This is a genomic window from Pseudomonas sp. QD4 (assembly GCF_049199125.1).
In the GTDB taxonomy this organism is placed as follows: Bacteria; Pseudomonadota; Gammaproteobacteria; order Pseudomonadales; family Pseudomonadaceae; genus Aquipseudomonas.
Window position 1 is genome coordinate 507,757 of record NZ_JBLZOM010000004.1, and the last position, 47,559, is coordinate 555,315.

A 47,559-nucleotide genomic window follows, 5' to 3' on the forward strand; every position below is an offset into this window, starting at 1 on the left:
AGGGACCCCTTCGGGGGTGCCGGTTCCTTTCGTGCCGGTCCGCCAACCTTGTGCAATCCGCCACCCTAACCTGCTTGGCGGCAGGCGGTGGAGGTTCCCAACACGAAAGGAGTCGTCACCATGAACCACACCCCAGCTCCGTCCCCTACCCTCACCACCCTCGGCGATATCGCCTTTGCCGACTGCGGCGAACACCCCCACCCGCTGTTTCGGGTCAATGCCGATGTGCCCGCAGCCGATGCCCTGCCGCATGCCTCGGCGCTGCTACATCTGGCAAAACAGTTCTCTCTGGAAGCCGCCTTGGAACCCCAGGTCGACCGCTATGCTTGGGCAGCACATTACTTGGGAGAGATGGCCAGGGCAGCGATGGATGATGTGCACGCTGCGCTAGCGGCGGCGTCTGAACGGCGCTGACCCAAGACGGGCAGAACCCTCTGCCCGTCCATCGCCTACTCTCCCCATTGACTTGTTTAGGTCCCGGGATGGGACTAGGATCCCGCCATGAGAATTATCGCCATCAGTCATTTGAAGGCCTTCTGGGAGAAGCACCCCGATTCGGAACAAGCCTTCCTGGCCTGGATTGACGAGGCAAAAACCGCCCACTGGTCCACCCCTGTGCAAATCAAGGAACAGTACCGCAGCGCCAGCATTCTCAAAAGCCGCAGGGTCGTGTTCAACATCAAAGGTAATGACTACCGGCTGGTGGTCGCCGTGGCCTACCGCTTCGGCGCCCTCTACATAAAGTTCGTCGGCACCCATGCGCAGTACGACGCCATCGACGCCGACCGCATTGATATGGAGCAAGCATGAATATTCGCCCTATTCACACCGACCAGGACTACCGCGCGGCGCTGAAAAATGTGTCGCCATTTTTTGATGACGAGCCCACCCCCGGTACCCCTGAAGGCGATTACTTCGACGTGATGGTGACCCTGATCGAGGCCTATGAGGCCAAGCACTTTCCAGTCGACCTGCCGAACCCGATCGAGGCCATCAAGTTCCGCATGGAACAGTCGGGATTGTCGGTGGCCGACCTGGTACCCGCCATCGGCCGTACCAACCGGGTGTACGAAGTGCTCAATGGCAAGCGCGCGCTGACCCTTCCGATGATCTGGAAACTGCACCAGCTGTTCGGTATCCCCGCGCAAAGCCTGATCAAGCCGGTCAAACCGGTGTAATCCCCCCGCGTTCACATAGCCTGTGCAGCCCCCATCCGCTCACGGTTATGCATCAACTCATCCAGCGCATCGGCATTCTCGTCAGCCCACGAGTACAGGGCCCTCAAGGGCTCGACAAAGCGCCAGCCCAGGGGTGTGAGGGCGTACTCCACCCGCGGTGGCATGTCCTGCAATACGGTACGGGCCACTGCGCCATCGCGCTCCAGCTCGCGCAAGGTCTGGGTCAGCATTTTCTGGGAGATGCCCGGCATGCTGCGTTGCAACTGGCTGCTGCGCGAGGCTCCGAAGCTCAGGCAGTACAGGACCATCGAGGTCCACTTGGTCGACAGCAGCGTATGAATGCGCCGTGGTGGGCAGGTTTCTTCGACGATCAGGGGACCGGCTACAGGAACGTAAGTGAGATCGCTCATGGTGACTTCCGCAGGTCTTGGGCACTAAAAAGTGCCTGATTTACAGTCAGGCACCGGCGACCAATAATTCTACCCATCCACGGCGGCGATCACCGCCCCGTCATTGATTCGAGGTTTGACCATGTCCCTGCCCACCACCATGCGCGCCTTGGTGCTGCACGATTACGCCAGCGGCCGCTTCAGCGAAAGCCAGGTGCCGCTGCCCCAGGCCGGTCCCGGCGAAGTCCTGGTGCGGGTAGTCGCCAGCGGGGTCAACCCGATCGACTACAAGATCCGCACCGGCAACGCGCCGTACGCCATGCCGGAACTGCCGGCGATCATCGGCACCGACCTGGCGGGCGTGGTCGAAGCCGTGGGGGCCGGCGTCAGCCAATTCGTTGTCGGCGATGAAGTCTATGGCCTCACCGGCGGTGTTCGTGGCCTGCAAGGCTCGTTGGCCGAATACGCCGCGGTGGACGCCCGCTTGCTGGCCCATAAGCCAAGCACCCTCAGCCTGCGAGAAGCGGCGGCCATGCCCCTGGTGTTCCTCACGGCCTGGGAAGGGCTGGTGGACCGGGCCAAGGTCGGCGCCGGACACAAGGTGCTGGTGCATGGCGGTGCCGGTGGCGTAGGCCATGCAGCGGTGCAGATTGCCCGCTCCCTGGGGGCCGAGGTGTTCGCCACCGTGTCGGCCGGTAAAAAGCACATTGTCGAAGGCTACGGCGCGACCGCCATCGACTACCGCACCCAGGGCGTCGCCGATTACGTGACGGCCCACACCGCAGGGGCCGGGTTCGATGTGATCTACGACACCGTCGGCGGTGCCAGCCTGGATGACTCGTTTGCCGCCATCGCCCACTACGGCCATATCGCCAGTTGCGCCGCCTTTGGCCAGCATGGGCTGGCCGTGGGTTCGCTGCGCTGCATGACCCTGTCCGGGGTATTTGTCCTGCTGCCCATGCTCAGCGGCAACGGCCGCGCCCATCACGGTGACATCCTCAAGGCGGCGGCGCAGATGGTCGAACAAGGCCATTTCAAACCGCTGCTGGATGCCCGGCGCTATACCCTGGCCGAGGCCCACGCCGCCCACGATGCCGTCGAGCAAGGCACGGCCGTGGGCAAGGTGGTGATCGATATCGCCTGACAGCTCCCGCCACGACAGGCTGGATCCCGCTATGCTCTGCCTCCTCCTTGTATGGAACAGAGCAACCGGCCATGAGTTTTCCCGCAGCCATCCTGAGCCAACTGCCGGGCATCGAACATGACTTCGCCGCAGTCGATGCCCCGCGACCCGCGTCGTTGTTCTTCTGCGCCCAGGCTCACACCGCCACGGTGATTGAAATCGACGAGAGACAGCCCGCCGGAGTGATCGAGGCCGACGCGGTCTTCACTCGCAGCCGGCGCCCCATTGCGGTGATTACCGCCGACTGCCTGCCGCTCCTGGTCGCCTCTGCCGACGGCGCACTGGTGGCGGCCATTCATGGCGGCTGGCAGGGTTTGCAGCGCGGCATCATCGGCCATACGTTACAGCGCCTTGAGGCAGAGGGCGTTTCACGCCAGCAGTTGAGGATTGCCATCGGCCCCGCGATCAAGCCGTGCTGCTATGAAGTGAGCCCCGGGTTTATCGCCACTCTGGAAGCGACCCAGGGGCATCTTTGGCAAGGCACACAACCGCCCTGGTTCGACGCTCAACCCCAGCCGCAACGGGCTCCAGCCATAGCACCGCCACCACCGACGCAGGCGGGCAGCCTGTGGTTTGACCTGAACCGCTACGCCCTCCTGCAACTGCACGCCGAAGGCATCACGGCGGAGCAAGTCGCCGTCAGCCCATCGTGCACTTATTGCTCCACCCAAGCCCTGGCCAGCTACCGCCGTCGAAACCATCGCGGGGAAGCCAAGGCCTTTCAGTATTCATGGATCCAGCGAGCCTGATACCCAAGGTTCAACTTCGCACCACCGAACAGAGGGTGATCCGTCGCAATAGCGCCTGGGCTTCGCGCGACGGCTGCGCTAACGTTGCACATTTTCCAGATCACCACAGGGAGTGAACGTGTCCGATAACCTTTATTCACCGCCACAGGCGCCGCTGCTGCACACCCCAGTGCAGGAGCAACAAGCTTTTTACGTGGTGTCACGGGGCAAGTTCCTGACCCTGTTCGTACTGACGTTTGGCCTGTACCAGTTGTTTTGGGCCTATCAGAACTGGCGCCAGTTCAAACAGGCCACCCAGCAGCCGATGTGGCCCATGGCGCGGGCGTTTTTTGCGATTTTCTGGACCCACGCCCTGTACCGCGAGGCCGATGCCTGGATCAAGCAAAACGGGCGCAGCCACCCTTGGCGGCATGCAGAACTGGCGACCTGGTTTGTATTGCTGGCGATTGCGAGCAAGGTGCTCGATGCCATGGTCAGAAAGAACATCGGCGCGCCGCTGCTCGACATCATCAACCTGGCGCTGATTCCGCTGCAGGCCGTGGTGACCTTCGAAGGCCAGCGCGGGCTGAATGTCGCCGGCGGCGACCCGCAAGGCCAGAGCAACGCACGCTTCACGCCCATCAACTACGTTTTTATCGTGATCGGCGTGGTGCTCTGGCTATTGGTGGCGGTGGGCCTGCTGGTCACCTAGCAGACCCACTGCCAGGCCTTACGCGCTGACGTAGACCCAGGCCTGAATCCCGGACTGCAACGCCACGCTGACGCGTTTGTAGTCCGCCACTTCGTAGCTGTCCGCGGCGGCCAGCTCCTGCGGGGTGATTTGAAACACGGTGCCCGGGATCGGCGCACTGGCCGCGCTGCCCGGACGCAGGATCGGGTGATGGGTCTTGCCGCTGGCAGCCAGCACTTGCGGGTCGGTGATTTCCACCCAGGCCTGGTCATAGCCCAGCATGGCGTCGGCGCTGCCGTTCAACTCGCGGCCGAAGTTGGCGATCTGTACGGCTTTGTCTTGCAGGGTGCCATAGGAAAACAAGTGAACCGTTGCTTCTGTTGCCACGCTCATCGGTACCTCCTGAATAGATAAACACTGTGCCTCAAGGGCGTTTTTCCAACCCGGGCGCGGGGCACTGCTGACCCGCGCCCGTTACCGGATTCAAGCCGAGGCGTAACGCAGGTGGATCAAGGCGACGCGCTCGTCCAGCTTGTTTTTGCGGGATTCAATGGCGAACGGCACAAAGCCCAGTTTCGGGTACAGCAGCAGTCCGGCGACGTTGCTGTTGAAGCACGACAGAGTGACCTCGGCGGCCTGGTGTCGACTGCGGGCGATCTCGATCATGTGCAGGATCAGCGCTGCACCGACACCGGTTCCGCGGGCCTCGGGGTCGACGATGACGTTGCCGATGGTGCAGGTGCCCTGGGCTTCCCAGAGGTAGAAGTTGGCGAAACCCACGACCTGGCCATCGCGCTCGATCACCGTTGAATCACTGCGCTTGGCGATGGACTCGCGCAACTGCTCGTGGGTCAGCGGCCAATGGGCGGCCGGGAAGAAAAAGAACAGGTCCTGCTCGGTTTGGGCAAAGCTGCAAACCCGTGGAATATCCCGTTCTTCTGCTGCGCGGAAGGTGAAGCTCATGCTCTGTCTCCTGACATCAAGATCCTGCCATTACGCCAACTCGCTGCCTCAGCGGCTGGCCACCAAATGGGCACCGAACAGCATGTAGCAACTGCCGGCAAAACGTTCCAGCCACTTGCGTGAGCGGCCATACGCCCCGGCCACGCGGCTGCTGGCAAAAAACAGCGCCACGCTGCAATACCAGCAGAACGACAGCGACGCCATGGTCAGCACCGCCAGGGCCAGCAGCAGCGGTGGCAGTGTCGCCGGCATCGAGGTGGCAAAAATTGTGGCGACAAACAGCGCCGACTTGGGGTTGGTCATGTTGCCCAAAAAGCCCAGGCGGTAGGCCGAGAACAGGCTGCGCGTCGGCTCGTGCGGCAGGCCATTGGCGTCGACCGCGACGGCCGGTTTACGGCGAAACTGCTTGAGCCCCAGGTAGATCAGGTAGCAGCCGCCAGCGATCTTGAACGCCAGGTACAGAGCCGGCGCCGCGGTGAACAGCGACTTGATCCCCAAACCGCCCGCCAGGCCCCAGAGCACGGTGCCGCTGGCCACGCCCAAGGCGGCGAACAGGCCGTGGCGCCTGGAGCAACTGGCCGCAAGCTGCGCCGTGGTGAAGAAGTTTGGCCCCGGGGTGATGACCGCAACGGTCCAGAGCAACGCCAGCGACAGCAAGGGAGCCGCGTAGATCAGGTGTGGGAGCTGCATGAGCCAACCGCCATGACAGGAGAAGGGAGAGCACGTTCTACTCCACTCCGGGGCTGTGGATCAACCGGTATGCCGGCTGACAGCGCTTGCGCCTTGGGTTAACGTGCGTTCCTTGCCCCTGCTACCAAGACCGCTCCAATGGCCAAGCCAACGCCCCCGACCGACTGGGTTCACCGCGCTCCCCCTGCCCAGGGGCTGGAGCGCATCGAGGCTTTTTTTTCGGGCCATGGCTACGACCCTCATCGGCATGACACCTACGCCATCGGCCGGACCCTGGCCGGTGTCCAGAGTTTTCAGTATCGCGGCGGTTGGCGGCACAGCCTGCCCGGCGCCACCATGGTCCTGCACCCCGACGAGCTGCATGACGGCGAAGCCGGGACCCAGGAAGGTTTTCAGTACCGGATGCTGTATGTCGAGCCGGCGCTGATCCAGCAGATCCTCGGCGGCCAGCCGCTGCCCTTCATCAAGGACGGCCTGTCCAGCGACCCGCGGCTGGCCGCCGCCACCGACACCTTGCTGCGCAGCATGCACAGCCCCCTCGACCCGCTGGAACAGCAAGACGCGCTGTACGACCTGGCCCAGGCGCTGAATGCGGTGTCCGGCGTGCCGCTGCAACGTCAGCGCTTCGATTACCTGGCGGCGGAACGTGCCCGCGAACTGATCCACGGTGCCCTCGAGCGCAGCGTCACCCTCGACGAGCTGGCCGAGCACAGCGGCCGCGATCGCTGGAGCCTGTCGCGGGACTTTCGCCTGTTGTTCGGCACCAGCCCCTACCGCTACCTGACCATGCGCCGCCTGGACCTGGTGCGCGCCCTGTTGATGCAGGGCCAGTCGCTGGTCAGCGCGGCGCTGATGGCCGGCTTTACCGACCAGAGCCACATGACCCGCCAGTTCAGCAAGACCTACGGCCTGCCCCCGGCCCGCTGGCTGAAAATGCACGGCCGCTGAGCCACGCACAATCGTACAAGAAGCGCAAAAGACCGCTGGCTACTCTGGGCACTCAAGAATCAATTGCCCGGAACCCCGCCATGACCACGACCACCAATCAAATCTCGACCCTGCCCTACCAAAGCCTGAACTTCGCGCAGAAGCACAGCCTGTTCAGCGAACACTGGCAAGCCAAGGTCATCGCCGAAATGAACGACTACCAGTTCAAGCTGGTAAAGCTGCTGGGGGATTTCATCTGGCACGACCACCTCGACACCGACGAGACCTTTATCGTCCTCGAAGGCCAGTTGCGGATCGACTTTCCCGATGGCCAGGTGTTCGTCAACCCGGGGGAGATGTTTGTCGTGCCCAAGGGCCTCAAGCACAAGCCGTTTGCCGAGCACGAAGTGAAACTGCTGCTGATCGAACCCAAGGGCGTGCGCAATACCGGCCATGAAGGCGGCGAACGCACCGCCGCCAATGACGTGTGGATCTAAGCCCCGCGCTCAGTTGCCTTGCGCTGCACCCACGGGCGCAGGCGCTGGCTGCGGACTCAATGCCAGCAGCGCGCCCAGCAATGCCAGCAGCGCACTGACCCCGACCGCCAGTTGCAGGCCGTAGGCCAGGCCGCCGTCGACGCTGACGGTGTTGGCCAGGGACACCAGCAACGCCAGGCCCAGGGCGCCGCCGATCTGCTGGCTGGTGGAGGCCATGCCCGCCGCCACGCCCTGTTCGCCGGCGGCTATCCCCTGCCCGGCCGAGACCCACATTGCGGTCCAGGTCATGCCCTGGCCGATGCTCAGCACGATCACCCCGGGCAACAGGCTCCAGTAACCAGCCCCCGTGGGCAGCGCCAGGTACACCAGGCCGATGCCCAGGGCGCCAGCCAGCAACCCGCTGACCAACGTACTGCGCAGGCCGAACCGCAGCAGCGAGCGCTCGGCCAGCCAGATGCCAAAGGTGCAGACCAGGGTCGAGGGCAAGAACGCCAGGCCGCTGTTCAATACGCTGTAGCCATAGACCTGTTGGAAATACAGGGTCAGGAAGTAGTACTGCACGCCAAAACTGCTCATGAACAACGCGGTCTGGACCATGGCCATGCACAGCGAGCGGTGCCTGAGCAGGCGCAACGGCATCAGCGGATCGCGGCCCCGGTGCTCGATCCAGGCGAACAGCCCGAGCAAGATCAGGGCCAGCCCGAGACAGCCCAGGGTGGCCGGCGCCGTCCAGCCCCACTCCGGCCCCTGGACGATGGCGAACACCAGCAGGGTGCCACCCAGGGTCACGCTCAGCGCGCCGGGCAAATCGAACTGCCGCCCACGGGCGCGTCGCCCATCGGCCGGGATCCAGCGCCGGGCCAGCAAGGCGCAGGCGCCCGCCAGGGGCACGTTGACCAGGAACACCGCTTCCCAGCCCCACCACTGTGTGAGTACACCGCCGAGCAGCGCCCCCAGGGCCAGCCCCGCAGCCGACGCCGCGCTCCACACGGCAAAGGCCCGGTTGCGCGCCGGGCCTTCGGCGTAGTGGCTGTTGATCAGCGCCAGGGTCGCCGGGAACAGCATCGCCCCGCCCACGCCCTGCACCGCCCGCGCCAGCACCAGCAACAGCGCGCTGCCGCCCAGGCCGCCCGCCAGGGACGCCAGGGCATACAGCGCCTGGCCGATGATGTAGAAACGGCGCTTGCCCAAGAGGTCCGATGCACGCCCACCCAGCAGCAGGAAGCCGCCAAACGCCACGCTGTAGGCACTGACCACCCACTGCAACTGCTGCGCAGAAAACCCCAGCTCCTGGCCAATCTCCGGCAAGGCGATAAATACGATGGTGGCGTCCAGGGCGATGATCAGTTGCGCCGTGGCCAGCAGCAACAGCATCCAGCCCGAAGGCTTGGCCGCAGGAGAAGCGGGCATGGGGGAAATCCTTGTGTGGAAAAAGCGGCGGCCAGTGTCATTGATGCGCGTTAAATGATAAATACGCTGCTCACGCTTTCAGTAATGACTTAAATCATGGATCTCAATGCCGTTCGCCTGCTGGTGCGGGTCGCCGAAACCCGCAGTTTCACCCGTGCCGCCGGCGACCTGGGGCTGACCCAGTCCGGGCTGTCCCGGGCTATTTCGCGCCTTGAGCAGCAACTGGGGGTGCGCCTGTTGCAGCGCAATACCCGCAGCGTCAGCCTGACCCCTGATGGCCAGGTGCTGGTGGAACGCGCCGCGCCGCTGCTGGCGGAACTGGCCCACACCGAACACCTGCTGCTGGACCGCCGCGACTCGCCCACCGGGCTGCTGAAAATCAGCACCCCGTCGCTGTTCGGGCGCAAGGTGGTGATGCCGCTGATCGGCCAGCTCACCGCGCGTCACCCCGAGCTGTGCATCGAGGCGGTGATGACCGACCGCCTGGTGGACATCATCGACGAGGGGTTCGATGCGGTATTGCGCACCGGCGAGATCCAGGACCAACGCCTGATCGCCCGCCCGTTGCCGGCCCTGCACTGGGTCACCGTGGCCGCGCCGGACTACCTCGCGCGCCACGGCACCCCGCAGACCCTGGAACAATTGCAGCAGCACAACTGCCTGAGCGTGCGTAACCTGCGCAGCGGGCGGCTGGTGGATTGGCAGTTCATGCAAGGCGGCAAGCTGCGAGAGGTCAGCGTGCCCAGCCGCTTGATCTTCGACATCGGCGATGCCCTGGTGGAAGGCGTGCTGGGCGGCTTCGGCATTGCCCAGGTCATGAGCTTTGCGGTCGACGACGCCTTGGCCGACGGTCGCCTGGTGCCGATCCTCGAAGGGTTTTCCGGGTGCAGCCGTAGCCTGTCGCTGGTCTATCCACCCTCGCGCCAGTGCGCGCCCAAGCTGCAGGCCTTTGCCCGGGCCCTGGGCCTCGCGGCCTGCTGAAACCTCGCTGCACCGTTATTCAACCAAGGAGAGTTCAATGGTCCGCGCCACCCTGATTGCCACCGATGGCCCCTACCTGGAAGCGTGCCTGGAGGTGCAAGGTCAGCGCTTTATCGTCATGGATGAGTTCAGCGTCAGCGCCGAGACCATGCCCCAGGTCGGCGACCGCTTCGACTTCGAGTTCTCGGCCGAGCTGGACGAAAACCAGTCATGGGCGCAGATATTTTCCCCCGAGCACCCACAGCGCCAGGGCCTGGAGCACCTCGATGGCTGGCGTTACCAGGCCTACGGCCGGATCGTCAGCGTCGCCCCGGTGGTGGTCGACTGCGCGGTGCTGCAGGTCGAAGATGTGGTGCGCTCCAGCGACCCGGCACTGATCGGCGAATACGTGGCGTTCACCATCACCCAGCTGGGCGGCTATCTCGCGTGAATCCCCCTCGACAAGGACCTTGCGTGAACAACTTTCCCACCCGCGAAACCCCGCGCCTGCTGCTGCGCGAACTGACGCCACAAGACGCGCCAAGGCTGCTGGAAATGTATGGCGACGCCCAGGCGATGCAATGGCTGGGCAGCGACCCGCTTACCGAGTTGGCCCAGGCCCAGGCGCTGATCGAGACCTTCGCCACCTGGCGCCAGCAAGCCACGCCCGGCACCCGCTGGGGCATCGAATGCCGGCAGAACGGTCAGTTGCTCGGCGACTGCGGTTTGTTCAAATGGAGTCGCGAGTACCGCAGCTGCTTTGTGGACTTCGCCCTGGCCCCCGACGCCAGGGGCCGGGGGGTCATGGGCGAAACCTTACGGACGGTCCTGGCCTGGGGCTTTGCACAGATGCAGTTGAACCGCGTGCAAGCGCTGGTGCACCCGCAGAACCAGGCGAGCCTGCAACTGCTGGAGCGCCTGGGGTTCGAGCAGGAAGGCCGGTTGCGCGAGGCCGGGTACTGGGCGGGCCGGCATCATGACCTGCTGCAACTGTCGCTGCTGCGCCGCGAGTTCAGGCCCTGATCACGGCCTGGAGCGGGCTCACGGCTTCAGCAACTGGCCGTCGAGCGGCGCGCCAATGGTCAGGAAATGGCCACCGGCCACGTGGTGCAAGGTGCGCAGCGCATCATGCCCTTCGAAGTGCCAGCGGCCGTCGCTGAACACCCGCGAGTCAGCCTGGGCGGCAATCACCTCGGCCAGGAACAGGTCGTATTGCTGATGGTTGTGCGGCTCGGGCAACAGCCGGCATTCGAGCCAGGCCACGCACCCTTCCAGCAGCGGCGCCTCGACCTGTTCACCGGCAAAGGTCTGTAGCCCGTAGGCCTGGAATTTATCGCCACCGCCCTGTTGCAGCTCCAGGCCCGAGGTGGAGCCGACGGTCTGCACGATATCGGCCTGGGCCGCGCAGGGCACGTTGAGCACGAAGGTGCCTGCGGCTTCCAGCAGTTGGCGGGTCCAGGTGGACTTGTCGAGCACCACCGCGATTTTCGGCGGCTCGAAATCCAGGGGCATGGCCCAGGCGGCGGCCATGATGTTGCGCTGCCCGTCGTGGGCGGCACTGACCAGTACGGTGGGGCCATGGTTGAGCAGGCGATAGGCCTTGGACAACGGCACCGGACGACGCTGGGATGGGCTCATGCTGGCTCCTTGGGCAAAAGCGCGATTGTAGCGGGATCTGTAATCGGCCTGGGCCAGCCCCCGGGCCCAGGCGATAAAAAACCCGCGTCGGTGCAGGGCCGTACGCGGGTTGGATGGGGCCTGGGCCCGGGCTTAGGTGGAGAGTTGGTTGGCGAACTGCCCGACCGCGCTCACGACTTTTTGCGCGCCGTCCTGAATCTCGACAATCACCGTACCGGCTTCGGCGGCCAGGGCCAGCCCTTGTTCGGCCTGGCTTTGACCTTCGGCCATCAAGGCTACTGCATCGCGGGCCATGTCCTGGTTCTGACGCACCACGGCAACGATTTCTTCGGTGGCCTTGCTGGTGCGCGACGCCAGTTGCCGGACTTCGTCCGCCACCACCGCAAAGCCACGCCCTTGCTCACCGGCCCGCGCCGCTTCGATGGCCGCGTTGAGCGCCAGCAGGTTGGTCTGCTCGGCAATCCCGCTGATGGTCTTGACGATGGTGCCGATCACCAGTGACTGCTCATTCAGTGCCTCGATCCCGTCGCCGGCCTGCTGCATGTGCTTGGCCAGGTCACGCATCACGTTGACTGCCTCGGTCACCACCGTGGTGCCACGCTGGGCACTATTGTCGGTTTGCAGCGAGGTGCTGTAGGCGATGTTGGCGGCTTCGGCGACGGCTATTTCCTGATTGACCTGATCGGTGATCACGGTGGCGAACTTCACCACCTTGTACAGCTTGTTGTTGGCGTCGAGCACCGGGTTGTAGGAGGCCTCGAGCCACACCACGCGACCATGGCTGTCGATCCGCTTGAAGCGCTCGGCAACGAACTCGCCATTGTTCAAGCGCTTCCAGAACGCCTGGTACGCGGCGCTGTTGTACTCCTCCGGCTCACAGAACATGCGGTGATGCTTGCCCTGGATCTGCGCCAGGGTGTAGCCCATGCCCTTGAGGAAGCGCTCGTTGGCCGTCAGCACGTGGCCATTGAGGTCGAACTCGATCACCGCGGTGGAGCGCACCAGGGCGCCGATCAGGTTTTCGTGCTCGCGCGAGGCCTCGATGGTGCGGGTCAGGTCGCTGCAGTAAATCGCGAAATACTTGATCCGCCCGGCCGAGTCACGAATCGGCTGCGAGATGGAGCGCAGCCAGGCTTCCTGGCCATTGCCACGCAACAGGCGCACCGCGCCGGCGAAGTGTTCGCCACGGGTCAACGACACCTTGAAGCGTTTGTGAAACTCATCGCTTCGAACATGCTCCGGCACCAGGTCTTCCAGGGCACGGCCGAGCAGATCGCCACTCTTGTAGAGCATCTCCTGAGCGAAGTTGTGGTTGACCGAGTGAATCCGTCCATCGGCATCCAGGGTGAGAACCATCATCTCGCTTTCGAGGCTTTCCTTGACTTGCTGCAGGCTCGAGAGTTCTTCGCGAAGAGCCGACAGCTCTTGCTTCAAGCGTTTGTTGAACATGGGGTGCACCGATGGACTGAAATAAGTGGCAGTTCTGAGCCTAACCATCGGCGCTGAAAGTTTTTTCTGAAGAGCTATAGAGATTTGTCTGACAAAAATACTTTCAAGCGGCGAACCGGCCACACTCTGGAGCCCGGACAGGCCTCTTGCCTGGCATCAGGCAGAGGTTATAGTCGTGCCCGGCACAATCCACGCTGATCGACGGAGTTGAGTAATGGATGATTCACGCAAGGCGCTTTTCGACCAGGCTGCAGCCCGGGTCGGCCACAGTTTCGCAGGGGAGATGCGGATTGGCGGCAACTATGTCTCCACCGTGCAACATGGCGACGAGGTGTACGTCAGTGGCCAGATTCCGCGCATCGACAACACGGTGATGGTGGTCGGCCGGGTTGGTGCCGAGGTCTCCCTGGAGCAGGGACGGCACGCGGCACGGATCTGCACCCTGCGCGCGCTGGCCATTCTCCAGCAAACCCTGGGTGACCTGCAGCGCATCAAGAAGGTATTGCGCATCAACGTCTATGTGCAGAGCGCCGCCGACTTCACCCAACAGAGCGAAGTCGCCGACGCGGCGTCCGACCTGCTGTATTCAGTGTTCGCCGAGGCTGGGGTCCACACCCGCACCTCCCTGGGGGTGTACCAGCTGCCGAAAAATGCATCGGTGGAAGTGGACATGATCGTCGCCCTCGAACCGGCCCTGGCGCCCCACGAAACCACCGAAGATTGAGGCCCGCGCGCGGGGTTAGCTGCCGTTGTTGCGGCACTGGCCCTGCACTTGATATTCGATGGTCCGCAGTTGCCCGGCGGAATCCTCGTAGGTCATGCGCGAGGGCACCAGGCCACAGGACTTGAGCGGCGGGGTCATGCTGACCACCCGGGAAATATCCAGGCTCATGCCATATCGATAGGGCTCGACCTTCGGCACCGACTTGCCCTGCTGTGTGGCGTAGCGCTCCATGGCTTGCTGGTTTGCGTCCATCGCTCGCTGGAAGGTGCGCTCACCGCCGCCCTCGGCCCACGCCACGGATGACAGGCCCAATACCCACGCGGCGATAACTGACTGGATTGCTTTCACGACTGTTTCCTCGTCTGGATGACGCTGGCGAGGATATCCAGCCGACCCTGTCAGGTTGATCTCGGCCTCCTTACATTTCTGTCATCCAGCTCCGCCCTCCAGCACCGGCCCCGAAAACAGCGCGGTTCTGCCAAGCGCACGGGCCGTGCTGCCTGCCGTTCTTGCAAAATTGTAATCCGCCCGTCACTCCGGGGTTATCTGCCGTTTGCAACTATCCGCGCTGGCTCCCCGTGCGGCTTTTGGCGCGGCCACGAGCAGACCAATAAGAACGTCTCTGACGATAAAAAAGTTGATAGCTGCCACCCTTCAGGAGCGAAATTCATGCGTACTCAAACCCGCTTGTCGTTGTCCGTTTTCTGCGCGGCACTGGGGCTTGGCCCGGTGTCGGTCAATGCGGCCGACGACAAGCCCGAAGGCTTTATCGAAGGCAGCAGCCTCAACGTGCTGGCCCGTAACTTCTACTTCAATCGCGATGACCGCAAAGGCCAGTCCAGCCCCACCGGCAACGGTTACTCCGAGGCCTGGGCCCAGGGGCTGATCGGCCGTTTCGAATCCGGCTTTACCCAGGGCACGGTAGGTCTTGGCCTGGATGCATTTGCCATGTACGGCTTCAAGCTCGATTCGGGAGCCGGACGCAGCGGCGGGGGCGGCTCGTTCGGTGTGCTGCCGGTCGACAGCGACAATCGCCCGGCTGACGATTACGCCAAGGTCGGTGGCGCGGCAAAAATGCGCCTGCTGGATACGGTGGTCAGGGTGGGCGACGTGTTCCCGAAAACCCCGGTGGTGCACTACGGAGATTCGCGGCTGCTGCCCGAGAGCTTTCGCGGCGCCACCTTTGAAAACACCAGCCTCGAGGGCCTGACCCTGCAAGGCGGACGACTGCACGCCATGAGCCAGCCCGACAGCAGCGGCATGCGCGATGGCTTCGCGACCTTCTACGCGGGCAAGGTCGATTCGCCGTGGGTCGGTTATTTCGGCGGCGATTACCAGCTCAACCCCAACCTCAGTTTCAGCCTCTACAGCAGCCGCCTGAAAGACGCCTGGGACCAGCACTACTTCGGTACCGCGGCGAACTATCCCCTCACCGAAAACCTGGCGCTGTTCGCCGGTTTCAACTACTACAAGGCGGTCGACGAGGGCAAAAAACGGCTCGGTGAATTCGACAACAACATCTGGAGCGCCAAGGTCGGCGCAACCTATGGCGCCCATACCCTGGCCCTGTCCCACCAGCGCAACAATGGCGATGACGACTTCGACTACCTGCGCCAGTCGGACTCGATTTTCCTCGACAACTCGATCCAGTACAGCGACTTCAACTCGCCCAAGGAACGTTCGTGGATGGTGCGCTACGACCTCGACATGCAGACCTTCGGCATTCCCGGCCTGTCGTTCATGACCCGCTACGGCAAAGGCACCGGCGCCGACTACAGCAACGCCAATTCGGTGTACATGCGTCGCGATGCGGCGGGCGACCCGCTGACCGACCAGCGCCGCTGGGAGCGCGATATCGAAGCCAAGTACGTGGTGCAGGAAGGCAGCCTCAAGGACCTGTCGCTGCGCATCCGCCAGGCGACGATTCGCTCCAGCCGCTTTGAGTCCGACCTCGAGGAATTTCGCCTGATCGTCGAGTACCCGCTGGCGATTCTCTAAGCCTTGCGCCGGGCAGGTTCGGTGCCTGCCCGACGTTAAAACTTCTTCACAGACTCACACCTTTCAGAACTGTAATATCGGCCTCACCTTCTCGTTAGGTTGTGCTCCATATACTCCAGAACAGGTTCAAGCCCGCAGCCTTCCCGCTGTCGGCAGGGCCCTTTACAGGAGTCATAGCATGCAGCCTGCCCAACTGTTTTTGATCGGCCTTCTGGCCACGATCACCACCGCCGCACTGGCCGCTGATGGCAGCGAACGCTCCCAGCTGGCACGGGACAGTTTCCTGCTCGGACAGGAACAGATCCACGGCGACAACAACCAGCAAGTCGCCGCCAGTGGCAGCGAAGACAGACCCGAACCCAGCGCCCCGAAGCCCTCCGCGGCTGACGAAAAAATCTGACGCAGGTTCCCCAGAGCACATTCATCTCTGAAGCGTTTTTGGATGCTCCTTTGGAAAGAGATGAATTTTTAACGCCCCATCAGGGGCGTTTTTTTTTGCCCTCATCTTCCCCGGTTCCTGTAGTCGCTACCGCCAGGCTCGGCGACAGGAAATATCTGCTTATCGGTTACTTCTGTTAACCGGAGGTCTCGGAACTAGGGTGAAGGTTCATGCACCCGTTCTGGAGGGCAAGGGAGTGTTTTTCCAAACCAAGGGGGTATCACCTGCTCAAGGGGCGCCACGCACAAATCGGCCAGGTCTATTCCGTAACGGCCATGACAGAGCAGCGAAACCCCATATTCCGCGACGTTCACCTGGGGCGCCTGGTGGTCGACCAACTGCGCAACCAGGACCAAGCCGGCATACACACTTCCTGGCCTGGGCGGTCATGCCCAACCCCATTCATGGGTTGTTCGAGTTGCAGGCGCGCTCGCTACATCCAGAAGCAGCTTGAGCCTTAATCCAACACCCCACAGCCACTGCCGCGTCTGGCAAAAGGGTTACCACGAACGCGCCGTACGCCAGGACGAAGACCTTAAAACCATCGTCCGCTACATCACCTTCAACCCCGTGCGTGCGGGGCTGGCACGACGGGTCGGCGAATCCCCCCTATGGGATGCCGCCTGGCTCTAACACCATCGCTGTTAACGCTGCCCCGGATAAGCGCCGTGGAGTGCCAGGTGTAACCACGGCGTTTTTGAGGGCCAGCGTCCGAACGCGGCCCGAGCCTTCGGCAGCGGCTACAGCGGCTGCGGTCATGTGGTTGGCTGTTCTTCCTTGCGGTGCGCCCAGTGGTAGAGGGCGGGCAGAACCAGGAGGGTGAGGATGGTCGAGGAGAGGATGCCGCCAATGACCACGGTGGCCAGGGGGCGCTGGACTTCGGCGCCGGTGCCGGTGGCCAGGGCCATGGGGATGAAACCCAGGGACGCCACCAGCGCGGTCATCAGGACCGGGCGCAGGCGGGTCAGTGCGCCTTCGTTGATCGCCAGCGCCAGGGGCCTTCCCTGCTCACGCAGGTTGCGGATAAACGCAATCATCACCAGGCCGTTGAGCATCGCCACGCCGGACAAGGCAATAAAGCCCACCCCGGCCGAGATCGACAGCGGAATGTCCCGCAGCCACAGCGCCATGATCCCGCCCGTAAGGGCAAAGGGAATGCCGGTGAACACCAGCAGGCCGTCCTTGAGGTTGTTGAACATCATGAACAGCAAGCCGAACACCAGCAGCAGCGCCACCGGCACCACCACTTGCAGGCGCTGGGTGGCTTCCTGCAGTTGTTCGAACTGCCCACCCCAACTGGTCCAGTAGCCGGCGGGGACTTTCACTTCTGCGGCAATCCGCAGCGTGGCCTCGTCGACAAAGGAGCCGATATCACGCCCACGCACGTTAGCGCTGACGATCACCAGACGCTTGCCATTTTCGCGGCTGACCTGGTTCGGGCCCAGCACCAGGTCCAGGCTGGCCACCTCCGACAGCGCGACGAAGCCGATCTGCCCGGAATCACTGCCCGCCCGGGCCGGGGTCGGGATCAGCAGCCGCGACAGCCCGTCGATGTCGGTGCGCAAGGCATCCGAGAGGCGCACGACCATGTCGAAGCGCCGATCGCCCTCGTACAGCGTGCCGGCCTGGCGCCCGCCCACGGCCACGGCAATGGTGTCCTGCACGTCGCCGACATTGAGGCCGAAACGCGCAGCCTTGTCGCGATCGATATTGATGGTCAGCACCGGCAGGCCGGTGGTCTGCTCGACCTTGACCTCCGAGGCGCCATCGAGCTTCTGCAAGGTCTCGGCGATCTCGGCGGCAGTGCTGTTGAGCACCGCCATGTCATCGCCAAAGACCTTGACCGCGACATCGCTGCGCACCCCGGAAATCAGCTCGTTGAAACGCAGCTGAATCGGTTGCGACAACTCATACGCACTGCCCGGCACAATTGCGCTGGCACGCTGGATATCCGCGATCAGGGTTTCCCGCGACTTGCCCGGGTCCGGCCATTGCGCCTTGGGCTTGAGCATCAGGTAACTGTCGGAGATGTTCGGTGGCATCGGGTCGGAGGCGATTTCCGCCGTGCCGGTACGGGCGAACACCCGCTCGATTTCCGGCACCTGGGCCATCAGGGTCTGCTCCAGGCGCTGCTGCATCTCCACCGATTGCGTGAGGCTGGTGCCCGGTACGCGCAAGGCTTGCTGAGCGAAGTCGCCTTCGCTGAGGCTGGGGATAAACTCACTGCCCATGCGGCTCGCCACCAGGCCGGACCCAACCAGAGTCAGCAAGGCCAGGGCAAACGCCAGGGAGCGGTGGCCCATGACCCAATCGAGCACCGGTGCGTAAGCCCGGCGCGCGCTGCGCATGACCAGGTTTTCTTCTTCCTTGACCTTGCCGGTGACAAACAGGGCAATGGCCGCCGGAACGAAGGTCACCGAGAGAATCATCGCCCCCAGCAGCGCAATCACCACGGTGAAAGCCATGGGGTGGAACATTTTTCCGGCGACCCCGGTCAGGGCGAAAATCGGCAGGTACACCACCATGATGATCAACTGGCCGAAAATCAGCGCCCGCCGCGCCTCCTTGGCCGCGGCGAACACTTCATGCAGGCGTTCGGAGCGGGTGAGCATACGGCCGTGGTGGCGCTGGGCATGGGCCAGGCGACGAATGGCGTTCTCGACGATGACCACCGCGCCGTCGACGATAATCCCGAAATCCAGGGCCCCCAGGCTCATCAGGTTGGCACTGACCCGGTTGCTGAACATCCCGGTAAAGGTGAACAGCATCGCCAGCGGGATCACCATCGCGGTAATCAATGCCGCGCGAATATTGCCCAGGAACAGGAACAGAATCACGATCACCAGCAACGCGCCTTCGAAGAGGTTTTTCTTCACCGTGGCGATGGCTTTTTCCACCAGGTTGGTGCGGTCGTACACGGTGACCGCCACCACCCCTGCGGGCAACGAACGGTTGATCTCTTCAAGTTTTTTCGCCACGGCCTGGGACACGGCGCGGCTGTTTTCGCCGATCAGCATAAACACCGTGCCCAGCACCACCTCGCGCCCATTCTCGGTGGCGGCACCGGTGCGCAACTCGCGACCGATCTGGACCTGGGCCACATTGCTCACGCGGATCGGCGTGCCGTCGCTGCTGCTGATCACGATGTTGGCAATGTCGTCGATCGAGGCCAGTTGGCCCGGGGCGCGAATCAGCAACTGTTCGCCGCTGCGCTCGATGTAACCGGCGCCGACGTTGGCGTTATTGCGCTCCAGGGCCGTCACCAGATCGTTCAGGGTCAGGCGGTAGGCGGCCAGGCGCTTGGGGTCGGGGGCGATCTGGTATTCCTTGGCAAAGCCGCCGATGGTGTTGATCTCGGCCACCCCCGGCACGTTGCGCAATTGCGGTTTGATGATCCAGTCCTGGATCACCCGCAGGTCGGTCGGCGTGTACGCTGTCCCGTCGTCCTTGAGCGCGCCCTCCTTGGCCTCCACGGTCCACAGGAAGATTTCCCCAAGCCCGGTGGAGATCGGCCCCATCAGCGCCTCGACGCCCGCCGGCAATTGCTCGCGCGCCACCTGCAGGCGCTCGTTGACCAGTTGCCGAGCGAAGAACAGGTCGGTGCCGTCCTTGAAGATCACCGTCACCTGGGACAACCCCGAGCGCGACAGCGAGCGGGTCTGTTGCAACCCGGGCAGGCCGGCCATGGCGGTCTCGATGGGAAAGGTGATGCGCTGCTCGGTTTCCAGCGGTGAGAACCCGGCCGCCGCCGAGTTGATCTGCACCTGCACGTTGGTGATGTCCGGCACTGCGTCGATCGGCAGTTTCTGATAACTGGCGATGCCCACCCCGGCCATCAGCAGCACCGCCAGCAACACGATGATGCGCTGCTCGATGGCGAATTGAATGATGCGTTCAAACATGTGAAATCACTCTATGAGGGGCCATTCAATGGCTGTGTTCGGCCGAGCCTTTGCCCAGTTCGGACTTGAGGGTGAAGCTGCCGTTGCTGGCCACCTGGGCGCCGGCCGCCAGGCCCTGCTTGATTTCAACCACGCCGTCCTGGCTGGCTCCGGTCACGACCGCCTGAGCCATGAAGCCGTGGTCGACCCGCACGAACACCGAGGGTTGCCCTTCCACGGTCTGAATCGCCGCCTGGGGCACCGTGACCGCCGCCTCATAGCTGTCGGTGGCCACCTGCACCGCGACAAACAGGCCCGGGCGCCAAGTGTCCTGAGGGTTGGCGACGCTGACCCGGACCGTGGCGGTACGGCTCTGCTCGCCGAGCAGGCTGCCGACATAGGCCACCTGGCCCTGCACCTGGGTCCCCAATTCACTGGAACTGACGGTCACCGCCTGGCCGACCCGAACCGTGTCCAGGTCCTTGGGAAACACGCCAAACGTGACCCAGACCCGGGACAGGTCGGACAGGGTGAAAGCGGCGCTGGACTCATTGACCACCTCCCCCAGGCTCAGGTGTTTTTCCACCACCACGGCGTCGAACGGCGCGCGCATTTCATAGCGGTTGCCGCCCACCAACTGGGCGCTGCCGCTCAGGGCGTTCATTTTCTGCCGCGCATTGGCCTGAGCAATCTCGGCCTCTTGCAGCGCCTGGCGGGCCAACAGGTAATCCTGCTCGGCGGCAATCTGCTCGACCCACAATTGGCGCTCGCGCTGGAAGGTGGTGCGGGCCAGTTGCACCCGACGCTCGGCGGCGGCCAGCTCACTGCGCTGATCGGAGATCTGCTGGCTGGCGATCACCGCCAACAGGTCGCCGCGCTTGACCGCCTGGCCCAGATTGACCTGCACCGACTCCACCACGCCGGCAGCACGCGGCACCATGTGCGAGGTGCGGTCCTCGTCGAAGCGCACCTCGCCCGGCAGCGCCAGCAAGGTACTGAGGCGGCGCGGCTGGGCCTCGGCCAGCTCGATGCCGGCGGCTTGAATCTGCTGCGCGCTGAGTTCGAGCAGCCCCTCTTCCTCGGCATGCTCTTCAGGCGCGGGTTCGACACTGGCCGCCGGGGCCTGGCCCTCGGCGCGTTGCTGCAACAGCAGCCCGACCAGGCCCAGCGCTGCGACCAGGCCGAAGGCGATGGCAATGCTTCGTTTGTTGTTCATGGGTGCTCCTGAAAAAACGCTGTGCCGCCGGCGAACAATGCTGCGGCGCCTAAGGTTTGCAGTGATGGAAAACGGCTGGCGGCGCTGCTCCAGGAATTGCGCCAGGGATTGCGCACGCTCAGCGGCAATGGGTTGTCAGCGGCTGCGGTCAAGCAGCGTCAGGTCGCCGTAGATGCGTTCTATGCGCACCCAGGCCTCGGTGGTTTGCGCCAGCGCCATCAGGTATTGGCTGCGGGCCTCGATCAGGGTGCGCTGGGCGTCGAGGACTTCGAGGAAGTTGAACTTGCCCATCTGGAAGCCGCGGGTGGCGCTGTCCACGGCGTTTTGCGCGGCGGGCAGAATCACCCGGTTGAACGACTGCACCTCGTTCTCGGCCGTGGCCCACTGGTCCAGGGCATCGCGGGTTTCACCGCGCAGGCGCAGCTCGGCGGCGTTGCGCAAATCCCGGGCCTGGTCGGCACGGCGCGCGGCCGACAGCACATTGCCCTGGTTGCGGTTGAACAACGGAATCGGCATCGACAGCCCCACCAGGTTGACCCGCTCGCGAGCGCTGGCGTCGTACTGGCTGCCCAGGCTGATATCCAGGTCGGGAATGCGCTGGGACTTTTCCAGGCCCAGGGCCGCTTCCCCCTGCACGATCGCCATCTCGGCCAGGCGCAATTCGACCGTCTGCTCCAGCCGAGCCAGCAACGCGGTGGCGGCCGGCACGCTCGGCAACAACTGGGATGGGGCCTGAACCGCGCTGAACCCCACAGTGGATGCACCACTGACCGTGGCCAGGCGCCGATAGGCGTTGCCCTGATCCATGTGCGCGCGGTTGGACTCCAGGCGCATCTGCGACAGCTGCACCTGCGCCCGTGCCGCTTCCACCGGCGAAGCCTTGCCCGCGGTCACCCGGCCCTGGGCCACGTTCAGGCCGCGCTCGGCCAGGGCCAGGGAACGCTCGGCCAATTGGCTGCGCTCCTGGGCACGCAAGGCTGCATAAAAAGCCTCGATCACCTCAGCGCGCAGCAGATTGCGCCGCCGCTCCAGCTCCAGGTCCACCGCGTCCTGGCCACGGCTGGCGACTTCGATCCGTGCCCCGCGCTTGCCTCCCAGTTCCAGGGTCTGGCTGAGCTTGACGGCCGTGGTGCGCGAATCGCGGCGAGTGTCTTCGGCATCCAGCGCCAGCACCGGGTTGGGGATAAGTCCGGCCTGTTGTCGAGCGCCCTGGGCAATCTCGACGTCCCAGCGCGCCGCGGCCAGCTCCGGGTTGTTGGCGACGGCGGTCTGCAGGGCCTGGTCCAGGCTCAATGCCTCGGCGGCCCGGGCCTGTTCAAGCGCCACGCTGGCCAATAACAAGGCGCCAGACAGGGCCACCAGGCGCCGCAGGGAAATTCTCATGGTGATGGGCATAACCGATTCAGGCCTGTGCACAAGCAGTGTTGCCGCAACGGTTGAAACAGCAGAGACCGGCCAATCATCCAAGGCATTCGCACCGGCCTGCTGAGTCAACACCGCGCCCCGCTCAATCATTAAAAGGGAGGGTATTGAATGCCGGCCAAATGTAGCGTCGGGTACTTATCAACAGGGTGGCGCAAAGATTACAAATCCGTTAGCCAAGGCTCTGGCTCAAGGTTCTGTATTAGTATCCGGTCCCTCAAACAGCGCCGGATCGACGCCTTCCCTGCGGTGTATTTCGCATCCGGAAATACCTCGGCGGCCGATGCTTGATCCCCCACCAAAACCACAACGACCAGGGGTAGGCCGGCATCACGTGTTCGAGTCGCAACTGCCTTTCAACTCCGAGATCTCACTCCGCATGCGCATCCTGGTTATCGAAGACGAACCCAAAACTGCCGATTACCTGCATCAAGGGCTGTCCGAAAGCGGCTATGTCGTGGACTGCGCCAGCAATGGCGCGGACGGTCTGCACCTGACCCTGCAGCACGCCTATGACCTGGTGATTCTCGACGTCAACCTGCCGCTGCTGGATGGCTGGGGCGTGCTGCAACGCATACGCGAAAGCAGCCCCACGCGGATCATGATGCTCACCGCCCTGGGGCGCCTGGCCGACAAGATCAAAGGCCTGGACCTGGGCGCCGATGATTACCTGGTCAAGCCGTTCGAGTTCCCCGAACTGCTGGCCCGGGTCCGCACCCTGATGCGCCGCAGTGAACAGCCACCGGTCCCGGATGTGTTGCGGGTGGCCGACCTGGAGCTGGACCAGGGCCGCCACCGGGCCTTTCGCGGCAAGCAGCGCATCGACCTGACCACCAAGGAGTTCGCCCTGCTGCACCTGCTGATGCGCCAGAGCGGCGTGGTGCTGTCGCGCACGCAGATCATCTCGTTTGTCTGGGACATGAATTTCGATTGCGACACCAACGTGGTCGAGGTGTCGATCCGCCGCCTGCGGGCGAAGATCGACGACCCGTTCGACAGCAAGCTGATCCACACCCTGCGCGGTGTCGGGTACGTGCTTGAGGAACGTGAGTGAGCGACTGTCGGGCGCCTACTCGGGCCCATGGTCGTGCTGATGAAAGCCGCTCTGCTCGACCTGGATGGTCACGTGGGAAATGGCAAAGCGCTCCTGCACCCACTCCGTGACTTCGGCCAGCACCTGTTGTTCGGTGCGCTGCGAGAGATCCACCACCAGGTGCGCACTGAGCACGTTCTTGCCGCTGGTGAGGGCCCAGATGTGCAGATCATGCACGTCACTGACCCCGTCCACGGCGCGAATGCCCTGCTCCACCTGATCGATATCGATGCCGTCGGGCACGCCCTGCAGCAGCACGTTCATGCTCTCCCTGAGCAGGGTCCAGGTGCGCGGCAAGACCCAGAAACCGATGCCAGCCGCTACCAGTGAGTCGACCCAGCCCCAGCCGGTGTAGAGGATCACCAAGGCCGCGACAATCACCCCGAGGGAGCCGAGCATGTCGCTCCAGACCTCCAGGTACGCCCCTTTGACGTTCAGGCTCTGCTCGCTGGAAGACGCCAGCAGGCGCATCGAAATCAGGTTCACCACCAGCCCCAGTACCGCGATCAGCAGCATGCCGATGGACTGGATCTCGGCCGGCGACCGCAACCGCTGCCAGGCCTCGAACAGGATGTAGAACGCCACCACGAACAGCAGGATGGCGTTGAAGGCCGCCGCCAGAATCTCGAAGCGTGCATAACCGAAGGTGCGCTTGCGGTCGGCGGCGCGCTTGGCAACCTGGATCGCCACCAGGGAAATCGCCAGCGCCAGGGTGTCGGTCAACATGTGCGCGGCATCCGACAGCAGCGCCAGGCTGCCAGTGACAAAAGCCCCAATGACCTCGGCCAGCATGAAGCTGGCGGTCAGCCCCAGGGCCATCCACAACGAACGCTCGTGCCCTGCGCGTACTGGTCCGTGACTGTGCCCGGCCCCCATGGCGTTACCTCGTATTCCGCGAAATCGACGGCCTGATGATAGTTCGATTCGCGGCGCCTACCTGCCTGTCTGACGCAATCCTCATCCTGGCGTCATCCTGCGGTTATCCGGCTTGCTGCCGAGAGATGGCCGGAATCGTTAGCTGGCTAACAAATGCACCAAAACTGGGCAAATCCCATCGGGCCGGGGCGTGTCCGGTATGCTTCAAATCTACGAAACAAAACGTAACAATTAAACCTGATCCGATAAGGAGCCCCCGCCTTGGATGTATCGACTGCTGCCTGGATGGTCCATGACACCCGCCTGATTCTCTGCTGCCTGCTGGCCATCGCCACCATCATCGTGTTGATCAGCGCGACCAAGCTGCCGCCTTTTCTGTCGATCCTGATCGGCACCTTCATCGCCGGGGTTGGCGCCGGCCTGCCGCCGGAAGAGGTGGCCAAGGCCTTCAGCAAAGGGGCCGGGGCCATTCTGGGCGAAGCCGGGATCATCATTGCCCTGGGCTCGATGCTCGGCGCCCTGATGGCCGAGTCCGGCGCCGCCGACCGGATCGCCTCCACCTTGCTCGGGCTGGGCAAGGGCCGCTCGCTGCCGTGGGTAATGGCCCTGGTGGCGATGGTCATCGGCCTGCCGCTGTTCTTTGAAGTGGGCCTGGTGATGATGGTGCCGATCATCTTCGTCATGGCGCGCCGCTCGGGGCAGCCGTTGTTGAAAATCGCCATCCCGGCCCTCGCCGGCATGACCACCCTGCACGCGCTGATGCCGCCCCACCCCGGCCCGCTGATTGCCGTCAGTGCCTTGCACGCCGACCTGGGCCTGACCATGTTGCTGGGGGTTTGCATCGCCATTCCTGCGGTGATCCTGGCCGGGCCGATCTATGGCAACTGGCTGTCCCGGCGCATGCACGTGGAGGAGCCGGCTGAGCTTGGCGCCCTGTTCAGCGCCCCGCCCAAGGCCCCGCGCCAGCCGAGCTTCGGCGTGTCGCTGCTGATTATCCTGCTGCCGGTGCTGCTGATGCTCGGCAGTACCCTGGCCAAGGTGGCAATGCCCCCTGAAAGCTCGGTTGCCCTGAGCCTGAAGTTTCTCGGTGAGCCCCTGGTGGCCCTGGGCATTGCGGTCATGGCAGCGGTGATCTGCCTGGGCTGGGCCAACGGCATGCCCCGGGAGGAAGTCGGCGGCACCCTGCGCAAAAGCCTGGCGCCGATTGCCGTGCTGCTGCTGACCATCGGCGCCGGCGGCGGCCTCAAGCAGACCCTGCTGGACGCCGGCGTCAGCCAGACCATCAGCAAGGTCGCCGAAGGCGCCCATATGCCGTACCTGCTCCTGGCCTGGCTGATTGCCGTGGCACTGCGCCAGGCCACCGGCTCGGCTACCGTGGCCACCACCACGACCGCCGGGATTCTTGCGCCGATGATGGCTGGCCTGGCCGCCACCCAAAGCTCGCTGGTGGCCCTGGCGATTGGCGCCGGCTCGGTGTTCTTCTGCCACGTTAACGATGCCGGGTTCTGGATGGTGCGCGAGTATTTCGGCCTGCAACTCAAGCAGACGCTGTGGGTCTGGTCGGTGTTGCAGAGCATTGTTTCGCTGGTCGGCCTGATCGGCACCCTGCTGTTCTGGTACGGCTTGCAGTAGCAGAGGCAAACCGCGGCATGCTGTGGCGCGCCAGGCGCCTGCCTGGTGGTGGCAGGCGCTGTAGAATGCCGGCTCTTTTATCCGCGCAAGGGCATGCCATGCTGCACCCGCTCCGGCTTTCACGGCTCTCCATCGCTCTGTTTTCCCTACTGCTCGGCGTGGCATCGGCGGCCCTGGCAGATGACCTCGATTGTTCGCGGATCACCCTCGGCGCTCAGGTCGAGCGCTGTGCGCAGCTCGACAAGGATCGCGCCGATGCAGCCCTCAACACCAGCTATCAGGCGCTGCTCGGGCGCCTGCAACACCAGTATCAGAGCCACCCGCTGCTGGAGCAGGATTACCTCGGCAAACTGAAAAATGCCCAACGGGCCTGGATCAAATACCGGGACACCAGTTGCGTGGTCGAGGCGTTTGAAGTGCAACCGGGAACGCCGGCCCACACCACCCTGATCAATACCTGCGTCAGCCGTCTGAGCCGTGAACGGGCGCGGGACCTGGACCGCTGGTTACCGGAGTGCTGCAGCTGAGGTCGCGACCCGTCCCGGTCATTCGCCCTCGACCCGCAAGGGCCTGCGGCCGCGCCGTCCCCAGGCATACGCACCCAGGCTGGCCAAGGTGACGGCCCATGCGCCGTACAGCATGCTCAACGACGATTCATATTCGCGGCGACTGTCCCGGCAACTGCTGGCCGAGGTACAGCGAGCGCGACACAGGGCCTCGCCCTCGCGACTGCAACTGAGCAGGTAGTGGCGCAGATGGCTGACGGTCAGCGTCTGGCCCTTGAACCGCGCCGGGTCCGCGTTCAATTGGCTGATACCGCGCGCAATCGTCAGTGCCAGCACCTCACCGCCTTCAGCTTCCTCAAGCAGGATCCGTCCGGGGCCCACTTCCAGCACCCTAGCGCTGAAGGTCTCGACGCTTGCGCCCTCCAGGTCGTAGTCCGGTGCGCTCTGGGTCCACAGTTCGATACCGGCAAACACCAGGCCCAGCACGAACGACACCAGAGCCATCTGCAACAGCGGCTCCAGCGTGGAAAAGTCTCTCAAGGAACACAGCGTCGATCGAATCAAGACAGCCCCCGAAAAGCCCGTGCAGGCCACGGGTTCCGGGGAGATTAGCGGGTAAATCGCCCAGGGCTGAAGGCAATTTTGCAGCGCTGTGGCAGGTAAAAACAGCAAGTCCTCGGCGAGGGCTCTAGCACGGGCCAGTCTCGAAATACGTCGATTCCGGGATGGCCCGCTTCGCCAGGATCAGCAGCCGGATGGCAGGGCCGAGCGTGTCTCACTGGGCAGGCGCGAACCGAAATACCCGGCGCTGACCACGCCCACCGCGCCCATCACCACGCAATAGATCACACACACCCATGGGCTCCAGGGCATCAGCGCGATCAACAGCAACGGCGTGGTGCTGGCCCAAAGGGCGTAGGCGATGTTGTAGGTAAAGGAGATGCCCGACACGCGGATCCGCGCCGGAAACAGGCTGACCATCACCGATGGCACCGCGCCGACCACGCCGCACCCGAGCCCGGCCACCGCGTAGGCCAGGCCAACCCACTGGCTGCCGCCGATCAGGCTCGCATACAGCAGGCCAATGCCCAGGGGCAGCAGCAGGCTGTAGAGCATCACCGTGCGCCAGGCACCGATGCGGTCGACGATCAGCCCGGCCAGCACGCAGCCGATATTCAGGAACACGATGCCCAGGCTGCTCAGGGCGAAGGTATGGCTGGCGGTCATGCCGAAGGTTTTCTGCATCATGGTCGGCGTGATGACCACAAACACCACCACCGCCGAAGTCAGGACACAGGTCAGGATCAAGGCCGGCAACATCGCCAGGCGATGCTCGCGCAACACGGTGCGCAGCGGCAGCTCGGCGTCGGTTTCGCGGCGTGCCTGCATGGCCATGAACACCGGGGTTTCACTCAGCCAGCGGCGCAACCAGACGCCGATCACCCCAAAGAGCCCGCCCAGGAGGAACGGATAGCGCCAGGCCTGATCGAGAATCTCGGCCGGGGTGAACAGTTGGGCGAGCAGGGTCGCGGTCAGCGCGCCGATCAGGTAACCGAAGGTCAACCCGGCCTGCAAGAAGCCCAGGGCATAACCGCGATGGCCAGGCGGCGCGTGCTCGGCGACAAACACCCAGGCACTGGGCACTTCGCCGCCCACCGCGGCGCCTTGCAGCACCCGCAGCACCAGCAACAGCAGCGGCGCGAAATAACCGATCTGTGCGTAGGTCGGCATGATGCCGATCAGCAGGCATGGCAGGGCCATCATCAGGATGCTCAGGCTGAAGACCTTCTTGCGCCCCAGCCGATCGGCGAAGTGCGCCATCAGGATCCCGCCCAGCGGCCGCGCCAGGTAGCCGGTGACAAAGATCCCGAAGCTTTGCAGCAGACGCAGCCACTCAGGCATTTCCGGCGGGAAGAACAGCTGGCTCAGGGTCAGGGCGAAGAACACGAAAATGATGAAATCGTAGATTTCCAGCGCGCCACCCAGGGCCGCGAGGCCCAGGGTTTTATAGTCGGACCGGGAAAACGGCGCCGGTCGCGTCTCTGGAGGCAAAGGCATAGCAGTCACTCTGTAGGGGGGACAGAAACCAAGGCGCCAATGGTCTACGCAAAAACAGCCCGGAACAACCCGAACCCGTAACTGGGTCTATTTTTAGCCAGTTTCTGTGCATTGAATCCCCTTGAGCAGCAGCAATAATCGGCAACTTTCCAAACCGCAGCAGAACAGGAAAGCCGCCATGAGCATCCATACCCGCACCCGCCGCCTGACCGTACCGCAACTGGTGGCGATGAAAGGCCGGCAGAAAATCGTCTCCCTGACCGCCTACACCAGCCACATGGCCCGGTTGATGGACCCGTTCGTCGACTTCGTGCTGATCGGCGACTCCACGGCCATGGTCGGCTACGGTCGCACTTCGACCCTGGACATGAGCCTTGAGGAAATCATCGCCCACAGCCGCGCCGTGGTCGCCAGCACCCGCCTGGCCTGTGTGATCGCCGACATGCCATTTGGCAGTTATCAAGAGTCGCCGCAACAGGCCTACCGCAACTGCGCCCAGGTGCTGGCGCGCACCGGCTGCGACGCGATCAAGCTCGAAGGCGGCAAGGCCCTCGCGCCGACCGTGGAGTTTCTGGTGCAACGGGGCATTCCGGTGATGGCCCACATCGGCCTGATGCCGCAGTACGTCAACGCCATGGGCGGGTTCAAGGCCCAGGGCATGAGTGAAGCCACGGCCCGGGCGATTGAAGAAGACGCCCGTGCCCACCTCGCCGCGGGCGCTTTCAGCCTGCTGCTGGAGGGGGTGGCGGAACCGGTAGCCCGGCGCATCAGCGAGTTCTCGGCCATGCCAACCATCGGCATCGGCGCCTCCCCCGCCTGCGACGGCCAGGTGCTGGTCACCGAGGACCTGCTGGGCCTGGGCGGCGAGCAGGTGCCGCGCTTCGTCAAGCAATACGCCGACGCCGCCGCGCTGATCAGCCAGGCCTGCGAGCGCTTTGCCGCCGAAGTGCGCGATGGGCAGTTTCCCGAAGCGCGGCACTGCTATGGGGTCGAACAGGGTTCCTGATCGATGGCCTGGGCCAGGGCCTGAATGGCGCCGGGGATATCCTGGCGCCAGTCGAGGGTGTAGCTCAGGCGCAGGTGATGCCGCCACAGGCCTTGTTGGCTGAACATTGGCCCGGGGGAAATGACCAGGCCCTGGGCCAACAGGCGCTGGTACACCTGCAACATCTCCACCGGGCGCAGGGCCTCGACCCATAACGTCGCGCCACCGGCCGCCGGCTGTACCCGCAATTGCTGGGCGGCGTGTTCCTGAAGCAGACCCTGCATCTGGCCCATGCGCTCGCGCAACAGCACCCGCAGTTTCAGCAAATGCTGGTCGACCCGCCCGGAGCTGAACAGCCGGGCCAGGGCCTGCTGACGCAGCGGCGACAGGCGAAAGGCACGCTCTAGAAACTGCCGATGCAGGCGCTGGCCATGGCCCCGGGTCAGGACGTAGCTGAACGGAGCCTCGGCGCCGATCTGCTTGTCGCACGTGGCAAACACCAACAGCCGCTCGGGGTTGGCGTAGTCACGAAAGCGCGCAGGGGCCGGGCTGAAACAAAACTCGCCATAGCTGTCGTTCTCGAACAGCCAGATGCCCCGTTCGTCCAGCCAGCGGCACAGCCGCTGTTTGTCGGCCGCCGGCATCAGGCTGCCGTGGGGCACGCTGAAGGTCGATGACAGCACCACCAGGCGCACCGGCTCACGTTGCAGGAGGTCTTGCAGCTGCTGTTGATCGAAACGCCCGGTACGGTCCAGAGGCAGTTCGATGACCCGGATATTGGCGGCGCGCAGTTGGCGCAACATCGCCCAGGAACAGGGCGACTCCACCAGCGCCACGCTGCCCGTCAGCTCCAGGGCATGCAGCGCCAGCTCCAGCAGGCTGCGCAGGTCCGGTCCCAGGTACACCTGTTCGGCCTGCCAATAGTCAGTGGTAGAGCGGGTATAGCGCTCGGCCAGGACGCTGCGCAGTTCGGGTTCGCCAAAGGGCTGGAACGGTGGCGCCTGGGAGCGCGGATACTGCCGGGTCAGCTCGCGCTCGGTCATCAGTAGCGGATTTTCCAGGGACAGCAATATGGCCGGCGCATCGCTGCACAGCGCCAACATGCCGGGCTGGCGAGCCTGGGCATAGACACTGTCGATCAGGCTCGGCCCATCCACCGGCAGTTGCGACGGCGCCAGCGGCACCCGGAAATAGCCCTGTTTGGGCCGGGACTGGATGCGCCCCTGGTCTTCAAGCAAGGCGTAGGCATGCTTGATGGTCGAGATCGAGACCTTCAGCCGCAGCGCCAGGGCCCGCAGCGAGGGCAGGCGCTGCTCGGCCTCGCTGGCATTGTCGATCCACTCAACCAGGTAGCGGTACACCGCCTGATAGGCGAAGGGGGTTTCGCGGCTCACCGGCTCAGGCGTCCCTGGCCATGGCGATGGCGGCCTGGATCGCCGCGCGGGCCTGGGGGCTGTTTTTCCAGCAACTGGAGCCCACCAGCGACGCGGCCTGGGTGACGATCTCCAGGGCATCGGCCGCCGCCAACTGCGCCAGGGAGGTGAAGCCCAATTGTTCCAGGCGCGAAACCACGGTGGCTCCGACACCCTTGACCTTGAGCAGGGCCTGACGTTCTTCAGCGGGAAATGACATGTCCTTCAATCCTTTGCAGTGGTTCCCAATTGCCGCATTCTTGCACAGTTATCGGACGCCTCCTGCCCTGGCGCCCGACCTCCTGATAAACATAAAAACACTTGAGGTATTTCCGTGTCCGCAGACATCGAAGACAGCCGCTCCGCCCGCTTTGCCCTGCGCTGTTCAAGCTGGGCCGAACGCTGGTTCCCCGACTCCTGGGTGTTCGCCGCGCTGGCGGTGATCATCGTCGCCCTCGCCACCCTGGCCATGGGCGCCAAGCCTACCGACGCCGCCATGGCGTTTGGCGACGGGTTCTGGAGCCTGATCCCATTCACCATGCAGATGGCCTTTGTGGTGATCGGCGGCTATGTGGTCGCCAGTTCGCCACCGGCGGTGAAACTGATCGACAAACTGGCGCGCATCCCGAAAAACGGCCGTTCGGCCGTGGCCTGGGTAGCGCTGATCTCAATGGTCGCCTCCTTGCTCAACTGGGGCCTGTCCCTGGTATTCGGCGGCTTGCTGGTGCGAGCCCTGGCCCGGCGCACCGACCTGCGCATGGATTACCGCGCCGCCGGTGCCGCCGCCTACCTGGGGCTGGGGGCCGTCTGGGCCCTGGGGCTGTCGTCGTCGGCCGCGCAGTTGCAGGCCAACCCGGGCAGCCTGCCGCCGTCGATCCTGTCGATCACCGGGGTGATTCCCTTCACCCAGACCATCTTTCTCTGGCAGTCCGGCGTGTTGCTGCTGGCATTGATCGTGGTTTCGCTGGTCATCGCCTACGCCACCGCTCCCGGCCCGAATTCGGCCCGTGATGCCCAGGCCTGCGGCGTCGACCCCAGCTTCAGCATGCCGGCACCGCAACCGCGCACCCGCCCCGGGGAATGGCTGGAATACAGCCCGCTGCTGACCATTGCCCTGGTGGTCCTGGCGGGTGGCTGGCTGTTCCATGAGTTCTCGACCAAACCGGCGATCACCGCGATTTCCGGGCTCAATACCTACAACTTTCTGTTCCTGATGCTCGGCGCCCTGCTGCACTGGCGCCCGCGCAGCTTCCTCGATGCCGTGGCGCGCGCGGTGCCGACCACCACCGGGGTGCTGATCCAGTTCCCGCTGTACGGTTCGATTGCGGCCTTGATGACGGTGGTCAAGGGTGTCGACGGCCAGACGCTGGCCCACCATATCTCGACCTTTTTCGTGCAGATCGCCTCCCACGATACGTACGCGCTGCTGATGGGCGTGTACTCGGCGGTGCTGGGATTCTTTATTCCCTCGGGCGGTGGCAAGTGGATCATCGAGGCGCCTTATGTGATGCAGGTGGCCAATGACCTGCAATACCACCTGGGCTGGGCGGTGCAGATCTACAACGCCGCCGAAGCGCTGCCGAACCTGATCAACCCCTTCTATATGCTGCCGCTATTGGGCGTGCTCGGGCTCAAGGCCCGGGACCTGATCGGCTTTTCCTTTGTGCAATTGCTGGTGCACGCGCCGTTGGTCCTGGTGCTGCTCTGGGCCTTGGGCACCACCCTGGCCTATACGCCACCGGTATTGCCCTGACCGCTTGGCGAGCGGGCGACGACGGCAGAGGCGCCGTCGCAGCCGGCTCGCCGAACATCCACCCCAGGACGGGCCCCGCTTACCGTCCTGTGCTTGGCTGGGCGACCGCAGCATTTGGCTTACAGTTATTTCGGACTTTTCCCCGCCAACTCCAGCTTCATCCTAGATCCGCTTTGTAGTCTTTCCGTCATATTGGGTTGCTACCGTTCGACCGAAATATTTTGTAACCAATTGACTAAAAGACCTGCAGGGAACTGGCATGAGTGACGAAAAAGACCATGACGACGCGCAACCCGCGGCGCCCGAACAGTTGACTGACACCAGCCGCCGCCGCTTTCTTGGCGGCGTTGCCGTTCTGGGGGTAGGCGCTACCTTGAGCGCCTGCGGCGGGCCCGGTGAACCGGGTAAACCCCAGGAGCACCCACTCTCGCCGGCCGAGCTGGACCAGGCCCTGCGCGAGCAGGTGAAGAACGTGGTGGTGATCTACGCCGAAAACCGCAGCTTCAATAACCTATTCGCCGACTTCCCCGGGCTGGAGCAGCCGTTGTCCTCCCTGAAGCCGGGCGATTACCAGCAGCGCGACCGCGACGGCAGCCTGCTGCAAACCCTGCCACCGATCTGGGGCGGCATACTGCAGGTCGGCCCGCAACACCTCGATGGGGTGACCTACCCGATCGAAACCCAGTTCCAGCAGAACCTGCCCAACGCTCCGTTCGCCCTCAAGGGCCCGAGTGGCGAGGACCTGCCCCTGGGCCTGGTGACCCGCGACCTGTGGCACGTGTTCTATCAGAACCAGATGCAGATCAACGATGGCAAAAATGACGGCTTTGTCGCCTGGGCCGACTCCGGCGCCCTGACCATGGGCCATTACCCGCAAAGCCGCTATTCCCTGCGGCTGTGGGATGTGGCGCGGGAATTCGTGCTGTGTGACAACTTCTTCCAGGGGGCTTTCGGTGGCTCGTTCCTCAACCACCAGTACCTGATCAGCGCCGCCGTGCCCGTCTACCCGGACGCGGCCAATTCGGTGGCCAAGTCGCAGATCGCCACCCTGCAAAGCGACAACCCGCAAGACACCCGGCTCAAGCCCCTGGAAAAATCCCCGGCCAGTGCCATGACCGGCCCGCCGCAGTTCGGCCCCAGCGCCCTGACCCCGGATGGCTACGCGGTCAACACCATGGCCCCGCCCTACTGGCCGACCTGGATCCGCGACCCCGACCGCCCGGACTACGCCAAGGCCGACCTGCCCAGCGTGCTGGTGCCCCAGACCCACGAACACATCGGCGACAAGCTGTCGAAAAAGAACGTCGACTGGGCCTGGTACGGCGGTGCCTGGCAAGCAACCCTGGACCAGTTCAAGGACTCGACCGGCCTGCCGAAGATTCCCAACTTCCAGTACCACCATCAACCCTTCAACTACTTCAAGCGCCAGGGGCCGGAAAACCCCGAAGAGCGCAGCAAGCGCCTGCGCGACGGCGGCCTGGGCGACGAATCGGGGAGCAACAGGTTCCTGGCCGACGCCGAATCCGGAAAGCTGCCGGCCGTGAGCTTCTACAAGCCCCAGGGCAACCTCAATATGCACGCCGGTTACGCCGACGTGGCCTCCGGCGACCGGCATATCGACCGGGTGCTCAAGGTGCTGCGCGAAAGCCCACAGTGGTCAAACATGGTGGTGGTGGTCACGGTCGACGAAAACGGCGGCTGGTGGGACCACGTGGCGCCGCCCAAGGGCGACCGTTGGGGCCCGGGAACGCGGATCCCGGCCCTGGTGGTGTCGCCCTTTGCCCGCAAAGGCACGGTGGACCACACCATTTACGACACCGCCTCGATCCTGCGCCTGATCACCCGGGTGTTCCAGTTGGAGCCCCTGGACGGCATCAAGCAACGTGACGCCGCCATGGTCGCGCGCGGGCAAAAGCCCCTGGGCGACTTGAGCAACGCCCTGCAATTCAAGCGCTGACCCTCACCGGCACCGCGCAATCGGCGCCGCTGATGAAGTTTTTCCTACCCGGCTCCCGCTCACCCGCTAGTGTTCCCCTGTGGATATTCACCCCGCACAAGCGGGGTTCTCGCCGACAAGGAGCCAAGCATGAATAAACTCACCGGACTGTCCCTGGGCCTCGCCGCCCTGATCCAGGGCGCACCGGCCCTGGCCGCTGACGTGGAGGTGCCCCTGGGCAGCCCCCAGCGCGTGACCCAACTCTTCGCCTATCCCAATAATTGCAACGTGATCTGCTTCCGCAACTGGACCCTGGAACAGACCGTCGAGCATTACCTGACCCAAAGCGTGCAACGCGACGGCTACAGCACCGCCCGGGTCAAGGTCAGCGGCGATCAACAGCAGTTGCACGCGACCATCAGCGGCGTGCCCCAATCCTACGGCAAACCGCTGACGGCCCTGCTGGATGCCGGCGACCTGGCCTACAAGGGCGCCAGCCAGCTCAATACCGACGGTAAATGGGCCTACAGCTGGTACCTGTTCCTGCCCCTGGGCATGGCCCTGGAACAGCGCAAAAGCGTCGAGTTGCTGCACTTCCCACCGGACTATTCCCTGACCCGTGCCCAGGATTACCTTGAATCAGCCACCACCGACCGCTGGGCGACCCTGCTGACCGCCAATGGCATCGCCGCCGAGCAGACACCGGGCTATCAGACCATTGTCGACATCGCGCCCATCGCTGCGCCCTCCAGCGCCGGCAAGGACCTGGAAGGCGTCTATGACTACTTCAAGGACTACCAGACCAGCATGGTCAAGCAGGTCAGCCAGAGCGCCGACGGCAAGGCCTTGCCCATGGTGGCCTTCGGCGCACCGGTGCGGAACTGGATCAAGCAGCAATACGGCGCCAGCGTCGGGGTACTGGGCCTGGGGCAGATCAGCCCCAACCCGGGGGTGAACGTGCCGGTGCTGGGCTCCAACCACCCCAGCTACATCTGGTACGCGGCGGACCCGGCCAACTACGACAACGATCAGGCCAAGGCCGATGCCGCAGGCTTGAAGGTGATGGGGCAGGATTTGAGCGCCGCGTGCTGGCAGGCGGGCATGGGCAGCACGCCGGGCAGCGATCCGAGCGCGCAATTGCAGCGCTGCACCCAGACCTGGCAGGTGACCGACAAGGCCAAGACCTGCGAGCTGTTCTACACCTCGGTCCGCGACCTGACCCCGCCACAGGCCCAGGCCAAATGCGCAACCGCGCCCATCAAGACCCAGCTGCAACAGCTCAAAGCCCCGGCGCCCGTGCCGAGCACCGAAGTGCCACACCTGTAACCCAAAACCTGTAGCCGCTGCCGCAGGCTGCGCTGGCCATCCCAGACACCGCATTTCTTCAGATGAGAATGCGGCGTGTGCAAGGGCCAGCGCAGCCTTCGGCAGCGGCTACGCGGTTTCGGCTCAGATGGCGCCGACCGGACGCAGGCGGTATTGCGGCGGCAGTTGCTCGAAGCCGCTGATGGTTGCGTTCAGGCTCTTCCAGCGACCGTCCTTGATGCCGTAGATGCAACCGTGAATCGACAGGCTCTGCCCACGATGCCAGGCGTTCTGCACGATGCTGGTATGGCCGACGTTGGCCACCTGCTGGATCACGTTCAGTTCGCACAGGCGGTCAACCTGCTCTTCCTCGGTCGGCAACTGCCCCAGGGCTTCGCGGTGCTCGTAATACAGGTCGCGGATCGAACGCAGCCAGCCGTCGATCAGGCCCAACTGACGATCCTGCATCGAGGCACGCACGCCGCCGCAGCCGTAATGGCCGGTGACCAGGATGTGTTTGACCTTGAGTACATCCACCGCGTACTGGATCACCGACAGGCAATTGAGGTCGGTGTGCAGCACCACGTTCGCCACGTTGCGGTGCACGAACAGGTCGCCAGGCAACATGCCGACGATCTCGTTGGCCGGCACCCGGGCGTCGGAACAACCGATCCACAGGTACTCTGGAGTCTGCTGGCGCGCCAGCTTGGAGAAGAAGTCCGGGTCTTCCTGCTTGATCGCCTCGGCCCAACGCTCGTTGTTATCAATCAGATCTTGTAGTTCGTTCATGCTGTGAAGCCTCAAGAATGATGCGCTGGTATGACAGACGACCGCCTGTCGAGGTCACGTGTGTTGCGTAGATACCGGCTATCCCTCGCAGTGGAATCTTGAGCGGCGCCGCAGGTCCACCCCTTAAGCCCCAACAGTATGAGGATATAGCCATGACCGAATCACGACGTCCTTACGGTGCGCCGCAGCCCGAGCCCATCGATGACAACGAAGACCGCATGGGCTCGATGGAGGAGCTGCATTTCGACGACGAAGAGCCCAGTGCCAAGATCGGCGACACCATCCCCGAGGCGGAACTGGAGCACCGCCTGCCCGCCGAGCGTGTCCGCGAAGCCGGCCTGACCGGGGCCTCGACCGCCGACCACGAGCCCACCGACGACGACCTCAGCCCTGAGACCCTGATCCACGAGGATGGTGCCCGTTCGGCCAATGAAACCGGCGACGGCGAACAGGCCGACTGGGACCTGAGTATTGTCGATGAAGACGATATAGGTGGCGGCAATGGCCTGGATGAAGCCGAACTGGCGCGCCGCGAACCGCTGGACGGTAACCGCTGACCCGAAAGGGCCTGCGACCGGCACTAAAATCGGCGGCGGTGGATTCGCTCCACCGCCGTCTACAGCGAAACCGGGCCGGTCAGTCGACCAACGTGCAGGCCATCACCAGCGCATCTTCGCGCCCGCCCACCGCCGGGTAGTAATCGCGACGCCGTCCCACTTCGTTGAAACCATAACGCTCGTACAACCGATAAGCGGTCTGATTGCTGGAGCGCACTTCCAGGAAGCACTCGCGCGCCTCCTTCTCGTAGGCCCGTTTCATCAATTCCTCGAGCAGGCGCAAGCCCAGGCCGCGGCCCTGGCTTTCCGGCTTGACGGTGATGTTGAGCAGATGCGCCTCGTCGATGATCACCTGGATCACCCCGTGCCCGACCTGCTGGCTGCCTTCGAACATCAGCCACACTTCATAGGACTTGAACGCATCCATGAAAATGCCGCGGGTCCAGGGGTGGCTGAACGCCGCGTACTCGATCTTCAGGATGGCATCCAGGTCCGCCTCGGTGGCGAGGCGGAAGTTCACGGCATCACTCATCTGTGTTCTTACTCATCAGTACTCTTCCAGCGCGCCATCAGCCGACGCATGGCTTGCCAGACGTCAGCCTTACGCTGTGGCTCTTCCATTAATAGTTCCAGCCCAGGCAAGGCCCAGGCCGAACCCAGGCCTTCGACCTGGAGTTCGCGGTTGTAGGATTCGGCGTTGGCCTCTCCGGCAAAACGCACCGCCGGCAAGCCGATCAGCCACAGGCAGACGCAGGGTTCTTCCTCGACCCGCACCGAAACAAAGGCCTGGACGAAATCCCGGGCCGCATCGGGGCCCTGGTCGAGGTTGCCGCGCGTGAGCATCGGCCAGCGCACCGGCTCGGCGACGATCTGCGGACTGTCGGGCAAACCGGCGGCACGCAGCATGTCTTTGAGCAGCAGGTAGGCCGGATCGCGGCTCTGGAACGCTTCGCCGGTCGGCAGTTCGACCAGCAGCAGGCAACGCCCGGCACGCAGCAATTGCAGGGCAAAACGCGGCGGTGGCACCGGCGCAGCCTTGGGCACGACCGGTGTCGGTGCCGCCTCTTCCACCGGCTTGCTGGCCGGGCGCGCACTGCTGCCAGGGCGCGGCACTTCGATTTTTGCCCGTTCCGCAGGCTTGGCGACCGGCGGCTCTGTCGGCGCCTTGGCCACGACGGCAGGCGCAGGCACCTCGACCGGCGGTTCTGGCAGCTCCAGCAACTCGGGACGCGAAGGCGCGGCAAAGGGCAATTCGGTGCGCGGCAGCCAGTTGACCACCTGCATGGCGGTCAAATAAGCGCGACGACGGGACTCGATAAGCAAAGGTCGGCCACTTGTGGATAACTGAGGTGGGGGATTCTACCGCCCTTCGACGAAGATCGCCCGCTGTTGATCGGTTTGAAAACCGACAGTCCGTCTCATCAAAAGACCGGGGGTGAATCGTCGACCGCCTGATGCAGTACAATCGCTGCTTTTCATTGCCAACCAGCCGGCCATTCCGATGATCGAACCCAAGCGCGTCTTGCGCGCCCTCGCCGAACACTGGGCACTTCTGGAGCCACTGTGCGAGCACTTCGACCAAGGCACCCTGAGCCTCGCCGAACTGCGCAGCCAACTGGCCGCCCAGCAACTGGACAGCACGCCCCAGGACATCACCAGCCTGCTGGACGTGTGGATCCGCCTCGACATCCTGGTTCCGGTGGCGAAAAGCCCCAACCGTTTCGAGCTCAACGCGCAGATCCACGACTTCCTGGCCTACCTGCGGCGCGAACACCGCCTGGGCCTGTGCCTGGAGATCGAAGCCTACCTGCGCCACCTGGAGCGTCTGGCGGGTTATATCCAGGACGCGTTTGATATCCGCGACAGCAATGACCTGGCGCGCCAATTGCGCCTGCTGGACATGCGGGTACGCGATGTATTGAAAAAACTCGCCAACGACGAACAGGCCCTGGTGGCCGTCGCCGAGCGGGCCAAGACCAGCGACCGGCAGATCCCCCTGCGCCAGCGCTATGCCGAGGTACTGGCGACCTGGGACGAATACGTCGAACCGATGATCCAGCTGGTGAACGCCGACGGTGCCTTCGAACAAGGGGTGCGCAAGGTCGAGAACGTCCTGCTGCGCATGCTCACCGAACAGCAGCGCCTGGGCCACCTGGTGGACGACGACATGCTGCTGCGCACCCACGCGCGGATCCTCGAAATGCAGACCAGCGCCCAGCTGACCCTGCGCCACGCCCGCGAGCTGCTGCTGCCATTGCGTGAAGAAGCGCGCCGGCACAACGCCGTAACCCGTGGCGCGGCCTTGGCCCTGTCGGCGATCCGGCGCAAAGGCATCGACGCCGTGCCGCAAGCCGCCATGCCCATGTTCACCCGGCCGCAAAGCACCTTCCTCGGCAGTTCCGGCCAGGTCGAGGCCTATGTGTATGCCCTGGCCCGCTTCGAACCCAAGCCTGCGCGCTTCCCCAAGGCCCACAAGAGCCACAAGGGTGAAGCGCCGCGGGCACCACGCACGGTCAAGGAAATGCTCGAGCGCTGCGAAGATGCCCTGCCCATGCCGGACCTGATGCACTGGCTGCTGGAACAGGAGCCGGACGGCGCGACCGACGAATTGCTGTACTGGTTCTCCCGTTTATCCCGGGAAAAACGCTTCAAGCGCGAGCGTCTCGAACGCCGCGACTACTACACCCATGAGCACCAGGTCAGCCTGCGCTCCTTCGCCCTGCTCTCGGCACGCGATGACCAGCCTGAGAATTCTGCGAGCACTCCTCATGCATCTTGATCTTTCCGAACTGTCCCAGCTGGCGCCGATTTTTCGCGAGCTGTTCAAGGGCTATCACGTCAGCCGCCGCGACCCGGAGCTGTACGCCCAACTGTCGAACTTCCAGGACCAGTACCGCACGCTGTTCAAGGCCCTGGGCTTTGAGCTGGTGTGCGACACCCGCGGCTTCTATTACTTCGTCCCGGACCTGGCCGCCGCCCAGGTGAACAAGACCGCCCAGCGCCTGGCGCTGTTCACCTTCATCCTCGTGGAACACCTGGCCGACCAGGGCCGCGACCCGATCGCCGTGCTCGACGGCGGCAGCCTGGGCCGCGATGAACTGCCTTCGTTGCTGGAAAAGTACCGCGACCTGTTTATCCAGGCCGAAGTCCAGACCCAGGACGAACTCGAAGAAAAAATCATGCGCCGCATGACCCAACTGGGCTTTGCCAGCGAGGAGCCGGGCATCTACCGCTTCCTGCCGCCGATGCACCGCTTCCTCGATGTCTGCCTCTCGGTTCAGCAGGACCGCGACCTGGCCGCCAGCCTGCACAGCGTGCTGCCGTTGCCGACGCCGGTGCTGATCGACCCCGACAGCGACGAAAAACTGCTGGAGACCGACGATCCGCTGGACCTCAGCGAATTTGTCGAAGGTGAAGACAGTGAAGAGGACGCACTGGCCCGGGCCATTGCCGAAGAACAGGAGCTCGACGCATGAGCAAGGAACGCTACGGCATCCGCCGCTTTGCCCTATTGAACACCGCCGGCTACAGCCTGGGCCTGTTCCCGCTGGAAGAGCCGCTGTCGGTCTACGGGGCGAACAACCTGGGTAAATCCGCCTCGATCAACGCCCTGCAGTTCCCGATTCTGGCGCGCATGTCGGACATGAGTTTCGGCAAGTACAGCCTGGAACAATCGCGGCGCTTCTACTTCGCCTCGGACACCAGCTACATCCTGGTGGAAGTGTCCCTGCCCCATGGCCCCCACGTGATCGGCGTGGTCGGGCGTGGCCCAGGCGGTGGTTTCGGTCACCAGTTCTTCGCCTATGCCGGGCAGCTGGACCTGGCCCATTACCAGAAAGACGACACCTGCCTGCGCCAGAAAGAGCTGTTCACCAATCTTGAGCGCCAGGGCCTCAAGGCCTATGAGCTCAAGCCTGATGAACTGCGGCGCCTGCTGGTCGGCGGTCACACCTCGATCCCGCTGGACCTGACCCTGATTCCGCTGCGCTCCACCAGCGAGCAGAGCCTGAAGACCTTCCGCGCGCTCTTTATCAACCTGCTGCACATGCGCGAAATCACCGCGGCCAAGCTCAAGCAGCTGTTCCTCGATGCCTTCGAGCACAGCCTGCGTTCCGGCAGCGTCGACTACATCGCCGCCTGCGAAGAAGCCTTCCGCGACGTGCGCCGCATGGAGCAGGACTACAACTGCCTGGTGTCTGCCGGCCCGCTGGTGGAAGCCCTGGCCAACGGCGTGAAGCAGCGCGACCTGCTGCGCGGCAAGCTGCACCGTATTTCGCCGCTGCTGGATTCGCTGCTCGGCACCTGGTCCGACTACGCCAGTGCCCGCAAGGAAGAACTGACGGTCCAAGCCGAGCACTACCGCCACGAACAGGACGCCCTGCAAAACGACCAGCGCGGCGGCACCCAGGAACTGATGCGCCTGGAGCGGGAAATCAGCGGTATCCAACGCTGGCTCGGCGAGTTGTCGGTGCTCAAGCATCGCTTTGCCCTGGTCGATGACGTGAAAGTCCTGGAGCAGCAACTGCTGGCGGCCAAGGATGCCCACGATGAACTGGCCGGCGCCCTGGCCCAATCCCGGCAGTTCTCTGCCGAGGACCTGGAAGAGCGCCTGCGGGACCTGGAAAAACGCCTGAAGTCGGTCAAGCAGCAACTCGATCACGCCGACAACAACAGCTATGCCCGACTGCGCGAAGAGTTTTCGCAGCAGGACGTCGAACGCCTGATGCGCCTGTTCAACAGCGCCCTGTTCAGCCTGCCCCTGGGCGAGCACGGCATTGCGCTGGACGAGAACGGCGAGTGGGTCAAATCCATGGAGCTGATCCTCGACGCCTTCAAGGGCGAGCGTTTCGAAGTGCCGGGGCTGAGCATCGACCTGTCGCACATCGAACCGCCTGCGCTGCAGGCCCTGGCCGACCGCGCCGCCCTGCGCGACCAGAAGGAGCGCCTGGAAAAAGAACTCAAGCAACTCAAGACCCAGCAAGCCGTGGCCGCTGACCGCGCCGCGAGCAAGACCCAGACCGAAGCGCTGTACCAGCAGGTGCTGGACGCGCAAAAAGCCCTGGAAGACTTCCGCCGCGCACAAACCCTGAGTGCCGAGGAAGGCGAGAAACTCGAACAGCTGGCGCAGATGGAAGCCGCCCAGGATGAACTCAAGCGCTCCAGCGACGCCTTCACCGAGCGCGTCCAGCAACTGTCGGCCAAGCTGCAATTGGTTGGACGGCAAATTGCCGATATGGAAGCCAAGCAACGCACCCTCGACGACGCTCTGCGCCGCCGCCAGCTGTTGCCTGCCGATCTGCCATTTGGCACGCCGTGCATGGACCCGATCGATGACTCGATGGACAACCTTCTGCCCCTGCTCAACGACTATCAGGACAGCTGGCAGGGCTTGCAGCGGGTCGACGGACAGATCGAGGCGCTGTACGCCCAGGTCCGTCTCAAGGGCGTGGCCAAGTTCGACAGCGAAGACGATGTCGAGCGCCGCCTGCAACTGTTGATCAACGCCTATGCCCACCGCACCGACGAAGCCCTGACCTTGGGCAAGGCACGTCGCGCGGCGGTCACCGACATCGCCCGGACCCTACGCAATATTCGCAGCGACTACGACAGCCTCGAACACCAGTTGGCGCTGTTCAACCGCGAGATCAACAAACGCCAGGTATCCAACCTGCAGAGCTTCCGCATCGTCCTTGCGCCGAACAAGGAAGCGCTGAAGCACATCGATCAGATCATCCACAGTGCCGGTCAGTATGAAGAAGGCGAAACCCTGTCGGTGTTCGACCTGAGCCAGAGTGCCGAGCAGGACAACAAGAACGAAGAGGCCAAGGAGTACCTGGCGCGCCTGGTGGCGGCCAACCATAACCAGTTGGGCCTCAAGGACCTGTTCGAACTGGCGTTCGAGATCACCAAGGTCAATGGCCAACCGGTGATCCACACCGACATCGACGGCGCGGCGTCCAACGGCACCACCATGACCATCAAGGCGCTGACCAACATGTACTTGTTGCTGCACTTGATGGATCGCGACCAGGCCGGACGCGTGCGCTTGCCGTACTACCTCGATGAGGCCGCCGACATCGACGAGAAGAACCAGGCCGCACTGCTGGAAACCAGCCTGCAACTGGGCTTCGTGCCGATCCTGGCCAGCGTCAAACCCCAGGTATCGGCCCATGTCGCCATCGACCTCGAAGGCGGCAGCGGCCCGAACGGTATCTACATCGACGAGGCGGACTGGAAGTTCATCCGCCGTCACGATCAGGTCAAGGCGACCTTGAACGTCGCAGCAGAACCGGAAGCGGAGCTGGACCCGATTTAAATCAGGCCCGCCGCAACAAAAAGGCCGCGATCTTCACAGATCGCGGCCTTTTTTATGGGGGCCCGCTGAGCTTATTTACCGAGAGGGATCTTCGGCGCCCAGGTCAGCCATTCGTCTTCGAATTTATCGAACAACGGGAAGGTCTGCTCAGGCCGGGCCGGATTGCCCATGCGCTCGCCGTCTGGCGTGGCGAAGGCGATACCGCCCTGGATCAGGGTTTCCAGGGATTCGGTACGCACCGTCGCGCCCTTGAACAAGCCGAAGTCCAGGCCAAAGCCGCTGGTGTTCCAGAAGCGCGTGCCGCCACGAATCAGCGGTGCGTACTTGGGTTCGATCAGCACCCGAATCAGCACTCGATCGGCGGTTTTGCCCAACTCGTAACCGGTGACCTTGCCCACCGCCACTTCGCGATAAGTCACCGGCACCCCGACCTTCAATGAACCGCGGCGCGCAGCGCTGAGCACCAGGCTCAGGCCGGCTTCGGGCGCAGCGGTTTCCGGTGGTTGGGCCAGGGCGATAAAGCTGGTCTGCGCCCCAAGGCTCTTCGCGGCAGGTTGGACTTCGATGTATTGACCGGTAACCAGGGTTTCCAGGTTGGCGGTCTTGATCAGGCCCAACTCGGGCTTGACCACCCAGAACTGGCTGCCAACCCGGGCGATGCGCTCCGGCACCTCGGTGATACGTGCCTTGAGCACCACCGACTGCAAGTCGGCACTCAGGTCGACCTCTTCGATCTTGCCCACATCCAGGCCTTTGAAACGAATCGGCGTTCCCGAGCGCAGGCCATCGGCGCGGTCAACCTTGATGCTGATCAGGGTGCCTTTTTGCGCCGCCTCTTCCTGATTGGCAAACAGGCGGAAGCGCGGGATACGTTTCTTCAGGGCCACGTTAGGCCGTGGCGTATCAAAGGCGATGCCGCCCGCCATCAGGCTTTGCAGGGATTCGCTCTTGACCTGGATACCGCCGGTCAAGCCACCGGTCAGGGTGATGCCACTGACGTTCCAGAAGCGGGTCGAACCGTTGACCAGGTTTTCGTATTCCTTCTCGATGTGCACCCCGATCACCAACTGCTTGCGGGTGCGCGAGAACTGGTAACTCTGTACCGAACCGACCTTGACCTGTTTGTAGAGAATCGGACTGCCGACATCCAGCGAGCCCAGGTTATCGGTGAACAGCACCATGTGCAGGCCAGGGGAGCGCAGGTCCAGCGGCGGCGCCTTGGCTCGGGCCTCGAACTCCCGTTGCGGCGCGGCGCCCTTGTCCCCAGGGCGGATGGCGATGTAGTTGCCTTTCACCAGCGCCTCGAGCCCGGTGATGCCAGCCAGGGAAATCGACGGTTTGACGATCCAGAACTGCGTGCCCTGGACCAGGTAGTCCTCTGCCAGAGGGTCCAGGGTCAACTCTGCGGTGGCGCTGGACAGGTCAGGGTCGACCTTCAAGGTTTTCAAGCTGCCGACCTGGATGCCTTTGTACATCACCGGCGTGCGACCGGCTTGCAGGCCTTCGAAGTCGGACAGTTTGACCTTGACCCGAATCCCGGCCTGGGCCGCGTCGAAATCCTCATACAGACGGAACGGCAGGCTTGGGTCGGTGGGCGGGCTGTCCTTGCGGTTCTCCGGCGTGGCAAACGCAATACCGCCGGCGACGATGCTAGCCAGGGATTCACTGCGCAGTTTCACCCCGGACAGGTTGGCGTCGATGCTGATGCCGCTGGCATTCCAGAAACGCGTGTGTTTGCGCACCAGGTTGGCGTAGGTCGGCTCGATAAAGACTTTGATCTCGACCGTGTTCTGGTCTTCCGACAGCAGGTAGCTTTTGACCTGGCCGACCTGGATCTGTTTGTAGAACACCGGGCTGCCACGGTTCAGCGAGCCCAGCCGCTCGGCCTTGATGGTCAGGTGCAGCCCGGGCTTGAGGTCCGATAGCGGAGGCTCCTGGGCCAGCGCCTTGAACTTGCGCGAAGGCTCGCCTTCACCGGGGCTGACCGCGATGTAGTTACCGGAGACCAGGGTTTCCAGGCCGGTGATCCCGGCCAGGGTCACGCTGGGTTTGACCAGCCAGAAGCGGGTGCCGGTCTTGAGGTACTGCTCGACATCCTTGTTCATCTCGACGGTGGCGATTACCCCTTTGGAGTTGCCCTCGTCGTCCAGGGCCAGGGTCTTGACCTTGCCCACCGGCATGCCTTTGTAGACCACTTCGGTCTTGTTCGCCTGGATGCCCTCGCCGCTTTCAAAGCGGACCTGAACCTCGATCCCGGTCTGGCTGTAGGCACGCCAGCCCAACCAGCCACCGATGATCAACGCAATCAGGGGCAAGACCCAGATGGCCGACCAGTTTGAGGCAGGACGGGTTTTAGCTTTAGGCAAATCACTCATGGTCGTCGTCCGACTCCGTGTTATCCCAGATCAGGCGGGGATCAAAAGTTACTGCGGCGAGCATTGTCAAAATCACCACACTGGCAAATGCGACCGCACCGAGATTGGCCTCGATGCTGGCCAGCCGACCAAAATTCACCACCGCTACCAGGATGGCGATCACAAAAATATCCAACATCGACCAGCGGCCAATGAACTCGATAAAACGGTACATGATGATGCGCTGGCGTGCCGATAACGGCTGATGGCGCTGCACCGAAAACAGCAACAGGGCGATCCCCACCAACTTGAAGGTGGGCACCAGAATACTGGCGATAAATACCACGGCAGCGATAGGGAACATCCCGTGCTGAACCAGGGTGATGACACCCGACATGATGGTGTCCCCTTCGCCCTGCCCCAGGGTGCTGACCGTCATGATCGGCAGCAGGTTGGCCGGGATATAGAGGATCGCTGCGGTGATCAGCAACGCCCAGGTCCGCATGATGCTATTCGGGCGACGCGGATGAACCAGCGCCCCGCAACGGGTACAGACCTGCTCGTCGGTATCGGGTTCCTGCTTGTTCAATTCATGGCATTCGGTACAGATCAGAATGCCCGCCTCAATCGCCCGCATGAAGATCCTCTCCTGACAAGGCCTCCCAGATCTGATGCGGCGACATGACCACTTCCAACCAGACCTGGACCAATAACAAACTGACAAAACACACCAGGCCCAGGCCCACCGAGATGGCGGCCAAGTCGGCCAATTTGACGATCGCGACCAGCACGCCCATCAAATAGACCTCCAACATGCCCCAGTCGCGCAGATGGTGATAAATGCGGTAAAGCAACAAACCGTAACTGCGGCCGATATTCCAGCGGATGCTCAGCAATACCAGCAGTTGGCACAGCAGCTTGAGCAGCGGAATCCCCATGCTGCACAGGAACACCACGACGGCCACACCCTGCATGCCGGTATTGAACAAGCCCAGCACACCACTCCAGACCGTATCTTCGGATGTCTGTCCGAGTAGATTGAGCTGCATGATGGGTAAAAAGTTCGCAGGGACGTACAACAACAAGGCGGCAATCACCAACGCCAGGCTGCGCTCTACGACATTATGACGATGGGCATAAAGCTCGTAGCCACAGCGCGGGCACAGGGCTTTTTCACCGTGAGCGAGCTCAGGCTTGCGCATCAAGAGATCACACTCGTGGCAGGCCACCAGGTCGTCCAGCGGTAAATCTGACAACCCGGAGGCGTCAACCGGATCTGGCATAAGGGACTCTGGCTCTAAAAGGGGTAGCCGCTATTCTAGTGTCCTGGCCTGAAAATAACTGTGCAAATTTGTGGCGGGCACAGCGGCAGCTTCAAGTGGATAGCAGCAAGCTGCAGCCGAACAAGGTGCCTGCAAGGTCGTCCCCAAACAGCCAGCACTTTCCTGCGCGCAAAAACAAAACCCCTGATTGCGTCAGCAATCAGGGGTTCTGGAATTTAATCTTGACGATGACCTACTCTCACATGGGGAAACCCCACACTACCATCGGCGATGCATCGTTTCACTGCTGAGTTCGGGATGGGATCAGGTGGTTCCAATGCT

Annotated in this window: 48 protein-coding genes, 1 rRNA gene and 1 pseudogene; 26 read left to right on the forward strand and 24 right to left on the reverse strand. The window is 63.6% G+C overall.

The features are described from left to right. Nucleotides 1-120: 120 nt before the first annotated feature. The 3 genes from ACOZJV_RS25425 to ACOZJV_RS25435 all read left to right on the forward strand — a co-directional run bounded on the left by ACOZJV_RS25425 (nucleotide 121) and on the right by ACOZJV_RS25435 (nucleotide 1,178). Nucleotides 121-414 carry a DUF3077 domain-containing protein gene (locus ACOZJV_RS25425; protein ID WP_078472468.1) on the forward strand — a complete coding sequence of 98 codons (294 nt, stop codon included), beginning with the start codon at nucleotides 121-123 and terminating at the stop codon, nucleotides 412-414. A gap of 87 nt (nucleotides 415-501) precedes the next feature. After that, nucleotides 502-810, forward strand: a complete 309-nt coding sequence (locus ACOZJV_RS25430) for a type II toxin-antitoxin system HigB family toxin (RefSeq protein WP_078472469.1) — start codon at nucleotides 502-504, stop codon at nucleotides 808-810. Continuing rightward, nucleotides 807-1,178 carry a helix-turn-helix domain-containing protein gene (locus tag ACOZJV_RS25435; RefSeq protein WP_078472470.1) on the forward strand — a complete coding sequence of 124 codons (372 nt, stop codon included), beginning with the start codon at nucleotides 807-809 and terminating at the stop codon, nucleotides 1,176-1,178. Before ACOZJV_RS25430 ends, ACOZJV_RS25435 begins: the two co-directional genes overlap by 4 nt. Before the next feature lie 11 nt (nucleotides 1,179-1,189). On the opposite strand, the gene ACOZJV_RS25440 is transcribed toward ACOZJV_RS25435, so the two are convergent. Beyond that, the gene (locus ACOZJV_RS25440; RefSeq protein WP_020297680.1) at nucleotides 1,190-1,588 is read right to left on the reverse strand and encodes a winged helix-turn-helix transcriptional regulator; all 399 of its coding nucleotides are present in this window, start codon (nucleotides 1,586-1,588) and stop codon (nucleotides 1,190-1,192) included. Between the two features lie 121 nt (nucleotides 1,589-1,709). Between ACOZJV_RS25440 and ACOZJV_RS25445 the strand changes: the two genes are divergently transcribed. The 3 genes from ACOZJV_RS25445 (at nucleotide 1,710) to ACOZJV_RS25455 (ending at nucleotide 4,190) form a co-directional block, all read left to right on the forward strand. Further along, nucleotides 1,710-2,711, forward strand: coding sequence for a zinc-dependent alcohol dehydrogenase family protein (locus ACOZJV_RS25445; protein ID WP_421548780.1), 1,002 nt, complete (start codon nucleotides 1,710-1,712; stop codon nucleotides 2,709-2,711). Between the two features lie 71 nt (nucleotides 2,712-2,782). Next, entirely contained in the window at nucleotides 2,783-3,499 is a 717-nt protein-coding gene (locus ACOZJV_RS25450; protein WP_421548781.1) for a polyphenol oxidase family protein, read from the forward strand. A 118-nt stretch (nucleotides 3,500-3,617) separates the two neighbouring features. Continuing rightward, complete coding sequence (locus ACOZJV_RS25455; protein WP_201127944.1) at nucleotides 3,618-4,190, forward strand: hypothetical protein; 573 nt, start codon at nucleotides 3,618-3,620, stop codon at nucleotides 4,188-4,190. 18 nt (nucleotides 4,191-4,208) lie between these two features. Here the strand turns inward: ACOZJV_RS25455 and ACOZJV_RS25460 are convergent, their stop codons facing one another. From ACOZJV_RS25460 to ACOZJV_RS25470, 3 genes are all read right to left on the reverse strand, one after another. After that, nucleotides 4,209-4,562, reverse strand: coding sequence for a gamma-glutamylcyclotransferase family protein (locus ACOZJV_RS25460; protein WP_421548782.1), 354 nt, complete (start codon nucleotides 4,560-4,562; stop codon nucleotides 4,209-4,211). 90 nt (nucleotides 4,563-4,652) lie between these two features. Continuing rightward, a complete protein-coding gene (locus ACOZJV_RS25465; protein WP_421548783.1) occupies nucleotides 4,653-5,132 on the reverse strand; it encodes a GNAT family N-acetyltransferase in 480 nt (159 codons plus the stop codon). A 48-nt stretch (nucleotides 5,133-5,180) separates the two neighbouring features. Next, on the reverse strand, nucleotides 5,181-5,822 hold the full coding sequence (locus tag ACOZJV_RS25470) for a LysE family transporter (RefSeq protein ID WP_421548784.1): 642 nt from the start codon (nucleotides 5,820-5,822) through the stop codon (nucleotides 5,181-5,183). A 138-nt stretch (nucleotides 5,823-5,960) separates the two neighbouring features. On the opposite strand from ACOZJV_RS25470, the gene ACOZJV_RS25475 reads away from it, so the two are divergent. Further along, nucleotides 5,961-6,770, forward strand: coding sequence for an AraC family transcriptional regulator (locus tag ACOZJV_RS25475; RefSeq protein ID WP_078472476.1), 810 nt, complete (start codon nucleotides 5,961-5,963; stop codon nucleotides 6,768-6,770). Between the two features lie 80 nt (nucleotides 6,771-6,850). Further along, nucleotides 6,851-7,246: a cupin domain-containing protein gene (locus ACOZJV_RS25480; protein WP_201127950.1), complete on the forward strand. Its 396-nt coding sequence runs from the start codon at nucleotides 6,851-6,853 to the stop codon at nucleotides 7,244-7,246. Nucleotides 7,247-7,255: 9 nt separating this feature from the next. On the opposite strand, the gene ACOZJV_RS25485 is transcribed toward ACOZJV_RS25480, so the two are convergent. Further along, nucleotides 7,256-8,656, reverse strand: a complete 1,401-nt coding sequence (locus tag ACOZJV_RS25485; protein WP_421548785.1) for an MFS transporter — start codon at nucleotides 8,654-8,656, stop codon at nucleotides 7,256-7,258. Between the two features lie 96 nt (nucleotides 8,657-8,752). Here ACOZJV_RS25485 and ACOZJV_RS25490 point away from each other — a divergent pair, with 96 nt between their 5' ends. From ACOZJV_RS25490 to ACOZJV_RS25500, 3 genes are read left to right on the forward strand one after another with little or no spacing between them, the layout of a single operon-like run. Beyond that, a complete protein-coding gene (locus ACOZJV_RS25490; RefSeq protein WP_078472479.1) occupies nucleotides 8,753-9,637 on the forward strand; it encodes a LysR family transcriptional regulator in 885 nt (294 codons plus the stop codon). Nucleotides 9,638-9,674: 37 nt separating this feature from the next. Beyond that, on the forward strand, nucleotides 9,675-10,067 hold the full coding sequence (locus ACOZJV_RS25495) for a hypothetical protein (protein ID WP_421548786.1): 393 nt from the start codon (nucleotides 9,675-9,677) through the stop codon (nucleotides 10,065-10,067). Between the two features lie 23 nt (nucleotides 10,068-10,090). Further along, nucleotides 10,091-10,639 (forward strand): GNAT family N-acetyltransferase, encoded by a 549-nt coding sequence (locus ACOZJV_RS25500; RefSeq protein WP_421548787.1) that lies wholly within the window; start codon nucleotides 10,091-10,093, stop codon nucleotides 10,637-10,639. A gap of 18 nt (nucleotides 10,640-10,657) precedes the next feature. On the opposite strand, the gene ACOZJV_RS25505 is transcribed toward ACOZJV_RS25500, so the two are convergent. The 3 genes and pseudogenes from ACOZJV_RS25505 to ACOZJV_RS25515 all read right to left on the reverse strand — a co-directional run. Then, a complete protein-coding gene (locus tag ACOZJV_RS25505) occupies nucleotides 10,658-11,254 on the reverse strand; it encodes a flavin reductase family protein (RefSeq protein WP_421548788.1) in 597 nt (198 codons plus the stop codon). Between the two features lie 132 nt (nucleotides 11,255-11,386). Continuing rightward, nucleotides 11,387-11,818: a methyl-accepting chemotaxis protein gene (locus ACOZJV_RS25510; protein ID WP_371106533.1), complete on the reverse strand. Its 432-nt coding sequence runs from the start codon at nucleotides 11,816-11,818 to the stop codon at nucleotides 11,387-11,389. 114 nt (nucleotides 11,819-11,932) lie between these two features. Then, a pseudogene (locus ACOZJV_RS25515) lies at nucleotides 11,933-12,751 on the reverse strand (PAS domain-containing protein); the annotation flags it as partial. A gap of 166 nt (nucleotides 12,752-12,917) precedes the next feature. Between ACOZJV_RS25515 and ACOZJV_RS25520 the strand changes: the two are divergent. Next, a complete protein-coding gene (locus ACOZJV_RS25520; RefSeq protein WP_421548789.1) occupies nucleotides 12,918-13,427 on the forward strand; it encodes a RidA family protein in 510 nt (169 codons plus the stop codon). A gap of 15 nt (nucleotides 13,428-13,442) precedes the next feature. On the opposite strand, the gene ACOZJV_RS25525 is transcribed toward ACOZJV_RS25520, so the two are convergent. Continuing rightward, entirely contained in the window at nucleotides 13,443-13,775 is a 333-nt protein-coding gene (locus ACOZJV_RS25525) for a DUF2790 domain-containing protein (protein WP_201127960.1), read from the reverse strand. Nucleotides 13,776-14,096: 321 nt separating this feature from the next. On the opposite strand from ACOZJV_RS25525, the gene ACOZJV_RS25530 reads away from it, so the two are divergent. The 3 genes from ACOZJV_RS25530 to ACOZJV_RS25540 all read left to right on the forward strand — a co-directional run bounded on the left by ACOZJV_RS25530 (nucleotide 14,097) and on the right by ACOZJV_RS25540 (nucleotide 16,497). Next, a complete protein-coding gene (locus ACOZJV_RS25530) occupies nucleotides 14,097-15,425 on the forward strand; it encodes an OprD family porin (protein ID WP_201127962.1) in 1,329 nt (442 codons plus the stop codon). A 178-nt stretch (nucleotides 15,426-15,603) separates the two neighbouring features. After that, the gene (locus tag ACOZJV_RS25535) at nucleotides 15,604-15,825 is read left to right on the forward strand and encodes a hypothetical protein (RefSeq protein ID WP_078472487.1); all 222 of its coding nucleotides are present in this window, start codon (nucleotides 15,604-15,606) and stop codon (nucleotides 15,823-15,825) included. Nucleotides 15,826-16,314: 489 nt separating this feature from the next. Then, a complete protein-coding gene (locus ACOZJV_RS25540; protein WP_421548790.1) occupies nucleotides 16,315-16,497 on the forward strand; it encodes a hypothetical protein in 183 nt (60 codons plus the stop codon). Nucleotides 16,498-16,619: 122 nt separating this feature from the next. Here ACOZJV_RS25540 and ACOZJV_RS25545 read toward each other — a convergent pair whose 3' ends face one another. The 3 genes from ACOZJV_RS25545 to ACOZJV_RS25555 all read right to left on the reverse strand — a co-directional run bounded on the left by ACOZJV_RS25545 (nucleotide 16,620) and on the right by ACOZJV_RS25555 (nucleotide 22,356). Next, a complete protein-coding gene (locus tag ACOZJV_RS25545; RefSeq protein ID WP_421548791.1) occupies nucleotides 16,620-19,766 on the reverse strand; it encodes a CusA/CzcA family heavy metal efflux RND transporter in 3,147 nt (1,048 codons plus the stop codon). Nucleotides 19,767-19,791: 25 nt separating this feature from the next. Next, on the reverse strand, nucleotides 19,792-20,961 hold the full coding sequence (locus ACOZJV_RS25550) for an efflux RND transporter periplasmic adaptor subunit (RefSeq protein WP_421548792.1): 1,170 nt from the start codon (nucleotides 20,959-20,961) through the stop codon (nucleotides 19,792-19,794). Nucleotides 20,962-21,096: 135 nt separating this feature from the next. Further along, nucleotides 21,097-22,356, reverse strand: a complete 1,260-nt coding sequence (locus ACOZJV_RS25555) for a TolC family protein (protein WP_421548793.1) — start codon at nucleotides 22,354-22,356, stop codon at nucleotides 21,097-21,099. Between the two features lie 406 nt (nucleotides 22,357-22,762). On the opposite strand from ACOZJV_RS25555, the gene ACOZJV_RS25560 reads away from it, so the two are divergent. Next, nucleotides 22,763-23,437, forward strand: a complete 675-nt coding sequence (locus ACOZJV_RS25560) for a heavy metal response regulator transcription factor (RefSeq protein WP_078472515.1) — start codon at nucleotides 22,763-22,765, stop codon at nucleotides 23,435-23,437. A 15-nt stretch (nucleotides 23,438-23,452) separates the two neighbouring features. Here ACOZJV_RS25560 and ACOZJV_RS25565 read toward each other — a convergent pair whose 3' ends face one another. Beyond that, nucleotides 23,453-24,352 (reverse strand): cation diffusion facilitator family transporter, encoded by a 900-nt coding sequence (locus ACOZJV_RS25565; RefSeq protein WP_078472492.1) that lies wholly within the window; start codon nucleotides 24,350-24,352, stop codon nucleotides 23,453-23,455. A gap of 261 nt (nucleotides 24,353-24,613) precedes the next feature. On the opposite strand from ACOZJV_RS25565, the gene ACOZJV_RS25570 reads away from it, so the two are divergent. Together ACOZJV_RS25570 and ACOZJV_RS25575 are read left to right on the forward strand one after the other, a co-directional pair. Then, nucleotides 24,614-25,984: a gluconate:H+ symporter gene (locus ACOZJV_RS25570; protein ID WP_421548794.1), complete on the forward strand. Its 1,371-nt coding sequence runs from the start codon at nucleotides 24,614-24,616 to the stop codon at nucleotides 25,982-25,984. Nucleotides 25,985-26,082: 98 nt separating this feature from the next. After that, a complete protein-coding gene (locus tag ACOZJV_RS25575; RefSeq protein WP_078472494.1) occupies nucleotides 26,083-26,511 on the forward strand; it encodes a lysozyme inhibitor LprI family protein in 429 nt (142 codons plus the stop codon). An 18-nt stretch (nucleotides 26,512-26,529) separates the two neighbouring features. Here the strand turns inward: ACOZJV_RS25575 and ACOZJV_RS25580 are convergent, their stop codons facing one another. Next, on the reverse strand, nucleotides 26,530-27,030 hold the full coding sequence (locus ACOZJV_RS25580; RefSeq protein ID WP_178102981.1) for a hypothetical protein: 501 nt from the start codon (nucleotides 27,028-27,030) through the stop codon (nucleotides 26,530-26,532). A gap of 204 nt (nucleotides 27,031-27,234) precedes the next feature. After that, a complete protein-coding gene (locus tag ACOZJV_RS25585) occupies nucleotides 27,235-28,548 on the reverse strand; it encodes an MFS transporter (RefSeq protein WP_078472495.1) in 1,314 nt (437 codons plus the stop codon). Between the two features lie 178 nt (nucleotides 28,549-28,726). On the opposite strand from ACOZJV_RS25585, the gene panB reads away from it, so the two are divergent. Continuing rightward, nucleotides 28,727-29,554, forward strand: a complete 828-nt coding sequence (gene panB, locus ACOZJV_RS25590; RefSeq protein ID WP_020297707.1) for a 3-methyl-2-oxobutanoate hydroxymethyltransferase — start codon at nucleotides 28,727-28,729, stop codon at nucleotides 29,552-29,554. On the opposite strand, the gene ACOZJV_RS25595 is transcribed toward panB, so the two are convergent. Continuing rightward, nucleotides 29,530-30,927 carry an aminotransferase class I/II-fold pyridoxal phosphate-dependent enzyme gene (locus ACOZJV_RS25595; RefSeq protein ID WP_201127982.1) on the reverse strand — a complete coding sequence of 466 codons (1,398 nt, stop codon included), beginning with the start codon at nucleotides 30,925-30,927 and terminating at the stop codon, nucleotides 29,530-29,532. The two genes, panB and ACOZJV_RS25595, sit on opposite strands and share 25 nt — an antisense overlap. A gap of 4 nt (nucleotides 30,928-30,931) precedes the next feature. Next, entirely contained in the window at nucleotides 30,932-31,165 is a 234-nt protein-coding gene (locus tag ACOZJV_RS25600; protein WP_078472498.1) for a Pathogenicity locus, read from the reverse strand. Nucleotides 31,166-31,279: 114 nt separating this feature from the next. Between ACOZJV_RS25600 and ACOZJV_RS25605 the strand changes: the two genes are divergently transcribed. The 3 genes from ACOZJV_RS25605 to ACOZJV_RS25615 all read left to right on the forward strand — a co-directional run bounded on the left by ACOZJV_RS25605 (nucleotide 31,280) and on the right by ACOZJV_RS25615 (nucleotide 35,960). Next, nucleotides 31,280-32,698, forward strand: coding sequence for a TIGR00366 family protein (locus ACOZJV_RS25605; protein WP_201127984.1), 1,419 nt, complete (start codon nucleotides 31,280-31,282; stop codon nucleotides 32,696-32,698). Between the two features lie 259 nt (nucleotides 32,699-32,957). Then, nucleotides 32,958-34,655: an acid phosphatase gene (gene acpA / locus ACOZJV_RS25610; protein ID WP_421548795.1), complete on the forward strand. Its 1,698-nt coding sequence runs from the start codon at nucleotides 32,958-32,960 to the stop codon at nucleotides 34,653-34,655. 129 nt (nucleotides 34,656-34,784) lie between these two features. After that, on the forward strand, nucleotides 34,785-35,960 hold the full coding sequence (locus tag ACOZJV_RS25615; RefSeq protein ID WP_421548796.1) for a hypothetical protein: 1,176 nt from the start codon (nucleotides 34,785-34,787) through the stop codon (nucleotides 35,958-35,960). A gap of 123 nt (nucleotides 35,961-36,083) precedes the next feature. Here the strand turns inward: ACOZJV_RS25615 and can are convergent, their stop codons facing one another. Then, the gene (gene can, locus ACOZJV_RS25620; protein ID WP_020297713.1) at nucleotides 36,084-36,728 is read right to left on the reverse strand and encodes a carbonate dehydratase; all 645 of its coding nucleotides are present in this window, start codon (nucleotides 36,726-36,728) and stop codon (nucleotides 36,084-36,086) included. A 152-nt stretch (nucleotides 36,729-36,880) separates the two neighbouring features. Between can and ACOZJV_RS25625 the strand changes: the two genes are divergently transcribed. Further along, the gene (locus ACOZJV_RS25625) at nucleotides 36,881-37,285 is read left to right on the forward strand and encodes a serine kinase/phosphatase (protein ID WP_078472502.1); all 405 of its coding nucleotides are present in this window, start codon (nucleotides 36,881-36,883) and stop codon (nucleotides 37,283-37,285) included. Between the two features lie 79 nt (nucleotides 37,286-37,364). Here ACOZJV_RS25625 and rimI read toward each other — a convergent pair whose 3' ends face one another. Together rimI and ACOZJV_RS25635 are read right to left on the reverse strand one after the other, a co-directional pair. Then, nucleotides 37,365-37,817, reverse strand: coding sequence for a ribosomal protein S18-alanine N-acetyltransferase (gene rimI, locus ACOZJV_RS25630; RefSeq protein ID WP_078472503.1), 453 nt, complete (start codon nucleotides 37,815-37,817; stop codon nucleotides 37,365-37,367). An 8-nt stretch (nucleotides 37,818-37,825) separates the two neighbouring features. Then, nucleotides 37,826-38,608, reverse strand: coding sequence for an energy transducer TonB (locus ACOZJV_RS25635; RefSeq protein WP_421548797.1), 783 nt, complete (start codon nucleotides 38,606-38,608; stop codon nucleotides 37,826-37,828). 178 nt (nucleotides 38,609-38,786) lie between these two features. Here ACOZJV_RS25635 and mksB point away from each other — a divergent pair, with 178 nt between their 5' ends. From mksB to mksF, 3 genes are read left to right on the forward strand one after another with little or no spacing between them, the layout of a single operon-like run. Beyond that, entirely contained in the window at nucleotides 38,787-40,064 is a 1,278-nt protein-coding gene (mksB, locus tag ACOZJV_RS25640) for an Mks condensin complex protein MksB (protein WP_421548798.1), read from the forward strand. Further along, entirely contained in the window at nucleotides 40,054-40,761 is a 708-nt protein-coding gene (mksE, locus tag ACOZJV_RS25645; protein ID WP_421548799.1) for an Mks condensin complex protein MksE, read from the forward strand. Before mksB ends, mksE begins: the two co-directional genes overlap by 11 nt. After that, nucleotides 40,758-43,601 carry an Mks condensin complex protein MksF gene (gene mksF, locus ACOZJV_RS25650; protein WP_020297719.1) on the forward strand — a complete coding sequence of 948 codons (2,844 nt, stop codon included), beginning with the start codon at nucleotides 40,758-40,760 and terminating at the stop codon, nucleotides 43,599-43,601. Before mksE ends, mksF begins: the two co-directional genes overlap by 4 nt. 71 nt (nucleotides 43,602-43,672) lie before the next feature. On the opposite strand, the gene ACOZJV_RS25655 is transcribed toward mksF, so the two are convergent. The 4 genes from ACOZJV_RS25655 to rrf all read right to left on the reverse strand — a co-directional run. Further along, on the reverse strand, nucleotides 43,673-45,976 hold the full coding sequence (locus ACOZJV_RS25655) for a PqiB family protein (RefSeq protein ID WP_078472507.1): 2,304 nt from the start codon (nucleotides 45,974-45,976) through the stop codon (nucleotides 43,673-43,675). After that, entirely contained in the window at nucleotides 45,969-46,592 is a 624-nt protein-coding gene (locus ACOZJV_RS25660) for a paraquat-inducible protein A (protein WP_020297721.1), read from the reverse strand. The genes ACOZJV_RS25655 and ACOZJV_RS25660 overlap by 8 nt, the downstream gene beginning before the upstream one ends. Beyond that, a complete protein-coding gene (locus ACOZJV_RS25665; RefSeq protein ID WP_078472509.1) occupies nucleotides 46,579-47,238 on the reverse strand; it encodes a paraquat-inducible protein A in 660 nt (219 codons plus the stop codon). Before ACOZJV_RS25665 ends, ACOZJV_RS25660 begins: the two co-directional genes overlap by 14 nt. 219 nt (nucleotides 47,239-47,457) lie before the next feature. Further along, nucleotides 47,458-47,559: ribosomal RNA gene (gene rrf / locus ACOZJV_RS25670) — 5S ribosomal RNA — on the reverse strand; the annotation flags it as partial.

What these genes read in the sequence shown, in the direction of transcription:
- ACOZJV_RS25535 (WP_078472487.1), top strand. Translation starts at nt 15,604, where the DNA reads ATGCAGCCTGCCCAACTGTTTTTGATCGGCCTTCTGGCCACGATCACC.
- ACOZJV_RS25460 (WP_421548782.1), bottom strand. Translation starts at nt 4,562, where the DNA reads ATGAGCGTGGCAACAGAAGCAACGGTTCACTTGTTTTCCTATGGCACC.
- acpA (WP_421548795.1), top strand. Translation starts at nt 32,958, where the DNA reads ATGAGTGACGAAAAAGACCATGACGACGCGCAACCCGCGGCGCCCGAA.
- ACOZJV_RS25510 (WP_371106533.1), bottom strand. Translation starts at nt 11,818, where the DNA reads ATGCGTGACCTGGCCAAGCACATGCAGCAGGCCGGCGACGGGATCGAG.
- ACOZJV_RS25545 (WP_421548791.1), bottom strand. Translation starts at nt 19,766, where the DNA reads ATGTTTGAACGCATCATTCAATTCGCCATCGAGCAGCGCATCATCGTG.
- ACOZJV_RS25475 (WP_078472476.1), top strand. Translation starts at nt 5,961, where the DNA reads ATGGCCAAGCCAACGCCCCCGACCGACTGGGTTCACCGCGCTCCCCCT.
- rimI (WP_078472503.1), bottom strand. Translation starts at nt 37,817, where the DNA reads ATGAGTGATGCCGTGAACTTCCGCCTCGCCACCGAGGCGGACCTGGAT.
- ACOZJV_RS25565 (WP_078472492.1), bottom strand. Translation starts at nt 24,352, where the DNA reads ATGGGGGCCGGGCACAGTCACGGACCAGTACGCGCAGGGCACGAGCGT.
- ACOZJV_RS25600 (WP_078472498.1), bottom strand. Translation starts at nt 31,165, where the DNA reads ATGTCATTTCCCGCTGAAGAACGTCAGGCCCTGCTCAAGGTCAAGGGT.
- ACOZJV_RS25615 (WP_421548796.1), top strand. Translation starts at nt 34,785, where the DNA reads ATGAATAAACTCACCGGACTGTCCCTGGGCCTCGCCGCCCTGATCCAG.
- ACOZJV_RS25440 (WP_020297680.1), bottom strand. Translation starts at nt 1,588, where the DNA reads ATGAGCGATCTCACTTACGTTCCTGTAGCCGGTCCCCTGATCGTCGAA.
- panB (WP_020297707.1), top strand. Translation starts at nt 28,727, where the DNA reads ATGAGCATCCATACCCGCACCCGCCGCCTGACCGTACCGCAACTGGTG.
- ACOZJV_RS25425 (WP_078472468.1), top strand. Translation starts at nt 121, where the DNA reads ATGAACCACACCCCAGCTCCGTCCCCTACCCTCACCACCCTCGGCGAT.
- ACOZJV_RS25505 (WP_421548788.1), bottom strand. Translation starts at nt 11,254, where the DNA reads ATGAGCCCATCCCAGCGTCGTCCGGTGCCGTTGTCCAAGGCCTATCGC.
- ACOZJV_RS25470 (WP_421548784.1), bottom strand. Translation starts at nt 5,822, where the DNA reads ATGCAGCTCCCACACCTGATCTACGCGGCTCCCTTGCTGTCGCTGGCG.
- mksE (WP_421548799.1), top strand. Translation starts at nt 40,054, where the DNA reads ATGCATCTTGATCTTTCCGAACTGTCCCAGCTGGCGCCGATTTTTCGC.
- ACOZJV_RS25530 (WP_201127962.1), top strand. Translation starts at nt 14,097, where the DNA reads ATGCGTACTCAAACCCGCTTGTCGTTGTCCGTTTTCTGCGCGGCACTG.
- ACOZJV_RS25665 (WP_078472509.1), bottom strand. Translation starts at nt 47,238, where the DNA reads ATGCCAGATCCGGTTGACGCCTCCGGGTTGTCAGATTTACCGCTGGAC.
- ACOZJV_RS25465 (WP_421548783.1), bottom strand. Translation starts at nt 5,132, where the DNA reads ATGAGCTTCACCTTCCGCGCAGCAGAAGAACGGGATATTCCACGGGTT.
- ACOZJV_RS25430 (WP_078472469.1), top strand. Translation starts at nt 502, where the DNA reads ATGAGAATTATCGCCATCAGTCATTTGAAGGCCTTCTGGGAGAAGCAC.
- ACOZJV_RS25445 (WP_421548780.1), top strand. Translation starts at nt 1,710, where the DNA reads ATGTCCCTGCCCACCACCATGCGCGCCTTGGTGCTGCACGATTACGCC.
- ACOZJV_RS25575 (WP_078472494.1), top strand. Translation starts at nt 26,083, where the DNA reads ATGCTGCACCCGCTCCGGCTTTCACGGCTCTCCATCGCTCTGTTTTCC.
- ACOZJV_RS25655 (WP_078472507.1), bottom strand. Translation starts at nt 45,976, where the DNA reads ATGAGTGATTTGCCTAAAGCTAAAACCCGTCCTGCCTCAAACTGGTCG.
- ACOZJV_RS25585 (WP_078472495.1), bottom strand. Translation starts at nt 28,548, where the DNA reads ATGCCTTTGCCTCCAGAGACGCGACCGGCGCCGTTTTCCCGGTCCGAC.
- mksB (WP_421548798.1), top strand. Translation starts at nt 38,787, where the DNA reads ATGATCGAACCCAAGCGCGTCTTGCGCGCCCTCGCCGAACACTGGGCA.
- ACOZJV_RS25660 (WP_020297721.1), bottom strand. Translation starts at nt 46,592, where the DNA reads ATGCGGGCGATTGAGGCGGGCATTCTGATCTGTACCGAATGCCATGAA.
- ACOZJV_RS25435 (WP_078472470.1), top strand. Translation starts at nt 807, where the DNA reads ATGAATATTCGCCCTATTCACACCGACCAGGACTACCGCGCGGCGCTG.
- mksF (WP_020297719.1), top strand. Translation starts at nt 40,758, where the DNA reads ATGAGCAAGGAACGCTACGGCATCCGCCGCTTTGCCCTATTGAACACC.
- ACOZJV_RS25625 (WP_078472502.1), top strand. Translation starts at nt 36,881, where the DNA reads ATGACCGAATCACGACGTCCTTACGGTGCGCCGCAGCCCGAGCCCATC.
- ACOZJV_RS25550 (WP_421548792.1), bottom strand. Translation starts at nt 20,961, where the DNA reads ATGAACAACAAACGAAGCATTGCCATCGCCTTCGGCCTGGTCGCAGCG.
- ACOZJV_RS25520 (WP_421548789.1), top strand. Translation starts at nt 12,918, where the DNA reads ATGGATGATTCACGCAAGGCGCTTTTCGACCAGGCTGCAGCCCGGGTC.
- ACOZJV_RS25485 (WP_421548785.1), bottom strand. Translation starts at nt 8,656, where the DNA reads ATGCCCGCTTCTCCTGCGGCCAAGCCTTCGGGCTGGATGCTGTTGCTG.
- ACOZJV_RS25480 (WP_201127950.1), top strand. Translation starts at nt 6,851, where the DNA reads ATGACCACGACCACCAATCAAATCTCGACCCTGCCCTACCAAAGCCTG.
- ACOZJV_RS25555 (WP_421548793.1), bottom strand. Translation starts at nt 22,356, where the DNA reads ATGCCCATCACCATGAGAATTTCCCTGCGGCGCCTGGTGGCCCTGTCT.
- can (WP_020297713.1), bottom strand. Translation starts at nt 36,728, where the DNA reads ATGAACGAACTACAAGATCTGATTGATAACAACGAGCGTTGGGCCGAG.
- ACOZJV_RS25495 (WP_421548786.1), top strand. Translation starts at nt 9,675, where the DNA reads ATGGTCCGCGCCACCCTGATTGCCACCGATGGCCCCTACCTGGAAGCG.
- ACOZJV_RS25490 (WP_078472479.1), top strand. Translation starts at nt 8,753, where the DNA reads ATGGATCTCAATGCCGTTCGCCTGCTGGTGCGGGTCGCCGAAACCCGC.
- ACOZJV_RS25450 (WP_421548781.1), top strand. Translation starts at nt 2,783, where the DNA reads ATGAGTTTTCCCGCAGCCATCCTGAGCCAACTGCCGGGCATCGAACAT.
- ACOZJV_RS25560 (WP_078472515.1), top strand. Translation starts at nt 22,763, where the DNA reads ATGCGCATCCTGGTTATCGAAGACGAACCCAAAACTGCCGATTACCTG.